Source organism: Pisciglobus halotolerans, from assembly GCF_900113675.1.
In the GTDB taxonomy this organism is placed as follows: Bacteria; Bacillota; Bacilli; order Lactobacillales; family Carnobacteriaceae; genus Pisciglobus; species Pisciglobus halotolerans.
The window spans coordinates 1-48,132 of record NZ_FOQE01000015.1 but is presented as its reverse complement, the minus strand read 5'-3'; the positions used below and the strand labels follow the sequence as shown (position 1 = coordinate 48,132).

Below are 48,132 nucleotides of genomic sequence, written 5' to 3'. Positions count from 1 at the left end.
GTACAAATAAATTATATCTCAAATGAGAGACATAATGATTTAAAAAGTTAACAAATACGTATATTTATTAACTAACTATATTATACGAGGATGCGCTTTCGTCTATTAAGGAAGGAGCCGTTTTTATCTGAAGTGTTGAGGATGAAAAAAAGCCTTATCTCATTAAAGATAAGGCCTTTTAAAGGATTGGATGATCAAATTTTGAGCAAGAAAAAAGCTTAAGCATCAGAGCTGACAGCTTGATTCAAGTCATTGATGTCCGTTGTTAATTTTTCTGTTTGTTCTTGAATGCGACGTAATCTTGGTTCAGCTTCATAAGTAAACGCCTGTGCTGTTTCGTTCATCTCTTTTGTAAAAGTAGTAGCAAAAGATTGGCTTTCATTTGATAGTTGCGTTATAGCACCTTTTAGATCATTGACTTTATTCGACACATCTTCTACGAGTATAGTCGTTTCATCAATATAGTCTTTAAAAGCTTCTCTATTCTGCTTTCCTGAGCGAGGCGTCTTCAGCAAGCCAATCGTTCCGCCAACAAGGCTGCCTACGAAAAGGCCTTTTAGAAATGTTAATTTCATTTTGATTCCTCCAGTTCATTTTTTATAGATAATGCAATTTGATCTAACTCTTCTGGTGAATGCTTCTCAGAATTATCACCAAACTGAATTGAAAAAGTATCTTCTTCACTATAACGCGGCAAAAGATGGATGTGGCTATGAAAAACGGATTGATAAGCTAATGGTCCGTTATTCATCATGACATTCATTCCTTTGATATCAGGATTTGAATCTTTGATGGCTTTAGCAATTTTAGGGATGCGAGAGAACACAGCTTGCGCTAAAGCTTCATCGTATTCAAAAATATCTTGGATATGTTTTTTAGGAACAACCAAGGTATGCCCTGGTGTTACTTGGGTGAGATCTAAAAAGGCGACAACAACATCATCTTCGTACACCTTTCGACTAGGAATCTCATGGTTAACAATTTTGCAAAAAATACAATCAGACATAGTTTTTCCTTCCTTCATGAAACGTATTGGATATAACCCAAAAAAAAGGTTCCTTTTGTTATGTTTAATGTATCATAAAAGGGTTTTAATGTGAAATAAGAAAGACGACAGCAAGCTATCCCATTATGATGAAAGGTGTTATAGGGCTGCGTGTCTATTTTTCTTTACATCTTTCTTAAGAGCAAAATTAATATTTGCACGTTGGTACTGTTTTGTTTTTTATCTATTGTGTTTTTCCTCCTCTATTTTTTCTCTAATAAACGATAGAAATATGCATAGGGAATAATAACAGGAAGCTTTTGATAAATGTACATTGCTTTTTTATTAGCTGGTAACAATGAAGCGATCTTTTCTCCTTGTCCTCTTTTCTATGTGTTACAATAAGAAAAATAAAGCAAAGTAAAGGGGTAATAGGATGAGTTTACATATTGCGAATGTGACAGGCGGTTACCAGCAGATTCCTGTATTAAAAGACGTCTCATTTAGCATTGAAGATGGAGAAATGGTCGGATTGATCGGTTTGAACGGCGCTGGAAAAAGCACCACTCTCAAGCATATTATTGGCTTGTTGCAACCTTTTAAAGGAAAAATCGATATTGACGGTTTAACGCTATCTAGTGATTTGATCCAATACCGAAAAAAGTTTGCTTTTATTCCTGAAACACCGGTATTGTACGAGGAACTGACGTTAAGAGAGCATATTGAAATCACTGCCATGGCTTATGCGATCCCAAAAGAAAAAGCTTTTGAAAGAGCAGAATCACTATTAAAAACATTTCGTTTAAATCAAAAACTGGATTGGTTTCCTGCAGACTTTTCCAAAGGGATGAAGCAGAAAGTAATGATCGTGTGTGCTTTTTTAGTGGAACCTAGCTTATACATTATTGATGAACCTTTTCTTGGTTTAGATCCGCTTGCGATTCATGCTTTACTGACATTAATGGAAGAAAAGAAAAAAGCAGGTGCCTCGATCATCATGTCAACGCATATTCTAGCAACAGCTGAACAATATTGTGATCGCTTTGTCGTTTTGCATGAAGGGCAAGTAAAGGCTGTAGGGACTCTAGAAGAGCTGAGAAAGGTATTCGAGATGCCGGATGCGTCTTTGGATGAAATTTATCTGCAATTGACAAAAGAGGAAGGTGCAAGATGAATTTGACTGATCTGTGGCATAAGAGAACGAAGCAGCATCAGAAGAAAATGATGAAATACTTAAAGTACGTGCTGAATGATCATTTTGTTATCATCTGCATTTTTCTGATTGGTGCTGTAGGGTATGCTTATGCAGAATATTTAAAAGTGATTCCAGAAGAAAATGTTATTTTTGCAAAGTGGTTGGCGGTCTTTCTTTTAACAGCTAGTGTGTTTGTAGGTAAGTTGGCTACATTGACCGTGCCGGCTGATGCGATTTTTCTTCTTCAAAAAGAAAACGAGTTGGATGATTATCTAGCCAAAGCAAAATCACATAGCTTACTGTTGCCAGGATTTTTCTTAGGTGTTGCTTCAGCGATCGTAATGCCGTTGCTGGTTGCGATTGGGGTCGCGTCTTTTAAAGAATGGTTCTTTTTCTTTGGCTATTTGCTTCTTTTAAAAGTGATGATGTTAGATATTCAACATGTATTACTGAAAACCAAAGATCATCGAAAGAAGAAGGCGTGGCGAGGAGCGCTGATGGCTGCTGTTTTTCTGACAAATCTATTAGGTGTTTTTCTTCATCCTTTAATAGGGATTGCAGCAGCTGTACTGCTTTTACTATTTGAACAAGCGAAAGCTAAAAAGAAAAGACAACAGACCTTTTACCAGTGGAACTACCTTATCACAGAAGAAACAAGTCGGATGAAACATTTGCTGCAGTTCTTTAACTTATTTACAGATATTCCTTCTGTAAAAAGTTCTGTGAAACGCAGAAAATACCTTGATGGCTTTGTTAAATGGATCAAAATAGAAAATAAACAAACCTTTTTGTATTTATATGCGCGTGCTTTTATTAGAGGAACAGAATACAGTGGCTTGTTCATCCGTTTGTCCTTGATCGGTGTGATCATGCTTTTCCTGACTTCAGGTATTCTACAAGTGGTGATAGCCATATTATTTTTATACTTGACTGGTTTTCAATTGATTCCGCTTTATTATCACTATGATCATCAACTGTTAACAGCTTTATATCCAATCACTCATAAAAACAAAGAACAAGCGATTCAACACATCCTTTTTTTGCTATTAATGGTTCAGTTGTTAGTATTTTCAGTTAGTTCATTGATTGTGTCTGGATTAGCAGAAGGAAGCTTGCTCTTTGTGATCAGTCTCCTTTTTGCTGTTTTTTTCTGCTACTTTTATGTACCAAAAAGAGTGAAGGCGAAGTAAAGAAAGTAAATGAAGCAGATCACCTAAAAATAGATGCATCATCCTCCAAAGCATGGTAGGATAGAGAAAAATGAACAGAATAAAGAGAGAAGGAACAAGGATGAAAGTCATTTGGAATGACAAGATCGTTGATCGTAATGAAGTCAAGATAGATATGGAAGATAGAGGGTATCAGTTCGCAGACGGTATTTATGATGTTGTTCGTGCTTATAATGGAAAGTTTTTTACATTAGATGAACATGTCGATCGCTTTTTTAGAGGAGCTTGTCAAACTGACTTAGAACTTCCTTTTTCAAAAGAGGAATTGAAAGAAAGATTAACAACTTTGATCAAAATCAATCAAATCGATACAGGAAATGTTTATTTCCAAATCACGAGAGGAATTGCTTCTCCAAGAAATCATACTTATCCAGATCCTGAGGTGGTTGCTCCAGTGTTTACAGCTTCAGCGACAGTTGTTCCTCGAGACCAGGAAAAAATGAATAGAGGAATAACTGCTAGCATTATTCCAGATACACGGTGGCTTCATTGTGACATCAAGTCGATCAGTTTATTGGGAAACATCATGGCTAAACATGAAGCACACAAAAATGGAGCTGATGAAGCTGTTTTACACCGTGATGGTGCCGTTACAGAATGTTCTTCCTCTAATATGTGGATGGTCAAAGATGGCACGATTTATACCCATCCAGATGGCAATTTGATTTTACCAGGTGTAACGAAAATCGTTTTATTAAGAGCTGCTGAAAAAGCTGGAATCCCAGTAAAAGAAGAAACTTTTACCGTAGAACAGCTAAAGAATGCAGATGAAGCTTTTTCATCTAGTACAACGATCGAAGCGATGCCGATTATTGAAATAGATGGCTGCCCAGTGGGAAGCGGTAAAAAAGGCCCTATCGTTGAAAAACTTCAACAATATTATTTAAATGAAGTAGAAGAACAATGCGGAAGCCTCAGACAGAATGTGTAAGGCATTTGCTTGTGATGTATGAGAAACTAAACCTAAAATATCAAAAGTGAAAGGGAGCAAAGGTCTAAAGGCCGGCTCCTTTTTCGCTGGTAAATGAGAAGGACAAAAAAAGAACACATATGCGCTTGACGAGAAAGAAAATAGAAACTAAAATAGATATCGAGAATAGGAGAGGTGTCAGAATTGATATCTGTCTTTTTTTAGTCTAAAGGTAACAGCTTGATTACTGAATAGGGAATGATAATATATGGATTTGCAAATCGATTCTGGATGGAAGCTGCATCCAATAGGTGGTGACACCGGACAAGCTTATATGGGAACGAAAGAGGAAGAAAAAGTTTTTCTGAAACGAAATTCGTCTCCTTTTTTAGCTGCGCTTTCTGTTGAAGGCATCACGCCAAAATTAGTATGGACAAAACGAATCGGAAATGGCGATGTCTTGACTGCTCAAGAGTGGCTTAATGGACGAACTTTGCATAGCGATGAAATGTCTTCTCAAGAAGTTGCCGGACTGCTGAGTAGAATCCATCATTCGCAAACACTGAAAAGAATGTTGACAAGAGTGGGTGGAAAAACCATCAATCCAGTTGACTTAGTCGATAGCTACTTAGATGGTCTTTCTTTAGATCTGAGAAATCATCCTTTTCTGCAAGAGGTCGTGTATCAATTGGAAAATACTCTTCCTTCACTTGAAACAGAAAAAATGACCGTTTGTCACGGAGATATCGATCGTAAAAATTGGCTTTTGTCAGATGAAGACCGCTTATATCTTGTAGATTGGGAGTCCGCTATGCTGTGTGACCCAGCAATGGATCTCGGGATGTTATTGTGTCAATATGTAAAAAAAGAAAACTGGCAGAATTGGCTTGAAGGCTATGGAGAAGAATTGTCGAAAGATCTGATTCACCGAATGGTTTGGTATGCTGCAATGAACGATTTATTACAAATCAAGAAATATCATAAAGAAACAAAATTTCATAAAATGAATCAAGCCATTATTCGTTTACAACAGTTGATTTTGCAACAAAACTAAACAATAAAGGGTTCTACAATATTTAACGTTGGTCTGCAAAAAAATCAGTTTTTTAATGCTAAACTCGTTAGAATCCTATTTCTAGAAATTTCAGGAGGCGCATAGGGCTACTGATAGTCATGAAAAAAGATGCAATGTGAATCACTTAGTGTTAGGCTTTAGCCGTTACACTAAGTTTGAAGCTTGCAAGCATTGAGACGCGATTTTCGGCTCAATGTGTTCTCATGGCTTTCCATCAGTAGCCCATCGACCGTAGGAAATTTCTTTACCAACGTTAAAAGAGGAAGAACCCAATAAAGACAAAAGAGACCGGAATAAATTTCCAGTCTCTCTTCTTCTGTAAAAAAGAATACGATCTTATAAGAATCTGCTGAACCATGCAGCAACTGATGTGATTCTTTTACAGAGTGGATCGCACAAAAAGTATGTGACATCATCATTAGACTGAGATAGGAGAAACCTTATGCGTTTAAGAAATAAGCCGGAAGCACCACAAAAAATTGCTTCTTATCCTCAATATATCCCCGATCAACCTGAAGAATGGAAAGGCAGATGGAGTGAAAGATTTGAAAATAAACAACCGCTCCATATCGAAATCGGAATGGGAAAAGGACAATTTGTCTACCAAATGGCTAAACAGCATCCTGAAATCAATTACATTGGAATCGAACTTCAAACAAGTGTAATCGTAAGTGCGCTAGATAAACAGGTGGAGGATCCTCAACCTAATCTCCAACTGCTTCATGTAAATGGGGGAGAACTAACGCAATATTTTGCAGAAAATGAAGTAGATCGGGTTTATTTGAACTTTTCAGATCCATGGCCAAAAACACGTCACGAAAAGAGACGTTTGACGTACCAAACATTTCTCGCAGTCTACGAAAATATATTGATACCAAATGGCGAAATTCATTTCAAAACAGATAACCAAGGCCTGTTTGAATATTCGTTGGTTAGTTTTTCAAAATATGGCATGTTGTTGAAACAAGTGTGGTTAGACTTGCACCAGAGTGATTACGAAGGCAATATAATGACAGAATATGAAGAAAAATTTTCTTCGAGAGGGAATCGCATTTATCGTGTTGAAGCACAGTTTAATGCAAAAAAATAAGTATAAGAAAGCGGCTGAGAGAAAATTATTTTCTCTCAGCCGCTTTTTTGTTTTCTATCGATTAGAATCAGCAAAAGTTGAGGATATGACCTTTTAGCTGTTCTTCGTAGTGAAGTGGGAACGTGCTATTTCAAAAGTAATTTCAATTGTTCTGCTAGAGCAATTGAAACCTGAAAGTTAGTGATAAATGCTTAAAACTTGCTTATTAAAAAAGAAAACTGATGAAAAGAAGAAACCTTTTCATCAGAGACGGTAAATGTCTAACACACTCCCAGTATAGGCATCTGCAATAAATTCGTATTGGATCAGCTGATCTTCTTCCATACGCGAAATGCCACCGTAATAGGCTTTCGTTTTTAATGCAAACTTATTTAAAGGAACTTTTGTTAATTCGATCCATGAACCTTCGATTGGACCTTCTTCCAAAAAGGCCTTTTTGACGCGTTCAAGAATTTTGTCTCCGTTCATTGGTTTGTGTTTTTGCATATAACGGCTTAATCCAAAACCAGCTGCAACTCCTGTTCCCACTAATACACCGCCTGCGAATATCAGCCAAGGACATAATTCTTTTTTTCTAATCATTTAAAAAACCTCCTGACTTTAGATTGCATGATACTAATTTCAGTATAGCTTATTTTGATAAAAAAAGAAATTTAGATAGTCTTATTTAAAAACATAGTGAAAATCAGTTATAATGAAAGAGGAGAAGTATTTTTCATAAGGAAGGAGAAACACAAATGCTGAAGATTCAGTAGTTTGTGTATACAAAAAATGGAAAAAGACACTTTTGATTTGATAAAAAAAATGACTGAGCTACAAGGTACAAGCGGGTTTGAACACCGTGTCCGAGAAGAGATGCGCAAGCAAATCACTCCTTACGTCGATGAAGTTCGACAAGATGGGCTCGGAGGAATATTTGGGATTAAAAAAAGCAATATTGAACAGGCGCCAAGAGTGATGGTTGCAGCGCATATGGATGAAGTTGGTTTTATGATTGCGAATATAACGGAACAAGGTTTATTCAGAGTGGTTCCGCTCGGTGGCTGGAATCCTTATGTCGTTTCTGCACAACGCTTTACATTACAAACTGCAAAAGGCGATTATCCGTGTGTGTCTTCTTCTGTTCCGCCTCATTTGCTAAGAGGAAAAGATGGAAATAGCGGCAAGCTTGAAATTGCGGATGTTCTATTTGATGCTGGTTTTGAATCAAAAGAAGAAGCAATGTCTTTTGGTGTGAGACCGGGAGATGCGATCGTGCCAGATGTCGAAACAGTCAAAATGGCGAATGGCAAAAGAATTTTGTCTAAAGCTTGGGACAATCGCTATGGAACAACCGTTGTGATCGAAATGCTGAAAGAATTGGCAAATGAATCTTTACCAAACACGTTGATCGCTGGTGCGAATGTACAAGAAGAAGTTGGCTTAAGAGGAACAAAAGGTGCGGTACATCAATTCAAACCAGATTTGTTTTTTGCAGTTGACTGTTCTGCAGCTGACGACTTGACGGGCGATAAATCATCCTTTGGTCATTTAGGAGAAGGGTTCTTACTAAGAATTCAAGACCCAGGCATGATCACGTTGAAAGGAATGAGAGAATTTCTTTTAGACACAGCAGAGACCAATGATATTCCTTATCAATATTTTGTTTCAAAAGGCGGAACAGATGCAGGAGCGGCTCAAGTGATCAATAATGGAGTACCAAGCGCAGTAATCGGTGTTTGTGCGCGCTATATCCACACTCATCAAACTGTTTTTCATATTGATGATTATGCAGCAGCTAAAGAAATGTTGAAACAGGTAGTACAAACGCTAGACCGCAGTACATTGGAAACTATATTGAAAAATAACTAGTGGAGGAAAAAGAATGGAAAAACTGACTTCAGTTGAAGCATACCAAACACTGATGACCCAAGGAAAAGTGCTTTTCTTTTTCACAGCAGACTGGTGTCCCGACTGTCGATTTATCCAGCCTGTGATGCCAGAAATCACGGCTTCTCATACTGATATCCGTTTCATAGAAGTGGATAGAGATGAGTTTATTGATTTATGCGAAGAGCTTTCTATTTTTGGTATTCCAAGTTTTGTCGCTTATAACGACGGCAAAGAAATAGGACGCTTTGTCAATAAAGATCGAAAAACAAAGGAAGAGATCGAAGCATTTATCGCAACTTTATAAAAAATATTTCTATGGAGGAGATTTAGATGCAAAACGACAAACAGGAATACAAACGCATTCTGTCAGCGGTAGATGGCAGTGAATCAGCCGAATACGCTTTGATGAAAGCGATCGAAATCGCTTTGCGCAATCACAGCGAACTGATCATTACTCATGCCATCGATACACATGTCTATACTATGGGAGAACCTGCTTTGTATTTTGATGACATTGATTTTGATACATCTGAAATAGAAAAAAAGCTTGCAGAATATAAACATAGAGCTGCATCAGCGGGTGTAGAAAAAGTAACGATAGATCTAACAAAAGGCAATCCTAAAACTGTACTTTCAAAAGAACTGCCAAGAAAGTATCATGCAGACTTGATCGTAGTAGGACAAACTGGTCTCAATGCGATCGAACGTTGGATGGTAGGAAGTGTGAGCGAGCAAATTATTCGTGCAGCACCTTGTGACGTGTTGATTGTTAGAAATGAAGAGGAGAATGAAGAATAAATGTTAATCAGTAGTTACAATAGAGAAGGCATCGGTGATACATTGATCGTGATGCTGAATAATAGTGAACAAACGCAATTAAAAACAGAAAGACGACAAAATATTGCGCGTGTCTTTGACGAGACTTCAGGCGAAACAAAGGGATATAATTTCTTTTCTGTTTCAGATTTATTCTCGATCAATGAAAAAGGGCCTGTTACATTAACGGAACAACAAGTAGCCGTCATGAATAAAGCTTTAGAAGAGGCTGGGTTTTCAGACCTTTTAACAGCGGATTTGTCACCCAAATTTGTGGTTGGGCATGTTAAAGAATGTGTCCCTCATCCAGATTCAGATCATTTATCGATCACCCAAACAGAGATTGATGGAGGTAAAGTTCTTCAAATCGTCTGTGGTGCTCCAAATATTGCGCAAGGACAAAAAGTGGTTGTAGCAAAAGTTGGAGCCATCATGCCAAGCGGAATGGTCATTTGGGATGGCGAGCTAAGAGGAGAACCAAGCCATGGAATGATCTGCTCTGCCAGAGAACTGAATCTTGAACAAGAACCTGCAAAAAAAGGGATCTTAGTACTGCCAGAAGCAACACCAACAGGAGAAGCATTTCAAGTTGATTTTTAAAGTAGAGGTTGAAAGTAAACAAACGATAAGCAAAATCATAGGATCTAAAAATGCATCTTAAAAAAGGCAACACTTATGCAGAAGTGAAACCGATGCTTTTTTAAACAGAGCGTTTTTCATAGAACTTGAAGCATGATAGAAAGAGGCTGGTTCGGATAACAGCCTCTTTATTTTGGGTATAAACCCTTATTTTTTTGTGGTAAACTATACACCGTACTTATGGAGAAAGGAGTACCTGAGATGGCTAAATATAATGGGCCTATTTATCAAAAGAGGCGCGAATTGAAGCAGAGCGAACAGCTGTATTCACCTAACCGAAAAAAAAGACATTCTGCAGCAGAGCAGAAACAAACTCAGATTCCTTTTTTTCAGCAGCATGACCAACACCCTTATAAGAAAACAATAGTCCCGCAGCGAACTTCTGAACATAGCAATAGGAAACAAATCAATCTTTTTCATGAAGAGAGAAGTTCTACCCCCTTTAAAGTGCATGAAGTTCCTCCTTCTTACTTTGGAAAACATCATCGCAAAGTTTTAAAGAAAAAAGATGATATTGACTTTTCGAAATTGAAAGAAAGCTTAACGAAACGTGAAGATGACTTTCTTCTACTCGATTGTTATTTGTCTTCGCTTGGTGAGTCGCTTTACATCGTAACGAATGAAGAAATAGATGAAAACATAGTTGAAATAGAGGAAGAGACCGAGGAAGAAGCACAGCAAGAAATCAAAGAAGCCGCACTTGTAGAAGTAGATGAAGAAACACAAGAAGCAATAGATAATGAAACAGATGCAGATCTTCAGCAAGAAGTAACTGAAGGCGCAGAGGCAGAAAAACATCGATTGCTTGTACAAGAAGGGAGTCTGCCTGTCGTGGCAGCTACAGACGAGCAACACAAACAAGAAAATGGTGTTGCGCGATCAGAAGAACATATCTTGCCTGAAGAAGACCTCAAAGAGACAACTTCTTTCAAAACCGTCTTTTCAGGAAAATTAGATCCAGAGCCGTTGGTTAAACCCAAACGAAAAAGTTTGTCGCGTTCATTAGCTGGAATGATTGCGGAAGAATTTAGTTTAAGAGAGAGCAGAGGCGGGAAAATCGGCCGTTATTTTGATGAGTTTCCAGCTGGTTTACCGTCCGTAGCTACACCTACTAGTTCTTCAGAAATCAATGACATCTTGTCTGAAATCCAGTCAACTGAACAAAAAGAGACGCGATCTTTACAGTCAAGATCTTCTATAGAGTGGATAAAAGAACGGCGACAAAAAGCTGTTGGAGAAGCAAGCAAAACAGCAGAAGACGATGAAAATACTAACAATGAGGGATCTGTCCAAGAACAAACTGTTAAAGATGAAACAATTGATGGCATCAAAAAACATCACAAAGTCATGGAAGAACAAGAAAGTATTCAAGAGATTCTCTCTTCATTAGAAGAATCGGATAGAATAGAAGAATTGGATAGAACGAAAGAACAAGCAGACGAAGAGACACTATTAACATCAACAGAAAGCGAGAAAAGGTATACTTTTCCATCTGTTTCGCTGTTAAAAGAGCCTGTAGCGTTTGAGACATCTGCGATCGATGATTGGGTATTGGAACAAGCAGAACGGTTAAATGAAACACTGGATGCTTTTAATGTAGATGCACAAGTCGTCAGTTGGACGATCGGACCAGCAGTTACTCAATTTGAACTACAGTTAGCACGCGGTGTCAAAGTAAATAAAATCACAAATTTGTCTGATGATTTGAAGCTTTCTCTAGCAGCTAAAGATATCAGGATCGAAGCACCGATCCCAGGTAAAAACACTGTTGGAGTAGAGATTCCTAATGAATATTCACGTCCGGTCATGTTGGCAGAGGTCATGAAAAGCGAAGCCTTTGTTCAAAGTCCTTCTCCGCTGACGATTGCGATCGGCATCAATCTTTCAGGTGAATCTATTGTAACGACTTTAAATAAAATGCCGCATGGACTGATCGCCGGAGCTACTGGCTCAGGAAAGAGTGTCTTTATCAACTCCCTTTTGGTCAGTCTATTATACAAAGCAAAACCAAGTGAAGTAAAATTGATTTTGATCGATCCAAAAGCTGTGGAGCTTGCACCTTATAACGGTATTCCGCATTTGTTGTCGCCGGTAATTTCAGAACCAAAGGCTGCCAATGAGGCTTTAAAATGGGCCGTTAATGAAATGGAAGAACGTTATCAAAAATTGGCTGCAGCTGGTGCCCGAAACATAGAACAATTTAACCAAAAAGCCGAAAAAGCTGGGGATTACGGACTTAAAATTCCTTATATCGTTATCGTGATCGATGAATTGGCTGATTTGATGATGGTTGCAAGTAATGAAGTGCAAGATTCAATAGCACGAATCACTCAAAAAGCGCGTGCTGCTGGGATTCATTTGATTGTTGCGACACAAAGACCAAGCGTGGATGTAATCACAGGAACGATCAAAAACAATATCCCATCGCGTATTGCATTTATGGTTTCTAGTCAAGTCGATTCCCGTACGATTCTTGATGCAAGCGGAGCTGAAAAATTGTTAGGAAAAGGAGATATGCTGTTTTTAGGAAACGGTACGAATCGTCCTGTTCGCCTTCAAGGGACATTTGTCGATGAAGAAATCGACAGCGTAGTGGACTTTGTCAAAGAACAACGAAAACCAGTTTATGCCTTTCAACCGGAATCTTTGATGAAGAAAGCTGAAACCATTGAAGAGAGAGATGAATTATTTGAAGAAGTGCTGCCTTATATCGTTGAGGCTGGTCATGTATCTGCTTCTTCTTTACAGCGCAAGTTTAAAATTGGCTTTAACCGTGCTTCCAATTTAATTGAAGCATTAGAACAGGAAAACATCATTTCAGAAAATAAAGGATCAAAACCAAGAGAAGTCTACTTAACCCAACAAGAGTATGAAGATAAGTTTATTTGATCCATGCGACCTGAAAATAATAAAGAGAAAGAAGCAGAGGGAATAGATCTGTTTCTTTTTCTTTTTTCTTTGTAGTTGTATTCGCTGTCAATTTCAAACATTTTACAATCTCATGCAATTTGACTATTTTAAGTACCGTAACTTTGAAAATCATGATATACTGGACTCGTTCTGAGCAAAAACAGCGATCATGCAATTGTAAAATAGTAAATACATTTTTTTCAATGCAAGAATACTTAGATAAAGCAGAACACGTTTTTAATTAAAATGCTGTTTTTTATTCGGTAATGATTCCGCAACAAAATCATGTTAAACCATTTGTATGGAGGAAATAAAAAATGAATAAAGATACAGTATACCACTTTGTAGGGATCAAAGGCTCAGGTATGAGCGCACTTGCATTAGTGTTACATGATAAAGGATTTAAAGTACAAGGCTCTGATGTAGAAAAATATTTCTTTACTCAAAAAAACTTAGAAGAAGCACATGTTCCGATGTTTACTTTTAGTAAAGATAACATCCATGAAGGACTAACGATTATAGCGGGAAATGCTTTCCCAGACACACACGAAGAAATTGTTGAAGCAAAAAAATTAGGCCTTGAAGTGATTCGTTATCACGATTTTCTTGGTGAGTTATTGCATAGCTACACGAGCATAGCGATAACCGGATCACATGGCAAAACGAGTACAACCGGTCTATTGTCACATGTGATGAGCAATATTGAAAGTACCAGTTATCTGATTGGCGATGGAACAGGCCACGGTGATCCAGATGCTGATTTCTTTGTGTTAGAAGCTTGTGAATATCAACGGCACTTTTTAGCTTATCGACCAGATTATGCTATTATGACCAATATCGACTTTGATCACCCAGATTACTTTAGAGACATCAATGATGTTTTCGATGCTTTTCAATCAATGGCTGATCAAGTAAAAGAAGCTGTGATCGCATGTGGCGACGACATTTATTTAAGAAAATTAAAATCAAACGTGCCGATTTTTTATTATGGCTTTAATGAAGACAATGATTATCAAGCAAGGAACCTTACTCGTTCCACAACTGGTTCACAATTTGATGTTTATGTGCAAGACCAATTTTATGGACATTTTGAGATACCGACATTTGGAAAGCATAATGTGCTAAATGCGTTAGCAGTTATTGCGACAGCTCATCTTGAAAAGATCTCCAAAGAAAAGGTACAAGAAAACCTTTTGACTTTCGAAGGCGTAAAAAGAAGATTTACTGAAAAAATCGTTCAAGACATCATCATTATTGATGATTACGCTCATCATCCGTCAGAGATCAGAGCTACGATCGATGCTGCTCGTCAAAAGTATCCAGATAAAGAAATCATTGCTGTTTTCCAACCCCATACTTTTACACGTACGATCGCTTTAATGGAAGAATTTGCAGGAGCTTTAAACTTAGCCGATGTCACTTTCTTATGCGATATTTTTGGTTCTGCTAGAGAAAATGTAGGAGAAGTGAAGATTGAAGATTTGGCTGAAAAAATCGAAGGTAATGCGTCTATTTTAAAAGTCGACAATATGTCTCCTTTGCTGGATTACCATGATGCTGTCGTCATTTTTATGGGAGCAGGCGATGTTCAAAAATTTGAACAAGCTTATGAAACCTTGTTAAGCCATACTGCGTTAACTAAATAAAAAAGTTGAGATAAAAAGTCAAACCGGATTCTTCTGACTTTTTATCTCTTTTTTGTTAAAATGGTAGGGATATAAGAACAAATTGGACTGATATGAAAAAAAGAAATAAGCAGTAGATCAAAGGAGAAAAATGATGGCTAAAAAAAATAAATTGTTACTCATTGATGGAAGCAGTGTAGCGTTCAGAGCTTTTTTTGCACTCCATAATCAACTGGAAAGCTTCAAAAACAGAAACGGTCTGCATACGAACGCTTTGTATGGATTCCATAACATGATCGAAAAGATCTTAAAGGAAGAAAACCCAACGCATGCACTTGTCGCTTTTGATGCAGGAAAAACCACTTTTCGAACTGAATTTTATCCAGAGTATAAAGCAGGCAGAGCGAAGACACCAAGAGAGTTTACTGAGCAAATGCCTTATTTGCGTGAGCTTTTGAAAGGGTTTGGAATCTATTACTATGAACTGGAAAACTACGAAGCAGACGACATTATTGGGACGCTCTCTGCTCAAGCAGATGAAAAAGCATTTGATGTTGTCGTTGTTTCAGGTGATCGCGACTTGACGCAGTTGGCTAAAGATAATGTAAAAGTTGACATCACGGTCAAAGGTGTTAGTGAAACCAAAACGTATACAGTTGAATCGATCAAGGAAGAATATGGCATTGCGCCATTACAGATCATCGACATGAAAGGACTAGCTGGCGATAAATCAGATAACATCCCAGGAGTAACCAAAATCGGTGAAAAAACAGCGCTCACGTTGCTGCAAGAGTATGGCACAGTTGAAGGGCTATACGAGCATATTGACGATATGAAAAAAAGCAAACGCAAAGAAAATTTGATCAATGAAAAAGAAACAGCACTTCTCAGTAAAAAACTAGCGACGATCATAAAAGATGCTCCTTTAGCCATCACACTAAATGACTTAGTTTATAATGGTCCAGACACGAAAAAACTGATAGATTTTTATAAAGAAATGGATTTCAAGTCTCACTTGAATCGATTGGATACAAGCGAGTTAGAAGAAACACTTGAAGCCAATCGTTCGGATATTCAATTCCAAAAGGTAACCATTCTTACAGACGAAATGTTCAAAGACAACCAATCCATTTATGTTGAAATGTTGACCGATAACTATCATACAGCTCAAGTAGTCGGTATCAGTTGGGGAAACGAAGAGAAAATCTATGCTTGCGAACCTGAAGTTGCGTTTCATTCTGACATTTTTAAAAAATGGGCAGAAGATGGTCACTCAAAGAAAAAGACCTTTGATTCCAAACGAACTTATGTAGCACTGAAACATCATGGGATCGAATTGAAAGGGGTAGTAGCAGATCTTTCGTTAGAAGCTTATTTGTTAGACGTGAAGGACAATAGCAGTGACTTAGCAGCGATCGCTGAAGAATATGATTATTTTGATGTGGCAACAGATGAAAGTGTTTATGGAAAAGGTGCCAAACGAAAAGTGCCGGAAGACAAAGAACAATTGTATGCTCATTTGGCGCGAAAAATCAAAGCCATCGCTATTCTTTGTGACCAGCTGATGGAAAAATTAGAGGAAAACCAGCAAACGGAATTGTTTACAGATATAGAGCTGCCGCTAGCTAACGTCTTAGCAGACATGGAAATGGCTGGAATAACAGTCAATAGCAAACGCCTAGAAGAAATGAAAGGCGAGTTTGCAGAAAAGCTGCAAGAATTGGAGCAAAAGATTTATGCAGAAGCAGGTGAAACATTCAACATCAATTCACCTAAACAGCTAGGAGTCATTTTGTTTGAAAAAATGGGTTATCCCGTGATCAAAAAAACGAAAACAGGTTATTCAACAGCAGTCGATGTTTTGGAACAGTTGCAAGACCAGGCACCGATCGTTGCATACATCCTTCAATACCGTCAGATCGCAAAAATCCAGTCCACTTATATCGAGGGTTTATTGAAAGTGATCGATAAAAAGACTGGAAAAGTCCATACACGTTTCAGCCAAACAACGGCACGTACAGGACGCCTCAGCTCAGTCGATCCTAACTTACAAAACATTCCGATCCGATTGGAAGAAGGGCGAAAGATCAGACAGGCCTTTGTACCGCGTGAAGAAAATTGGCGCATTTTTGCTTCAGATTATTCACAAATCGAGTTGCGCGTATTGGCTCATGTTTCAGATGATCAGCATTTGAAAGAAGCGTTTATTGAAGGGCAGGATATTCATGCGAGTACAGCTATGCGTGTCTTTGGCTTAGAAAAAGCAGAAGATGTCACTCCTAATATTAGACGACAAGCTAAAGCTGTTAATTTCGGTATCGTTTATGGTATTAGTGATTACGGTTTATCCCAAAATCTAGGAATTTCGCGTAAAGAAGCGCAACAGTTTATTGATACGTACTTTGAAAAGTATCCAGGCGTTAAACAATATATGGAAGATGTCGTGCGAGAAGCAAAAGATAAAGGGTATGTGGAAACATTATTCCATCGCCGCCGCTATCTCAGTGACATTAATTCTAGAAACTATAATTTGCGTTCATTTGCAGAGCGAACAGCCATCAACACACCTATCCAAGGCAGTGCGGCGGATATTATCAAAGTTGCGATGATTCAAATGGAGAAAGCGCTGAAAGCATCAGATTTACGTGCAACAATGCTGTTGCAAGTGCATGATGAATTGATTTTTGAAGCCCCGGAAGAAGAAATCGAAACATTAGAAAAGTTAGTAACTGACGTGATGGAACACGCCGTTGCGTTAAGCGTACCTTTGCTAGTTGAAAGCGACAACGGGAAAAGTTGGTACGATGCAAAATAAAAAATAATAGGAGGCCAAGTGTTTGCCAGAATTACCAGAAGTAGAAACAACAAGAAAAGGATTAATGCAGCTTGTTCAAGGCGCAAAGATAAAAAGTGTCGATGTTTATTGGCCTAGGATCATTGCAGGCGAAAAAACAGAAGACGATTTTTCGATTGCTTTAGAAAATGAAACCATTCATCAAATCGGTCGAAGAGGAAAATTTCTGCTTTTTTACTTGGATCATTGGACATTGATTTCTCACTTGCGGATGGAAGGGAAATATGAAGTTGTTTCTAGTGAGGAACCTTTAAAAGTACATTCTCATGTTGTTTTTCATTTAGAAGATGGAAGAGATTTGCGATACTTAGATGTTCGCAAATTCGGCAGAATGGCTTTGGTTCCTTTAAACAAAGAGAATGACTATCCAGGGATACAAAAGCTCGGACCTGAACCGACGAAAGAAAAGTTTGATTTAAATCTATTCAAGACAAATTTAAAAAAACACAAAAAAGCGATCAAACCTTTGCTGCTGGATCAAACGCTGGTTACAGGACTAGGAAACATTTATGTTGATGAAGCACTGTTTGAAGCAAAGATCCATCCTTTAAGAGCAGCAAATCAATTAAGTGATGAGGAGATCCGCTCATTGCATCAAGCCATTATTTCTGTTTTAGGGCGGGCAGTAGAAGCTGGCGGGACAACGATTCGTACCTACAAAAATGCTTTGGGAGAAGCAGGGAAATTTCAACTCGCTCTCAAAGTCTATGGTCAGACTGGAGAACCTTGTCCAACTTGTGGAAGACCCATCAAAAAAATGACAGTTGCACAGCGAGGAACTCATTTCTGTGCCTATTGTCAGCCTGAATAAACGACTTTGTTAAGGACAGACGTTTAGAAGAAGCGAGGGGTACTATGAAAAAATGTATATTAGGGTTAACAGGCAGCATAGGAACTGGAAAATCAACCGTCAGTACGATTTTTAAACAACAAAGGATCCCGGTTGTTGATGCGGATGTCGGCGCTAGAGCAGTAGTGGAACCCGGAACCATCGGCTTAAAACGGATTGAAAAGACTTTTGGCAGCAGCGTGATTGCTAAAGATGGTACGCTCGATCGAAAAGCATTGGGCGGCATCGTTTTTAGTGATGCAGACAAACGACAGCATCTTGATCGTTTGTTAGCGGATTTGATCTATCAGTGGATCCAAAAGGAAAAAGATCAGTACATTGCGGCAGGAGCAGATCTCGTGGTCTTGGATATTCCATTGCTATTTGAAGCGGGTTATGATAAAGAAGTGGACAAAGTGATGGTCGTAACGGTTACAGAGGAAACGCAACTGGAGCGGTTGATGAAAAGAGAACAGATCAAAGCAGAGGTTGCACAAGCAAAAATAGTTGCACAATTATCCATTGCTGAAAAAGTTATGCGAGCTGATTACGTGATCGACAACAATGGCACCAAAGAGAATACGGAAAAGCAAGTTTTACATTGGTTAACAAAAGAAGGATTTGCAAAGTGAGCGTTAGTGGAGTGTTAACGAAAATAAAACGAAAAAGAAGCTGTTTCTTCGTTAGTTGCGCATGTGTTATAATAAAATCAGAAACCAATCATGTATAAAAAGGATGATGAGCAGTGCAATGCCCTCGCTGTCAACATAATGGAACGAGAGTTGTGGATAGTCGCCCAGCCGATGATGGTCGTGCTATCCGGAGAAGAAGAGAATGTGAATCCTGCGGTTACCGTTTTACAACGTTTGAACGGTTAGAACAGCTGCCGCTTTTAGTAGTAAAGAAAAACGGCAACCGAGAAGAATTCAATCGCGAGAAGATTTTACGTGGTGTCGTTCGTTCATGCGAAAAAAGACCAGTAGCTATGGAACAAGTTGAAAAAATCGTAGATGAAGTAGAAAATGAGATTCGCAATCTAGGTGAAAGTGAAGTTACTTCAACCGTGATCGGCGAACATGTGATGCAGAAATTAGCAAAAACAGATGAAGTGGCTTATATTCGTTTTGCCAGCGTATATCGTCAATTTAAAGACATTGAAGTATTTATGCAAGAAATGAAGGAGTTAGAAGAAAGAAAGAAGAAACAATATGAGGATTAGTTTAAGCAAAAAGGGGTCAGTAAGATGAGTTACCCATGGAAATCCCTCAGTCCAAAAGATGGCTTCTTGGTTAGACAACAAGCGCTGCTTTCAGATATCGATCATCAAATGCTGACGTTTTTGTATCAACCTTTAATAGGAGTAGCGGCTTACAGTCTATATATGACCTTGTGGACAGAAGTGGAGAAAGAGACCTATTGGAGTGAAGGAAATCTTCATTCCGAATTATTATCTCTTTTGAGTATCGGCATACCGGAGTTTTATCAAGCAAGAGTCAAACTGGAAGCTATTGGTCTTTTAAAGACTTATCTCCAAACCAGTCCTGAAAAAAAGTATATTTACGAATTACAGCGGCCTCAAGAAAGTGAAGCTTTTTTTAAAGATGACTTGTTGAGTTTATTATTATTAGAACAAGTAGGTGAAAGAAAGTTTAAAAAGCTGAGAAAACATTTTTCTGTCCAGCAAATATCGTCTTCTTTTGAAGACATCACGAAATCTTTTCTTGATGTGTATCAATTCGACCCGGCTAAGCTAACATCAGCTCAATCAGTTTTAAAAGAACCGGTACCTTTGATTTCTAAAGAACCGCAAAACAGCCCTAAACTAGATGCAACGACATTTGACTGGGACTTTTTCTATGCTGGGTTGCATAGTCAATATGTGGACCGCTCAGCGATTACAGAAGAAGTAAAAGAAATTGTTATCACACTGCACCATTTATATGGTATGGATGAAATGGCAGCTCAACACTACTTGGCCGATGCCAGCAATCTTGAAACAGGGAAAATCGATACACGCCGACTAAAAAAAGTAGTCTATGACGATTTTCATCGTCAGCATCCAGCTAAGCTAGAAATAACAAAACCAGAAGAAGCGACAGAAGAGCAACATCAACAGCAAACACAGTATATCGAACGGTTAAAACAAGAAGGGTTTTCAGATTCTGATATCAATATGATTCAAATCAGTTCGCAATTCTCACCAATAGAGTTTATCACCAACATCAAAGAACAGATGAAAGGATATGTTTCTAGAGGAGAAGAAAATGTCATTACAGATTTGGTAAAAAGATCGAGTTTACCAACTCCTGTCATTAACATTCTGATTCATTATGTTTTGATCGTCCAACAAAATGTTATGTTTGAACGGAATTTTTCTGAAAAAATTGCTAACGATTGGGCGCAAAGTGGTGTGACAACACCTGAAGAAGCTATGTTGAAAGTGAAAAAATTCCATAAAGAAAAAACTGAAAAATATAAACGAAATATTGGAAGGAAAAATGCCTCTTCTTCAACGGCGAATCGATCAGCTGGTTCTGCTTACCGTAATAAAACGGTCAGAAAAGAACGTTTGCCGGATTGGGCAAAAGATGATTATGTGGCACCAAAAGAAAAAGTCGCAACGGAAGAGGATCAACAAGCTTTTCGTGATCGTTTGAATCGGATTCGGAATAAGAAAAAAGAAGGTGAATAAGCATGGATAACGTAGGAAAAGGATTGAGCCGGATCTTTAAAACAAGGAATTGGGATGAAACCTTTGAACAGTTGATGAAAGAAGTGTTGAAAGATCCGGAAGTTATTCAATTTATTCAGGAGCATTCCGAACAGTTGAATGAAGAGAAAATTGTTAAGTCTTATGCTAAACTGTATGAATTCGTGCAAGAAAAAAATAAATTCAGACAAAACAACAATCCTTTGGCACCAGGCTATCGACCAACACTGATCATGAACCATCATTTTATTGATGTGACATATGTACCGACGGCTGAGTTGATAGACAAACAAAAAAGACAAGAAATCAAAAATCGTATTCACGCCATGGATATGCCTAAAGACGTTCGTGAAGCTTCTTTTGACCGGTATGAAGCATCGGAAGACCGAATGCAAGCTACAAATGAGGCAATGGAATTTATTGACAATTATACTGACCATCCTCAACGATTCCAAAAAGGATTGTATTTACAAGGATCTTTTGGTGTTGGTAAATCCTATTTGCTAGGCGCTATCGCTCATGAATTAGCAGAAGAAGGATTTAATACAACTCTCGTTCATTTTCCTTCTTTTGCAGTTGAGATGAAACAATCAATCGGTAACAATACATCAGGAGAAAAAATTGAATGGGTAAAACAAGCGCCTATTTTAATGTTGGATGATATTGGCGCCGATAGTATGTCAAGTTGGATCAGGGATGATGTATTAGGTGTGATCTTGCAGTATCGTATGCAGGAACAGCTGGCAACTTTTTTCTCTTCTAATTTAGATATGGAACAACTTGAAGAACATCTTACCGTTTCGCAACGAGGAGAAGAAGAACCGCTAAAAGCTAAAAGATTGATGGAACGAATTCGTTATTTGGCAAAAGAAGTCAAAATGGAGGGACACAATCGTCGATTCGCTTAATACAAAAGGGAATCTTTATCTGTGATCGACTGACCTATTCAAGAAAAAAAAGGCTTGCTTCAAAAACATAAACGTGCTTTAATAATAATGAAAAGATAAATCTGTGAGAAAGATATGAAGATAAGACCATTCATTTCAAGAGAAGGAAATAATTGGTGGAAGTTTCCTAAATGAACCTTATGTTTACCACTTTCGAGTGCAAAGATGAATAAAGTAGTCTTTGTCGTTTAGCTAACGTTAATAAGCCAAGAGGACAGATCGTCTAAAGGTCTGTTGAACTTGGGTGGAACCGCGTGTTAAACGTCCCATTTGCAATCCAATATGGATTGTAAATGGGACGTTTTTTTGACGAAAAGTTTAAATTTTTAATGAGGGGCAACTCCCTTCATCAGCCTTATTTTAGAAATCACTTTTCAGCCATGAACGTGTTGTTTTTTAGGGTTTATCTTGAAGTTACCAAATGTTAACAAAATAGGAAATCTATTTTACGTGTTCAAAAAAGGATTGGCAGTCTTTAGAGCTGCAGCATCTTTGCTAACGAACATGTAAAGAGGATTTAAAAAGATATGGAGGAAATAAAATGTCAGAAATCATGATTACTTTTCCTGATGGAGCAGTGAAACCTTTTCCGTTTGGAACAACAACAGAAGAAATCGCACAAAGTATCAGCAAAAGTTTAAGCAAAAAAGCAATTGCCGGAAAATTTAATGGAGAATTAGTGGATTACAAACGTTCTTTAGAAGAAGACGGTACGATCGAAATCGTTACACCCAATCACGAAGATGCATTAGGGATTTTACGGCATTCGGCTGCCCACTTGATGGCGAATGCGTTGGTTCATTTATATCCTGGAATTCACTTTGGTGTTGGTCCAGCGATCGAGAATGGTTTTTACTACGATACAGATTCAGAACAAACCATTACAGAAGAAGACCTTCCAAAAATCGAAGCTGAAATGATGAAAATCGTGAAGGAAAATAAACCGATCATCCGCAAAGAAGTATCGCGTGAAGAAGCATTAGAAATGTTTAAACATGATCCTTACAAAGTTGAATTGATCAATGAACTTCCTGAAGATGAAGTCATTTCAATTTATGACCAAGGCGATTTTGTTGACTTGTGTCGCGGAGTGCATGTTCCAACAACAGGTCGCATCCAGGTCTTCAAGCTTCTTTCGCTTGCAGGCGCTTATTGGCGAGGCAAATCAGACAATAAAATGATGCAACGCATTTACGGAACAGCCTTTTTTGATAAAAAAGAGCTCAAGGAATTTTTGAAAATGCGTGAAGAAGCCAAAGAACGTGATCACCGTAAATTAGGCAAAGAGCTAGACTTATTCATGATTTCTCAAGAAGTGGGTTCTGGTTTGCCGTTCTGGCTTCCAAAAGGGGCTACCATTCGTCGCACAGTTGAACGCTACATTACTGACCGCGAAATCAGTTTGGGATATCAACATGTATACACTCCGATCATGGCAGACGTTGAATTGTATAAAACTTCCGGACATTGGGATCATTACCATGAAGACATGTTCCCACCAATGGATATGGGAGACGGTGAAATGCTTGTTTTACGTCCAATGAACTGTCCGCATCACATGATGGTTTATAAAAATGACATTCACAGCTACAGAGAACTGCCGATTCGTATTGCCGAGCTTGGCATGATGCACCGTTATGAAAAGAGTGGAGCCTTATCTGGATTACAACGCGTACGTGAAATGACATTGAATGATGGGCACACATTTGTACGTCCAGATCAAATCCAAGATGAATTCAAGCGCACGTTAGAATTGATGCTGGCCGTTTATGATGACTTTAATATTACCGATTACCGTTTTCGTTTAAGTTACCGTGATCCGAACAACACGGAAAAGTATTACGATGATGATGAAATGTGGACAAAAGCTCAAACAATGTTGAAAGCAGCAATGGATGAAATGGAATTGGATTATTTTGAAGCAGAAGGAGAAGCAGCCTTTTATGGTCCAAAACTAGATGTGCTAGTGAAAACTGCTATCGGAATTGAAGAAACCTTATCAACTATTCAACTAGACTTTTTACTTCCAGAACGCTTTGATTTGACTTATGTAGGTGAAGATGGAGAAAACACGCATCGTCCGGTTGTTATCCACCGCGGCATTGTTTCAACAATGGAACGTTTCGTTGCCTACTTAATCGAAGAATATAAAGGGGCCTTCCCAACCTGGCTTGCTCCTGTTCAAGCTACGATCATTCCAGTCAACCTTGAACTACACATGGATTATGCAAATGAGATCAAAGAAAAAATGCAACGTTTAGGTATGCGCGTTGAGTTGGATAGCCGCAACGAAAAAATGGGCTATAAGATCCGTGCTTCTCAATTGCAAAAGATTCCATATCAATTAGTTGTTGGTGATAACGAAGTAGCTGAAAATACCGTGACTGTCCGTAAATACAATGAAAAAGCTACCCATACGCAAAGCTTAGCAGCCTTTTTACAAATGATCGATGATGAAATCAAAACATTTGGAAAAGAAACGACGAAAGACTAAAAGAAAATAGTTGACGACATTTTCAAATGATGCTATACTATAAAAGTTGAGAAAACAAAGCAGAAGCACCCGCTTCTCGCCTTAGTTGACGATTGTCTCTGGGCTAGATATAAACGATGAAGTCTTATGCACGGCATAAGTACGGAACTTTTTATAGGCGGGTTCATGTGGATCCGTCTATTTTTCTGCTGTTCTTTCTCTCAAATAATGTGGAGGTGAATGACCATAGCAAAAGATATGATGGTAAATGACGGCATTCGTGCTCGTGAATTACGCGTTATTGGTAGTGATGGGGAACAAATTGGTTTGAAATCAAAGAGTGAAGCCTTAAAACTTGCAGAAGCAGCAAACCTAGACTTAGTATTAGTTGCACCAAATGCAAAACCGCCAGTTGCACGTATAATGGATTACGGTAAATACCGTTACGAGATTCAAAAGAAAGAAAAAGAAGCTCGTAAAAATCAAAAAACCTTCAGTGTTAAAGAAGTTCGTTTGAGTCCTTCAATTGACGTAAACGACTTTAATACCAAACTTCGCAATGCACGGAAGTTCCTTGAAAAAGGAGATAAAGTCAAAGCATCTATCCGCTTTAAAGGACGCGCGATCACGCACAAAGAAATCGGTAGAGAAGTCCTTGAACGTGTAGCTAAAGAAACAGAAGACATTGCTGTTTTAGAAACGAAAGCTAAAATGGATGGACGCAGCATGTTTATTATGTTAGCACCAAAAAGTGAAAAGTAAGAGGATTTTAGGAGGAATATCAAATGCCAAAACAAAAAACACACCGTGGTTCAGCAAAACGGTTCAAAAGAACAGGTAATGGCGGACTAAAACGTCACCATGCTAAAACAAGCCATATGTTTGCTAACAAATCACAAAAACAAAAACGTAAATTACGTAAAGCAGCAATGGTTTCTAAAGATGACTACAAACGTATTCGCCAACAATTATCTCAAATGAAATAAGCTAACACTTAGATAGAAATAGAAAATAAACTAGAATGAAGTTAAACATTTCCGAAAATGGAATGTTTAAAGGAGGAGAACATTATGCCACGTGTAAAAGGTGGATCAGTGACGCGCCAACGTCGTAAAAAAGTTTTGAAATTAGCTAAAGGTTACTACGGTTCAAAAAATACTTTATTTAAAGTTGCAAACCAACAAGTAATGAAATCTTACCAATACGCTTACAGAGATCGTCGTCAAAAGAAACGCGATTTCCGTAAATTATGGATCGCTCGTATCAATGCAGCTGCTCGTATGAACAACATGAGCTACAGCACTTTGATGCATGGATTGAAAGTAGCGGGTATCGATATCAACCGTAAAATGTTAGCTGACGTTGCCATTAGCGACCCAGCAGCATTCACTGCTTTGACTGAACAAGCAAAAACAGCATTAAACAAATAACATAATGATAAAAAGACAAGATGTGAGGCATATGCCTTCGTCTTGTCTTTTTTTATCTTTATGAATTTTTGACCAAGGTTAAATACTATAGACCCGAATTTTTTTTGATATCTTCAATTTTTCAGAAGAATTATGCAATCAAGAAAACAAAAAAGGATAACTCCATATTCAAATCAATGTTTGAGAATGGTTTAGGGGAACTTGTTTAATCGATAAAAAATATTGTTCAGCAACAGATCGACTTATTTTTGTTGAAGAGAAAATGAATAAAGATTGATTAAAAATTTCCTTTGTTTTTTCATATTCTTTTCATAGGTTTCCCGTAAAGATTGCCAGTTCAAGATTTTGATGTTACGATATGGCGGAGTAAAGGTCGTGTTTCAGTAAAGCAGGCTCAGATGGGAGGCAACAGATGAAGAAAAAGAATTTTAAAAAATGGTTTAGCATTTCTCTTTTATTCTTGCCCTTAATGGCTTCGTGTCAATCAGAAAAGGAGAATCCTGCAGTCAGTCAAACATCAGCCTCTCAACAGGAAGAAGAAAAGGTCCTGAACCTGACTGAAACTTCTGAAATCCCAACTATGGATAGCGTACTCCAGAGAGATAGTGTCAGCGGAAATGTAATGAATAATGTTTTTGAAGGGCTCTATCGACAAGGGGAAGAAGGGGAAATTGTTCCAGGAATGGCAGAAGATGAACCTGAAGTAAGCGAGGATGGAATGACCTATGTCTTTACGATACGCGACGATGCTTTCTGGTCGGATGGATCACCCGTAACAGCAGAAGATTTTGTTTTCGCTTGGCGCAGGTTAGCAGATCCTGACACAGAAGCTGCTTATAGCTACTTAATAGAAGACTTGATCAAAAACGCAGATAACATTTTAGCAGGAGAAGAGGATCCGAAAACATTAGGTGTTAAAGCTATAGATGCTAAACACTTGGAAGCTCAATTGACTCATGCCTTGCCTTATTTCAAAAGTTTACTGACGTTGCCGGCATTTTATCCTCAAAATGAAGCATTTTTTGAAGAAAAAGGAGAAACTTATGGCACGTCTAGCGATGACTTGGTCTATAATGGTCCCTTTGTGTTATCAGAATGGGATGGCGTTGGATTAAGTTGGGTATATAAAAAAAATGACACCTATTGGGATGCAAAAAACGTCAACTTAGATGAGATCAATGTTGATGTGGTCAAAGAAAATTATACTGGATTAAACTTGTATTATGATGACATGGTCGATCAAATCACGCTCTCAGGAGAAGCAGTTGCTTCTTTACAAGATAAAAAAGAATTAACCTTTATTCCTACCTCTTCTGTTTATTATTTAAAATTTAACCAAGAACGAGACGGAAAACCGACGCCTCTAGCTAATCAGCATATTCGTAAAGGGATAGCCATGGCATTCGACAAAAAAGGTTTTGTTTCTACTGTTTTACAAAATGGTTCGATTCCTACTGATGCTCTCGTTCCTCAAAAGTTTGCTTATGATCCAGAAACAGGAGAAGACTTTAGAAATCAAAATGGCTCGCTGTTGTCTTATCAAAAACTAAAAGCTCAGCAATATTTTGCTAAAGGATTGAAAGAAATAGGAAAAACGTCTCTTCAACTTGAAATTATCGCGGATGATACCGCAATTGCACGAGAATCTTTAGAATACTTACAAAAACAACTAACAGAAAATCTAAAGGGTTTAGACATTACAATCACAAATGTTCCTTTTTATACACGCTTATCGACTGACGAGAATCAAGACTATGACATTCAATTAGCGGGTTGGTCTGCTGATTACGCTGATCCACTTAACTTTCTAGAGTTGTTTACAACAGACAACGGCAATAACCATACAAGTTTTTCAGACAATGTTTATGATCATTTGATCGCTGAAGCAGAAACGTCTACGCTTGATTTGAATAAACGCTGGCAAACCCTTCTAGAAGCGGAAAAGAGGTTAATGGAAGAGGCAGCTATTGCACCTGTTTATCAACAATATAAAGCAATATTAAAGAAAGATTATGTTCAAGATGTTATTACGTCTACAGTAGGTCCTGAATACACGTATAAATGGACAACAATCAAAAAATAAGAAAGAGGAAGGCGTTTTTGTGCAGTATGAGGTAAACGGCTTCCTCTTTTCTATCCTCGCTATCAGCAAGCAGCTGAAAAAAGTTTCGATAGTCATATAAAGGAAAATCATGATATAATAGCAAGGAAACGAAATGGGAGGCAATCTGATGGATGAAAAAGAATTGAACTTTTTAAAAGAATTGACAGATGCAAAAGGCGTGCCCGGAAACGAAGGGCAAGTGAGAAACGTCTTTGAAAAGTATGCCCGTCAATCAACAGAAAACATTTCATATGATGGACTTGGAAGTGTGATCGCAAAACATGTAGGCGCTCAGGAAGGTCCTAAAGTACTCTTTGCAAGTCACTTAGATGAAGTTGGCTTCATGGTTACGAAAATTTCAGAAGAAGGCTTTCTTAAATTTACACCGCTTGGCGGCTGGTGGGCAAATGTTATGCTGGCACAACAGGTCGAAATCACAACTGCTGACAATACTATCATACACGGTGTGATCGGCTGCAAGCCACCGCATGTATTGACAAAAGAAGTGCGAGAAAAGGCTTATGATATTCAAGAGATGTTCATTGATATCGGAGCATCAAGCAAAGAAGAAGCAAGTTCTTGGGGCGTGAAACCAGGAGATATGGTAACACCTTATACGGAATTCAGACGTCTAAACGGTTCAAAGTTCCTACTGGCTAAAGCATGGGATAACCGTATTGGTACAGCTGTAACATTAAAAGTATTAGAACAGTTGGTCAACGAAGGACATCCAAATAAAATTTTTGCAGTTGGAAATGTTCAGGAAGAAGTTGGACTAAGAGGAGCAAAAACAGCGACTCATCTAGCGGATCCTGATATTGCATTTGCATTAGATACTGGAACGGCTGGTGATACACCAGGAATGACAGAGAAAGAGGCAGATTCAAAACTTGGCAAAGGTCCACAAATCATTATTTATGATGCTTCAATGGTTGCACATAAAGGATTGCGTGATTTTGTCATCCAAGTAGCGGAAGAAATGAATATTCCTTATCAACTGACTGTTATCCCTGGCGGCGGAACTGATGCTGGAAGCCAACATGTAACAAGAAATGGCTTACCTGCTTTAGCTGTTACAGTAGCTACCCGTTATTTACATTCACATACTTCGATCATCCATGAAGATGATTATTTGAATACGGTAAAACTGATGACAGAAGTCGTTAAACGTCTTGACTCCGAGACAGCTAAAAAGATTATCCTTCAGTAAGCAAGAAACAAAATGACTGGCAAATGACTACCTATTTTAAAGTGATTTGTCAGTCATTGCATTTTTAAACTTCTGATGAGCAGGCAGGTGAAGGAATTGAAACGTTCGAAGAAAAGGATTGCTGTCATTGGGGCAGGAATCACGGGGTTAACGACAGCCTATCGCATAAAGAAAAAAATCGAAGCAGAAAATTTACCTTTCGAACTCATGATTTTAGAGGCGGGATTAAGAGCTGGCGGAAAAATTTATACAGCTAACATTGAAGGACAATTTGTTGATCTTGGGGCCGAATCGATCGATACGAGATACCCAGAAGGATTAGCCTTGGTCAAGGAACTAGGATTAGAAAATGACTTGATATACAGTGAAGGAGACAAGCAAGATATCTTCTTTTATAATCAGCTCCATCAACTGCCTTATCCTACATATAAAGGAATTCCAGTTAACAAAAGTGATATTTGGAAAAACAAGTTATTGACTTTCAATGGGAAGTTATCAAGTTTTAAAGACAGTATTTTACCTGCAGAACAAATTGAAGAAGATCTTGAAATGAGTCAGTTTTTAAAAAGAAGACTCGGAGAAGAAATGGTAGAACATATTGTAGAGCCTTTCTTTTCGAAAGTTTATGCTAGTGATTTAGATGATATGGGAATAAAAGCTTCTCGTGAAATCATTTATTTTTTGGAGCAGGAATACGGCAGCATTTCTAAAGGGCTGGCGCATCACCCTGAATTGATGGATCAGTCAGGAAATTATGTGACCTTTAAACAAGGGCTCTCTAAACTAACGGAGACATTGGCTAGTATTTTGGAACCGCATATTCAATACGGGAAAAAAGTAATGGAAATCCGTAAAGGTACTCAAAACACTTATATCCTTAGTATCAATAACAAGGAAGAAGTTCGTGTAGGAGCATTGTGTGTGGCTGTTCCTCCAACTGAGTATCAAAATCTATTGACAGAAGAGGATGAATTGAACCCATTATTCAGTCAGATCCACACTTCTTCGATAGGTTCCGTTTTGTTCAGCTTTTCTAAAGATGATGTGCCAATAGAGCCAAAAGGCTTTGGAGTGGTTACGCCGAGAAGAAATGACTCATTTGTTACTTCCATTGTTTTCTTAAATAAAAAATGGCCGTCTATGCAATCTTCAGATGATCTATTGATCAACGTCAGCTTTGGTCGCAAAGGCGAAGATATGCTGGTGTCTTTAAGCAATCGAGAAATAGAAGAATCGATTCTAAAAGATTTAGAAACGATTCTTGGGATCACTCGTCCGCCAAAATATTGTGTTATCAAGCGTTGGCTAAATGCTATCCCGCAATATACGGTAAAACAGGAAGAAGAAATGAAAAAAATCACTGAGAAACTCCATCAATACTACCAAGGTGTTTATATCGCTGGAACGGGCTTAGAAGGTTTTGGTATCAGTCAATGCATCCGACAAGGAAATCGAGTTGGAGAAGAAATGGTATCGTACATTAAAAAACAAAATTGTATCAATAATGAAAGAAAGACGGATTGAATTAAAAAAAGCTTGTTCTTCTGATAGAAGAATGGCTTTTTTTATTTTCATTTGGGGTTTTGTGCTGTAAAGTAGTAAAAGAGACCAATGAGAGAGGAGAAGAGAGATGCGCTTAACAGTTTTAGGTTTTTGGGGAGGTTATCCGACCCGAAATGGTGGCACAAGTTCCTATTTGTTAGAATCAGAAGATGATCACCTTTTGATCGATGCCGGCAGTGCTTCTTTGATTTCGTTAGAAGAAGTATTAGATCCTTTAGATTTAGATGCTGTCTTAATTTCTCACTATCACTATGATCATATTGCTGATTTAGGTGTACTGCAATTTACCCATCAGTTAAAGAAAAGCGAAAAACAACGCTCTTCACTGCTGTCCATTTATGGACATCAAGAAGACCAGGAAAATTTTGCGCGTTTAACAATGGAAAATGTTTCTTTAGGCAAGGCTTACCACGAAGAAGACCATTTGGAAATTGGTCCATTTGAAGTAACCTTCATGAGAACGCTGCACCCTGTTCCTTGTTTCGCTTTTCGTATAAAAGAAAAGAAAACGGGAAAAATACTGGTGTTCACTGCGGACTCAGGTTACCTGGAAGGTTTTATTCCATTTGCTGAAGATGCAGATGTACTTTTAGCGGATACGAATTTCTATGAAGGAACAGGTAATCGTCAAGTGCATATGTCTGCAGACGAAGTAGGAAAAATTGCTGCAGAAGCAAAAGTGAAAAAGCTCATTTTGACTCACTTGCCGCAAGAAGGAAACGTGGAAGAATTAAAACACCAAGCAGCAGCGCTTTATAAAGACGGCGAAATTCTTATTGCTAAAAAACATCTGATCGTTGATATTTAAAAAGGACAAAAAATATTATAGGATCTATTTAACGATGTAGACGGATAAAGGAGAAAATAGTATGTATTATGTAAAAAATGAACGCAATGGAAAAGAAATTTTTGATCCACGAGTAAACTTAGCGATCGAATATTATTTATTAAATGAAGTTCAACTAGATGAATCGATTCTTTTATTTTATATCAATCAACCTTCAATCATTATTGGTCGAAACCAAAATGCTTATGAAGAAATCAATCGTGATTATGTAGAAGAAAATGGTATCTATGTTGTACGTCGTTTTTCAGGTGGAGGAGCTGTTTATCATGATTATGGCAACCTATCCTTTTGTTTTATTACAAAAGACGATGGCAACTCTTTCCGAAATTTCAGTAAATTTACAGAACCGGTTATCCAAGCACTGCATAAAATCGGTGTTGAAGGGGCAGAATTGAAAGGCAGAAATGACTTATTGATCAACGGCCAAAAGTTTTCCGGTAATGCGATGTATGCTAAAAATGGACGTATGACTGCTCATGGAACCATTATGTTCGATAGTGAAATCAATGAAGTTGTAAAGGCACTGAAACCTAAAAAAGAGAAATTAGAATCAAAAGGCATCAAGTCGATCAGAAGTCGTGTAACCAATATTAAACCGTATATGTCAGATGAATATCAAAATATGAACACAAAACAATTCCGTGAGCGTCTACTGCTCAGTATTTTTGATGTTGATATAGCGGAAGAAGCTAAGCAATATGTATTGACAGATGAAGACTGGAAAAAAATCGATGAATACACGCAGAATTATTTCGGAAATTGGGAATGGAACTATGGAAAATCACCGAAATTTGATGTTGAACGTGGACAACGTTTTCCAATTGGTACGATCGATGTAAAAATGGATGTCAATAATGGTGTGATACAAGACATCCGTATTTATGGAGATTTCTTTGGTATGGGAGAAATCGCTGATGTTGAAGCACGATTAAAAGGAACTAAATATGAAGCTGCAGCGATTAAAGACGTGATGAGCCAAATCGATATAAAGAAATACTTTGGTGACATTTCTGTTGATGATCTAGTCAAATTGATTTATTAATGAACGGTATGTGCTTCTATTTCTTGTGAGATAGGCACAAAAGGAGACCGGGGTTGCAGAAACTGAAAGAAGAGCTGAAAATGGATTCAGCTCTTCTTTTTAAAAAATACATTTATGGTAAGACAGAATCATAGAATATGAAAACCCTGCAGACAAACTGAAAGCTTGAAGAAGAGGAGTAGATGCTTTAGCTTTTCCATTATAAAATAACGACTATAAAAAAAGGTGGTCTAGGAAAGAAATCCTTGTGAATTGGAAGGAAGATTAAATTTTAACAGCATTCGTACGTTTAAAATTATTGTTTATTTGTAATAATTATAATTATACAAAAAGCGTTAAAAAAGCCTGTATAAATGCAATGTTTAGCAATATTACACATTTTTTTGTATTACCTCTACGAAAAATAAACAAAAAAATGACGAAATTTGTACAAAAAATGTCAAAAAGGGGTAGACTTAAAATATTGTATACGCTATAATAATGAACATGAGCTAGTAAGTTAACTGACTGGTCTAATGAAATAGACACGTTCCAAACACAAAAGGAGAGATACATATGGTAACTTTATTTACATCACCTAGCTGCACTTCATGTCGGAAAGCAAGAGCATGGCTCGAAGAAAATCACATTCCTTACCAAGAAAGAAATGTTTTTTCAGAACCTTTATCGATCACTGAAATCAAATCGATTTTAAGAATGACAGAAGACGGCACGGAAGAAGTGATCTCTACGCGTTCAAAAGCTTTTCAGGAACTGAATGTTGATTTAGACGATTTAGGATTAAATGAATTATTTGATCTCATTCAAGAAAATCCTGGATTGCTACGCAGACCAATCATGTTAGATGAAAAAAGATTGCAAGTTGGCTACAACGAAGATGAAATACGTCGTTTCCTTCCAAGAGAAGTCAGAGCCATCGAGCTACAAAGAGCACAATTGATTGCAGGTATTTAAAATCAAAGAAAAAATGAGAGCTGGGACAACAATTGTTCCAGCTCTTTGCTTCTCATTTGAAACTCTTATCCAATTCAATCATGCTTATTTTTTGAGAAGCAGGACGTCTATAGGATAGCTGAGTTCGATTTGTGAGTCATAAAAGAGAATAGAGGCAAAAAAGATCTTTGACTTTACTTTTTCTTAAGGGTCTTTTCCTAGTGATTTCAAGGTTTCCGGGTATTTTTAGCTTTACATTTGATAGATTTCCTTTACAATGGATTTAGATAGAGAAATATAATAACGCCTATTCTCCAGCGTGCTAATTAGATGATGAAAAGAGGTGTTGGACTATGGAGATGGAACGTATCAATGAAGATACTATTCGTGTAGTGATCGATAATGAAGATTTAGAAGAAAGAGGAATCACTTTTCTAGACCTTTTAGGGAACCGTAACCAAATTGAAAATTTTTTCTATAGTATCTTAGAAGAAGTAGACGTTGATGATAACTTCCATGAATCTGATGCAATTACTTTCCAAGTATTACCTAAAGGAAATGGTCTGGAATTGTTTATCAGCAAGGATGGTCCACTCAACGAACAGTTAGACTTTTCTTCTACGTCTGAGGACTTTGACTCAGAACATCTTTCGCAATACATCCGCAAACAACTCACTGAAAATCAGGATGATGAAATTGACTCTTATTTAAATGATCCACAAAAAGAAGTGAAAGAAAAAGTATATGAACTAGCACAATTTGAAGACATGATCGGTCTCTCTAAGAGATTACATTTAGAAAATGCGATCTCTAATTTATACTATTACCGAGACCATTATTATATTCAACTGGTTTTCTTTATGGACGAAATGATTGAAGGAAACACAGAAAAAGAAGAAGCTATTGCACTGGAATTTGCCCACCATACGACTGTAACAGGTTCTGTTTTAGAAGAACATGGGAAACAATTAATGGAAAAGAGTGCATTGGAGTTGACAAGATACTATTTCAAATCATAAGTGGCGCATTTTCAGCAGAAGTGTTGACATGAGAAAAAGAAGTCATCAGTGTTAGCTCATGAGTTTGATGATTTGTTCAAAAAAGTTTGAGTATAGAAGAGAAAAGGATTGAAGTAGACAGGAAACTGTTCTGCTTCAATCTTTTTTTGTCGGTCCTACATATTTAACGTTGATCAATAAAAAAACATTTTTTAATTCATGTTAAACCGGTTAGTATCCCACTTTTTTAGCAATGTTAGAAGATGAAGAAACTTTTTGTCCAAAAAAATGGAACAAAGCATATTCTTCGTACATTATTAGAAAAGAGGAGGAATGCACATGTTAAAAGCTTTAGATACTCAACATAGATTGATCAACGCAGAAATTGCTAAAGAAAAAGAACATTTTTATTGTCCAAGTTGTCATGAAACAGTGTTTTTAAAAAAAGGTACATTTAAACAACCTCATTTTGCTCATTATCAACATAGTGAATGCCAAGCTTTTTCAGAAGGTGAATCAGAAGAACACTTATTAGGAAAAAAATGTTTATATGAATGGTTTGAGAAACAACACATTCCTTGCCAGATGGAGGCGTATTTGCCAGAGTTGAGTCAGCGTCCTGATTTATTGATTTGGCCTCCTGGAGGGAAACCTACAGCAATTGAATTCCAATGCAGTTCTTTGTCAACCAAGCGAATGATCGAAAGAACAAAAGGATATCAAATGAATGGCTATGAGGTTTTCTGGATCATGGGAAAGAAGTTTCATTTACACCATAAAATTTCTTCGTTTCAACGGCTGTTTTTAAAGAATGGAGAAGTTGCTCGTAATGTCTATCTGCAATTTAACAGCGAGACGACTGAATTGAAAATACTGACTAACTTAGGAGTCTATCCATCTTCAACGTCTATTTTCTATGATACCTTTACATTTTGTCTCCATGATAAACCGATTACACTCGATGAATTAAAGTGGATCGTACAACATGGAAAGGCAAAAAATAAAGAACATTTTTCATTGCTGAAAAGTCATGACTATTTAAACAAAGGCCGGTTATTTCAAGATGCTAAAATGGTTCAATTCCAAAAATATATCTATTGCAAAGGCTATTCACTCATTTCTTTGCCGTTAGAAGTTTATATACCGATAAAAAATGATATCTATATTCAATCTATTTCGCATTATTGGAAATTTATTTTGTTGGACTGGGTCATTAGTCAAGGCATCGGTCAAGTGATCGATCGTTTTCAATTCGAACAAAAAATCAAACAAATGATCATAGAAAAGAAAATAGCTTTTTATACATTGCCGTGTTTATCAAAAGACATTACACACCAAACGTGGAAGCAGTTTGTTTCAGTTTTGATTGCGCAACAAATCTTGTTGCCAGTTTCTTCTGATGCTTGGTTGATTAGGAAGAAACCATATCTTTTTCAATCAGAGTCAGAGAAATTAGCTATTTTTAAGAAACAAGATGAACGGACTATGACGAAACAGCATTCATTGAATTTGAAATAAAAAATAAGCTAAAAAAGGTATTTTAGACCCCTCATGATGCTGAGTTATGTTAAGATTAAAAAGTGATGATGAAAAGAGGAGGCTAAAAGATGAACGAATCTAAAGGTTTACCAAATAGAAAAGAAGTTCCAGAAAAACTGACATGGGATTTAAGTGTCATTTTTAAAACGGATCAAGATTTTGAAGCAGCTTACCAAGCAGTGGATAATCAATTGAGTGACATGACAAGCTTTAAAGGAAGACTAAATGAAGGAGCAGAGGTGTTTCAACAAGCGATTGAAAAGTTGTTGACCGTATCGAACCAATTGGAAACAGTGTATGTATACGCCCATATGAAAAATGATCAAGATACTGCGAATGCAACTTATCAAGGAATGTACGAACGTGTTTCAGCTTTGGCGGCTAAAACAGGTGAAGCGATGTCTTGGTTTGAACCAGAAGTTTTAAAAATCCCAGAAGCACAACTTAATAGCTACTTTGAAGAAAATAGCAATTTGACTATTTATCGACACTTTATCGAACAAATGACAGAAAACCGAGCACATACTTTGTCAGCAAATGAAGAAGCCTTGTTGGCAGGAGCCAGCGAGTTATTCTCTGCTTCTAGTAAAACGTTCAATGTACTGAACAATGCAGATTTGCAATTTCCAGTTATCAAAGACGAGGATGGGAATGATATTCAATTGTCTCATGGTGTATACGGTCAATTGATGGAAAGCACAGATCGTTCTGTAAGAGAAGCAGCTTTTAAAAACTTATATAAAGTTTACGAAGGATTGATCAACACTTTCGCAAGCACGCTTTCATCTAATGTGAAGTACCATAACTATGATGCAAAAGTACATCACTATCATTCTGCTCGAGAAAAAGCGTTATCTGCAAATCATATCCCTGAATCCGTTCATGAAAACTTGTTGGAAGTCGTCAGTGACCATTTGCCTTTGCTGCATCGTTATGTAGCCTTAAGAAAAGAGTTATTAAATGTAGAAGAATTGCACATGTATGATATGTATACACCTTTAACAGGCGAAGCAGGAATCAAGTATGCTTACGAAGAAGCAAAAGAAGCAACATTAAAAGCTTTGCAGCCTCTTGGGGAAGAGTATCGAAAAGTACTCGAAACAGCTTTCCATGATCGCTGGATCGATGTTGTTGAAAATAAAGGTAAGAGAAGCGGTGCTTATTCTTCAGGTGCTTATGAAACCAATCCTTACATCTTATTGAATTGGCATGATTCTTTGAATCATCTATATACGCTCGTACATGAATTGGGGCATAGTGTTCACAGTTACTTTACTAGAAGTAACCAGCCATATGTGTATGGAGATTATTCTATTTTCCTTGCAGAGATCGCTTCGACTACGAACGAAAACATCTTAACAGATTATTTACTGCATACACAAAAAGATCCGCATATACGGGCTTATGTTTTAAACCACTATTTAGATGGATTTAAAGGAACGATTTTCCGTCAAACTCAATTTGCTGAGTTTGAACATACGATCCATGAAGAGGCGGCAAAAGGGACGCCGTTAACGAGCGATTACCTTACAACATACTACGGTGAATTGAATGCTCGTTATTATGGACCTTCTGTAGAAAAGGACCCAGAGATTGCTTTAGAATGGTCACGAATACCTCATTTTTACTATAACTATTATGTTTATCAATATGCTACTGGTTTTTCAGCAGCTACTGCTTTAGCAGATAAGATTACTAAAGGAGAAGAAGGAGCTTTAGATCATTACTTAGCGTATTTGAAAGCTGGAAGCAGCGATTATCCAATCGAAGTGATGAAAAAAGCAGGCGTGGATATGACGCAGAAAGGTTATATTGAACAAGCGATGCGTGTCTTTGAAATGCGCTTGAATGAACTGGAAAAACTTGTACAAGAACTAAAGAAATAAAAGAGAGCAAAAACAAGAGAAGTTGAGGTCTTTTATCCTCAGCTCCTCTTGTTTTTTGGATTTAGAGGCGTACAAAATAAAAAGACCTTGAACAGGCCTTTTTTTGTTTCAAATAAAACATGTTTTATTTGAAGAATAAGAGCAAAACCGAATGAAACAAATCATTAATTCAAAACTCTTAAAGCTGGTTTTTCTTTTGAAGCAAGATGTTCTGTAATCATGGCTTTATCAGCACATAAACGAGTCAACAATTCAGCAGTTACGCTTTCTTCAATCAGGACACCAAAATCAAACAGTGCCTCATTATAAATCACACATGACGTTGTAGAAGAGATGTGCATTTCAGTTGCTACTTTTTGATCAGCTAGAAAAACAGTTCTAGCATAATCAGATGCTTTGTCTTCTAAAAACATCGGAACGTCTAATTTTGCTTCACGTGCTTTCTCAACGACTAAGTCTTGTGAATAGATTTTTTGTTCTTCAAATAATCCTTTTTGCAAGGCTAAAAGAAAATTCCGTGCTTTCTTTTTACCTTGCATTGTTGCAGCTGCATAGGCTAAACAAGCGTCATACATTTGTGAATAAAGTGCGTTTCTTTTGTCTAAGTCTTTTTCAGGAATGTGATGAGCTGACATATATTGAGACAAGGTATTAAAGTTAAGGAAAGGCATAAAATGGATTTTATTTTTTTTTGTTTGATTTTCAGCAAAAGCTAATACGTTTTTTTCGTCTTGATAAGATGCTTGTTCAAAAGGGTTAATAAACAAATAAACCTCAAGCACTTGGTTTTTAGATTGCATTTTTATCTTCACCTTATTATCGTATATTTACTGTCTACAGGAGTTTGTCCCTTGCAGTAAATATACTTTATCAAAAATAAATTATTTTTTGTAACTTGAATACCTGATTTTTAAAAAAAGTTTGTCCTGTTGTAACAATGTTGCCACAATTATGAACAACTCTGCAAAAAGGCTATTCATTTAGGTGAGCTTCTTTCATGCGAAGGATCTTATTTTTGGTTTCACGTCTCGGAATATGATGCTGATTCAAAAAGTGAGCAAAGAAATGACTACCTGCTAATTCTTCTTGAGCTTCATATTCTAATTCGTAATCAACTGTTCCAAAATACTCGCTTTTATCTAATACGAGCAATCCATGGGATAGTTCTTTTTCAAACCGTGTTGTTTTTAACGAACCGATTATTCTTAGATCAGAAAGGGAAATGGCCATCTTTGATAAAGTTTCATTAACAGCGCCTTCTTTTTTGATCTGTTCTTTTTTTATCAGTTGCCGGGCTTCTTCTAACTGCAGCGCATCCGTTGTTTCCATCAAATAGGTTTTAAAAGGTGTCTTTAATGTTTGTTCAGCTTTATCAGCAAATAAGCGAATACGAAGAGCGGCATGGCTGTTCTCTAATGTTTTATCAACAGTATCAAAGTAAATATTTTCTTGTACAAAAAAATCACTTTCTTTTACTTGGTACAGGTTTAATAGGGTTTGATATTCCTTTTCAGTTAATAGGTTTTTAAATTCGATCTCTGGCGTTTTGCTCATTTTCTTCTCTCCTTATCACATTTAATGATACACTTCTTTTTAGATAAATGTTTAAAAGTTGCTGAGTTTATTTTCATCCTACCATATTTTGAGACCAGTGTAATTCTTCTTTAATGCAAACTATGTTAAAATAAAAGTATTGAATACATTTAACAGAAAAGAAGGTTAGAAACGATGGAAATAAATTGGGATGCATTTCTAGCCCCTTATGCGCAAGCCGTTGAGGAATTAAAAGTCAAGCTGAGAGGGATCAGAAAACAATACCGGCAAGGCAATACTCACGTTCCCATTGAATTTGTGACAGGACGTGTTAAACCAGCCGACAGTATTTTAGCAAAGGCTGATTTGCGACATATCGCATTGGAAAACTTAGAATCAGAAATGCAAGATATCGCCGGTTTGCGAATTATGTGTCAATTTGTAGAAGATATCCAAGATGTTGTAAAAATGCTGAAAAAAAGAAAAGATTTTACAATTATTGATGAAAAAGATTATGTGATGCACAAAAAAGAAAGTGGTTATCGTTCTTACCATGTGGTGATCGAATATCCTGTGCAATTGATCAATGGAGAAAAAAAGATTTTAGCAGAAATTCAAATCCGCACACTGGCGATGAATTTTTGGGCCACGATAGAACATTCTTTAAATTACAAATACCAAGATGAACTGCCGCAAGAAATCAGTGAACGGTTAGAAAGAGCTGCAGAAGCTGCTTTCCAATTGGATGAAGAGATGTCTCAAATCAGAGAAGAAATTCAAGAGGCACAGCACTTGTTTTCTTATAGTAAGGGCAGGAAAAAGAAAGAAAGCGGCCAAGATCGACTTTCATAGGAATAAAAAAACAGAAGGAGGCAAACCGTGAAAATTGGGATCGTACACAATAATAGTGAAAAAACATTGCCTGTAGTAAAAAAGCTGCAAGCCCTATTGTCACATCACCAACTGACCATTGATACAAAAAATCCAGAGATCGTGGTGACGATTGGCGGAGATGGGACGCTCTTATCTGCATTCCATCGTTACGCTCATATGTTGGACAAAGTACGTTTTGTTGGGGTGCATACAGGACATTTAGGTTTTTATACTGACTGGCGTGATTACGAAATCGAAGCACTTGTAGAAAGTTTAGTCAAAGATGAAGGAGAAAGTGTGAGTTATCCTTTGCTTGATGTCATTGCTCGTTATCAAGGAAAGAAAGAGGCAGCTCATTTTTTGGCCTTGAATGAGTCTACTATCAAGCGCGTGAACGGCACAATGGTCTGTGACGTTTATGTTAAAGAAGAATTGTTTGAGCGGTTTCGAGGAGATGGAATGTGTGTTTCTACACCTACTGGATCGACCGGTTATAATAAGTCTGTTGGAGGAGCTGTTATTCATCCTCGTTTAGATGCCATACAGTTGGCGGAGATCGCTTCCATCAATAATCGTGTTTTTCGAACATTGAGTTCTCCTATGATCATCCCCACAGATGAATGGATCGTTTTAAAACCACTAACAACAGAAGGATTTATTTTAACGATCGATCATCTCACCTCATCGGAAAAGAATGTTACAGAATTAAAGTACCGCGTAGCAAATGAAAGAATACACTTTGCTAAATACCGACATACCCATTTTTGGAACCGTGTCGAAGCAGGATTTATAGGAGCACAACAGAAGTATGAGGTTTAATTGGATATACGAAAAAAATGAATCACTTCAAATCAAAACATTTTTAAAACAGCAAGGCGTGTCGAAAGGTCTTCTTGCTAGGGTTAAGTTTCATGGAGGCAAAATTGAAGTCAATCAGGAAGAAAAGAATGTCTTGTACTATCTACACAAAGGGGAGACGTTAGCTTTAACGATCCCTGATGAACAAGGAACAGAGGCCATTTCGGTTTCGCATGAGCCTATTTCGATCGTATTTGAAGACGAACATATTCTGATTATTGACAAACCTGCCGGCGTAGCTTCTCTGCCTTCTAATATTTATGTGAAGGATACGATGGCTAATCGAGTAAAAGGTTACTTTATCAGACAAAAGTATGCGAGTACTGTGATTCATATCGTCACACGTTTAGATAAAGATACATCAGGGTTGATGATCTTTGCTAAACATCGGTATGCGCATGCTTTAATGGATCAACAACTGCGTTTAAAACAGATCCAAAAGAAGTATGTAGCAGCCATTAATGGACATTTACAGCAAAATCACGGTATGATCAACGCACCTATTGCAAGAACGGATCATTCCATTGTAACGCGAAGAGTTCATGACAGCGGGAAACCAGCATTGACAGAGTACTGGGTACGAGAAACGTTTGAAAAAGGAACCTTAGCGGAAATTCAGTTGCATACAGGAAGAACGCATCAAATTCGGGTTCACTTTAGCTATATTGGCCATCCATTGATTAGTGATACGCTGTATGGAGCACCTGAAGATCAGTGGATCTCCAGGCAGGCGCTGCATTGTCGTGAATTGACTTTTACTCATCCTTTAACCAAACAGCCGGTGAACTTTAAAACAGATGTTCCAAGCGATTTAAGAGAATGGCTGCGCCATCAGAAAATAGTTTCATATACGCAGAAAGGAAGGTTAATGTGAGAAACGTATCTTCATATCCAGAAGCAAAAGCGGATTATTTACAATATTTTTTAAATAAAGGGAAAATTAAACCTTTTCGAAAAGAATTTCTTTCTCTTCACAATTATGATCAAGCGCAATTTTACTTGTCTTTATCAGAAGAAGAAAGGAAAAAACTATATCATTTTCTCTCTCCTGCAGAGATGGCGGATTTATTCGAAGAAATCGAAGAAGAAAATGAGGAAACTGAACAATATCTAAAAGAAATGAACAAACAATATGCTGCGGATATGTTGAGCAAAATGTATACAGATAATGCAGTCGATATTTTGAAACAATTAGAAGTCGCTGATCAGCAAAAATATTTAGCTTTGATGCCTAAAGAAGAGGCGGGCGAATTGATCGACTTGCTGGATTACAAGCAAAGTACAGCTGGTTCGATCATGACAACAGAATTTGCTTTTATATTTGCTGGTCAGACGATCAAAGAAGCCATGGCGGATATCAAGAGACAAGCACAAGAAGCTGAAACGATCTATTACATTTATGTAGTGGATGCGGAAAGGAAATTAGTGGGCGTTCTTTCATTAAGAGACTTGATTTTGCGCAGCGATGATGAATTGATTCGGGATATCATGGGGGAACGCGTGATTTCTGTCCATATCAACGAAGATCAGGAAGATGTCGCTCATACCATTCGAGACTATGATTTACTAGCCGTTCCAGTCATCGATGAGGAAAACAGGCTTGTCGGGATTATCACGGTTGATGATATTATTGATGTTATTGATGAAGAAGCAGCAAGCGACTATTCTGGATTGGCTGCCGTTGACGTAGAAGAAAGAACGGAAAATCCTTTTGTTGCCGCATCAAAGCGTCTTCCTTGGTTGATTACTCTACTCTTTTTAGGGATGGGTACTTCAACGCTGATCAGCCGCTATGAAAGCATGGTCAGCACGGCAAGCATCTTAGCTGTTTTTATTTCTTTGATCACTGGTACGGCCGGAAATGCGGGAACTCAATCATTAGCCGTAGCCGTCCGAAAATTAGCAGATAAAGATAATGAAAAGAAGAATAACCTGAAACTGATCTTTAAAGAGTTAGCAACTGGTTTGGTCAGTGGACTGGTTACAGGGTTAGTGATTTTTCTCGTAGTCGGAATTTGGCAGCACAATTTTATCTTAGGATTTGTGATTGGAATGGCTATGCTTTGTGCCATAACAGTAGCCAGTCTTGCTGGAAGTTTTATACCATTGCTAATGGATAGACTAGGCTTTGATCCTGCAGTCGCAAGTGGACCTTTTATTACAACGCTCAGTGATTTGACCAGCGTCTTTATCTATTTTACGATTGCTTCATACTTTTTGTCGTTCTTTTGAGCAATTGAAGAATGAGCAAAAAATAGACAGAACTTGTCAAAAAAGCATCCCTTTAAAGCGTTTCAGCTTAAAGAGAAGCTTTTTTTTAGAGTTCAAGTGTCATTGTGTGATGAGGAATGCCTGCATCCATAAAGCCTTCGCTTGTGATAGTATAGCCTAATTTTTCATAGAAATGAAGTGCATGATCTTGTGCATCTAAAACTAAAGATTTTCCATGTCGCTCTAGAACAAACCGTTTGATCTCTTTCATTAAGTCGGCTCCATATTGTTTACCGCGCTGTTCTTTTAGCACAGCAACGCGCTGTACTTTGTAAATGTCAGAAGAGGTTTCATAAATGCGGGCAGTTGTTACGGGTTCGTCTTTCAAGTAACCGACCACATGGATCGTTTGATCTTCTAATTCATCTATCTCTAGCTCAAGTGGCACATGTTGTTCTTCCATGAAAACTATTTTTCTGATTTTTAAGGAATCCTGATATGTTTTTGATTGCAAGTCTTCTGTCCAATGATAGTTCATCTTTTATTCCTCACTTCGTTAAGAGATAAGGTAAGGTTAGCACAAGAAAAGTGAAAAGCCTACTAAAATAAATTGCTGTTTTTGATCAAAAAAAGTTCTATGAATCAAGTCAGTTCTGTTGGAAGGGTTTCTTTGTCGAAATGTTTCGATTATACTGAAGGTATCAATAAAGAAAGAATGGTGGAAGTATTGAAAGAAAAAACAATTGAAAAAGTTGGGGAGTTAACCATGATCCCATCTCCAACAGGAAATACTTTTATGATCATCAAGAAGATCAAAGAACAGTTAGAAAGCTATGGCTACCAACCTGTTTTGAATCGTAAAGGCAGCTTGATGCTGACAGTAAAAGGCAAAGACGAGGAAAGACAGCGATTTATCACTGCTCATGTTGATACATTGGGGGCAATGGTACGCGCAATTAAACCAGATGGACGACTGAAAATCGATTTGATTGGCGGTTTTCGTTTCAATGCAGTGGAAGGAGAATATTGCACTATTCATACAGCAGGAGGCAAAACGTTTAGCGGAACGATCCTCATGCATCAAACCAGTGTTCATGTCTATAAAGACGCTGGAACGGCTGAAAGAAACCAAGAAAATATGGAAGTCAAAATTGATGAAAAAGTTTCTTCTGCAGATGAAACAAGTTCACTGGGTATCGCAGTAGGAGACTTTATCAGTTTCGATCCAAGAACGGAGATTATGGATAATGGCTTTATTAAGAGCCGTCATTTGGATGATAAAGTCAGCGTAGCTATTTTATTATCTTTTCTAGAAAAGTATTCAGAGGAAGGTTGGGAATTGCCTTATACGACTCATTTCTTTATTTCCAACAATGAAGAAATCGGCTATGGTGGAAATTCCAATATATCTGAAAAAGTGGAGGAATATCTAGCCGTAGATATGGGCGCAATGGGAGACGACCAACAAACAGATGAATACTCTGTGTCTATATGTGTGAAAGATGCTAGTGGTCCGTATCATTACTTATTCCGTCAACGACTGACTGAATTATGCCAGAAAAATCATATCCCCTATCAGCTTGACATCTATCCTTATTATGGCAGTGATGCTTCGGCAGCAATGAAGGCCGGTGCCGATGTTAGACACGCCTTAGTTGGAGCTGGTATTGATGCAAGCCATGCTTATGAGCGAACACATGAGGAATCAATCAAAGCAACTGAAGAACTTGTACAAGCTTACTTGATGTCAGCAATGCATTAAAAAGACGGAAATCATGCTTAAAAAATCTTATCATGAAGGAGAAATGATGAGTGAAACAGTTGAATGAATCAAAACTGATGTATTGGTCAGTGTGGTTACTAGTGATGGCTTGTTTGATCTTCGTTTTAACGAAGATTAATTTTGTTTTTTATCCAGTGACCACTTTTATAGCGACCTTGTTCACACCAATATTAACAGCAGGTTTTTTGTACTACCTGTTGAATCCTTTAGTCAATGTATTGGGAAAAGTGAAAGTAAAACGTACTTATGGTATTGCTTTAGTCATGATATTATTTATTAGTTTAGTGATCGTTACCCTCATCAGCTTTTTACCCAAAATTGTTGACCAGATTGCTCAGTTGATCCGTAATGTTCCAGTGTTCGCTTCAGAGCTAGAAACATTTTTTACTAGTTTAAATGATCAGTCCTGGATGCAAGGGTTAAAGGTAGAAAGCATTTTAGATAATGTTGGTTTGACTTTTGAAAGAATGTCAAATATCGTGTTGACTTCTGTTTCTTCTAGTTTATCTTCCTTGATAGGGATTATAACGAATACAGCTATTTTTGTCGTGACTGTACCGATCATGCTTTTTTACATGCTGCTTGATGGAGAAAAATTGCCACGTGCGATTGCACGTTTTATTCCAAAGGATTACCGCACAGAGATGATTGGCTTATTAGGGGAGATGAATAAAACTATTTCATCCTATATTAGTGGACAAGGTTTAGTTTGCTTGTTTGTCGGTACATTCACTTATTTGGGCTATCTTCTCGTAGGGCAAGATTATGCGATGTTATTTGGCCTGATCGCGGGTGTAACGAATATCATTCCTTATATCGGCCCGTTTATTGGTGCAGCGCCTGCTGTCATCGTGGCTTTGACGGTTTCACCGGGGCAGGCTATTCTGACAACGCTTGTCGTGCTTACTGTTCAGCAGATAGATGGTAATTTTCTTTCGCCAAATATCATTGGGAAAACATTATCGATTCATCCATTGACCATCATTGTTATATTGCTTGTAGCAGGCAACATAGCCGGGATGCTAGGGCTGATTTTAGGTGTACCTTCTTATGCTGTTGTCAAGACAATCGTGATCTATCTTCATGATATGTGGACGCTAAGAAACAAATATCGCATGTATAAAATGAGTTGAATGGGTGATCATCTGATGGTGTCTATTCAGAATAAGAATGCCATTTTAGCCTGAATACAATATAAAATAAGAACAAGAGGATCCTGTAAAGACATCTCATGAAAAGTGAGTTTCTTTATAGGATTTTATGCGTTTAAACAATTTTTTTATGTTTTTTGTAAAAAAATGCACATTTTAATAAAAAAGTTGATTAAATTGTTTTAAAAAGTTTGTGAAGTATGTTATATTGTTAAATGTAGCAGAAAGGAATAGTTAAATGTTCCATATGCCTTAATTTTTAGATCAATATCGTTGATCTTTAGGAGGAATTATTTTGAAAGTAGTAGTAATCGGCTGTACACATGCAGGTACTTCAGCAGTAAAAACAATCTTAAATGATAATCCAGAAGTTGAAGTTTCTGTTTACGAGCGAAATGACAATATTTCATTTCTGTCTTGCGGTATTGCGCTTTATGTAGGCGGCGTTGTGAAAGATCCAGCAGGTCTATTTTATTCAAATCCTGACGAGTTAGCTCAAATGGGAGCAAGCGTTCATATGGAACACAATGTAACAGAGATTGATACAGAAGCTAAAAAAGTAACAGTAGAAAACTTGAAAACAGGCGAAACTTTTGAAGAAAGTTACGACAAATTAGTGAACACTACAGGTTCTTGGCCAATTGTTCCACCTATCAAAGGGATCGACTATAAAAACATTTTGTTGTGTAAAAATTACAACCAAGCAAATGAAATCATTGCACAAGCAAAAGACAAACAAAACATCACGATCGTTGGTGGAGGCTATATTGGAATCGAATTAGTAGAAGCCTTTGCTGAATCTGGTAAGAATGTGACGTTGATTGACGGTTTAGACCGCATTTTAAATAAATATTTAGACAAAGAATTCACAGACGTTTTAGAAAGCGACTTGCAAAAACGCGGCATCACACTTGCATTAAATCAAACAGTTAATGGCTTTGAAGCAAATGAAGCTGGCGAAGTTGTAAAAGTAACCACTTCTGAAAATTCTTTTGATGTTGATATGGTCATCATGTGTGTGGGCTTCCGTCCAAACAATGAACTGCTGAAAGACAAAGTAGACATGATGCCAAATGGTGCGATTCTTGTAGATGAATATATGAGAACCAGCAATCCTGACATTTATGCAGCTGGAGATAGCTGTGCAGTTCACTACAATCCAAATGGTGGTTCAGCTTACATTCCATTGGCTACAAACGCTGTTCGTATGGGAACATTAGTAGGTAAAAACATTATGGAACCTGCAGTTAGATACAGAGGAACTCAATCTACTTCAGGATTACATCTATTTGGTTTTAACATTGGTTCGACTGGTGTGACAGACAATAGTTCATCTGTTTTTGGTCTTGAAACACGTTCTGTGATGGTAGAAGACAACTACCGCCCAGAATTTATGCCAACCAATGAAAAAGTAATGATGAAACTCGTTTATGAAGTTGGGACAAAACGTATTGTCGGCGGACAATTGATGTCTAAATACGATGTCACTCAATCAGCAAACACTTTATCATTAGCGATCCAAAACAAAATGACGATTGAAGATTTGGCTTATGTTGATTTCTTCTTCCAACCACATTTTGACCGTCCATGGAACTACTTGAATATTCTAGCACAAGCAGCTGTGGAACAAGAAAGAAAGTTGGCTGCAGGAGAAAAAGCAACAGTATAAACAGTTTATCTGATCAAAGAGGTCTGCCGTTAAAGAATGGCAGACCTCTTTGATTTGTGGGCTCTATAATATATAGTGTTGGTGGACCAATCGGTTCACTGGCACTATTTTTTGTTTTTAAATGAAAAAAGACCAGTGAACTCCTATAATTAAGTTACCACACAAAAGAATAGGAGAATTCACATGGCCTACACTCATTCTATAAAAAAATTGCTCAATATTAAAGACCCAAATGTTCAATTAGCTGAAGTTCCCGTTACAAAGGAAAAGAAAAAGGATCAAGAATATCTGGTAGTACACGGAAAATTGACCTATCGACCTTCCTGCTGTAAACTTTGCGGCG

43 protein-coding genes and 1 other annotated feature are annotated in these 48,132 nt (G+C 37.5%); of the genes, 37 read left to right on the top strand and 6 right to left on the bottom strand.

The features are described from left to right. Positions 1–218: 218 nt before the first annotated feature. A complete protein-coding gene (locus BM057_RS06560) occupies positions 219–575 on the bottom strand; it encodes a YtxH domain-containing protein (RefSeq protein ID WP_047392640.1) in 357 nt (118 codons plus the stop codon). Further along, positions 572–1,006: an HIT family protein gene (locus BM057_RS06555; protein ID WP_047392639.1), complete on the bottom strand. Its 435-nt coding sequence runs from the start codon at positions 1,004–1,006 to the stop codon at positions 572–574. Before BM057_RS06555 ends, BM057_RS06560 begins: the two co-directional genes overlap by 4 nt. 415 nt (positions 1,007–1,421) lie before the next feature. On the opposite strand from BM057_RS06555, the gene BM057_RS06550 reads away from it, so the two are divergent. From BM057_RS06550 to trmB, 5 genes are all read left to right on the top strand, one after another. After that, the gene (locus BM057_RS06550; protein ID WP_047392638.1) at positions 1,422–2,159 is read left to right on the top strand and encodes an ABC transporter ATP-binding protein; all 738 of its coding nucleotides are present in this window, start codon (positions 1,422–1,424) and stop codon (positions 2,157–2,159) included. Further along, positions 2,156–3,370 (top strand): ABC transporter permease, encoded by a 1,215-nt coding sequence (locus tag BM057_RS06545; protein WP_092092332.1) that lies wholly within the window; start codon positions 2,156–2,158, stop codon positions 3,368–3,370. Before BM057_RS06550 ends, BM057_RS06545 begins: the two co-directional genes overlap by 4 nt. A 100-nt stretch (positions 3,371–3,470) precedes the next feature. Further along, positions 3,471–4,340, top strand: coding sequence for a D-amino-acid transaminase (gene dat / locus BM057_RS06540; protein WP_047392636.1), 870 nt, complete (start codon positions 3,471–3,473; stop codon positions 4,338–4,340). Between the two features lie 247 nt (positions 4,341–4,587). After that, a complete protein-coding gene (locus BM057_RS06535) occupies positions 4,588–5,373 on the top strand; it encodes a phosphotransferase family protein (protein ID WP_047392634.1) in 786 nt (261 codons plus the stop codon). Positions 5,374–5,836: 463 nt separating this feature from the next. After that, positions 5,837–6,484 carry a tRNA (guanosine(46)-N7)-methyltransferase TrmB gene (trmB, locus tag BM057_RS06530; RefSeq protein ID WP_092092330.1) on the top strand — a complete coding sequence of 216 codons (648 nt, stop codon included), beginning with the start codon at positions 5,837–5,839 and terminating at the stop codon, positions 6,482–6,484. Positions 6,485–6,727: 243 nt separating this feature from the next. Here trmB and BM057_RS06525 read toward each other — a convergent pair whose 3' ends face one another. Further along, entirely contained in the window at positions 6,728–7,066 is a 339-nt protein-coding gene (locus tag BM057_RS06525; protein WP_092092328.1) for a PepSY domain-containing protein, read from the bottom strand. A gap of 189 nt (positions 7,067–7,255) precedes the next feature. Here BM057_RS06525 and pepA point away from each other — a divergent pair, with 189 nt between their 5' ends. The 25 genes from pepA to pepF all read left to right on the top strand — a co-directional run bounded on the left by pepA (position 7,256) and on the right by pepF (position 37,711). Further along, the gene (gene pepA / locus BM057_RS06520) at positions 7,256–8,335 is read left to right on the top strand and encodes a glutamyl aminopeptidase (protein WP_092092338.1); all 1,080 of its coding nucleotides are present in this window, start codon (positions 7,256–7,258) and stop codon (positions 8,333–8,335) included. 13 nt (positions 8,336–8,348) lie between these two features. Further along, a complete protein-coding gene (locus tag BM057_RS06515) occupies positions 8,349–8,660 on the top strand; it encodes a thioredoxin family protein (protein ID WP_092092326.1) in 312 nt (103 codons plus the stop codon). 26 nt (positions 8,661–8,686) lie between these two features. Then, a complete protein-coding gene (locus tag BM057_RS06510; RefSeq protein ID WP_092092323.1) occupies positions 8,687–9,154 on the top strand; it encodes a universal stress protein in 468 nt (155 codons plus the stop codon). Beyond that, a complete protein-coding gene (gene ytpR, locus BM057_RS06505; RefSeq protein ID WP_047392621.1) occupies positions 9,155–9,772 on the top strand; it encodes a YtpR family tRNA-binding protein in 618 nt (205 codons plus the stop codon). Positions 9,773–10,012: 240 nt separating this feature from the next. After that, positions 10,013–12,700: a DNA translocase FtsK gene (locus tag BM057_RS06500; protein WP_092092321.1), complete on the top strand. Its 2,688-nt coding sequence runs from the start codon at positions 10,013–10,015 to the stop codon at positions 12,698–12,700. 338 nt (positions 12,701–13,038) lie between these two features. Further along, positions 13,039–14,367: a UDP-N-acetylmuramate--L-alanine ligase gene (gene murC, locus BM057_RS06495; protein ID WP_047392618.1), complete on the top strand. Its 1,329-nt coding sequence runs from the start codon at positions 13,039–13,041 to the stop codon at positions 14,365–14,367. Positions 14,368–14,500: 133 nt separating this feature from the next. Next, complete coding sequence (gene polA, locus BM057_RS06490; RefSeq protein WP_092092319.1) at positions 14,501–17,161, top strand: DNA polymerase I; 2,661 nt, start codon at positions 14,501–14,503, stop codon at positions 17,159–17,161. 22 nt (positions 17,162–17,183) lie between these two features. Continuing rightward, a complete protein-coding gene (gene mutM / locus BM057_RS06485; protein WP_092092317.1) occupies positions 17,184–18,011 on the top strand; it encodes a DNA-formamidopyrimidine glycosylase in 828 nt (275 codons plus the stop codon). Between the two features lie 44 nt (positions 18,012–18,055). After that, on the top strand, positions 18,056–18,661 hold the full coding sequence (gene coaE, locus BM057_RS06480; RefSeq protein ID WP_092092315.1) for a dephospho-CoA kinase: 606 nt from the start codon (positions 18,056–18,058) through the stop codon (positions 18,659–18,661). A gap of 113 nt (positions 18,662–18,774) precedes the next feature. Continuing rightward, positions 18,775–19,248: a transcriptional regulator NrdR gene (nrdR, locus tag BM057_RS06475; RefSeq protein ID WP_047392609.1), complete on the top strand. Its 474-nt coding sequence runs from the start codon at positions 18,775–18,777 to the stop codon at positions 19,246–19,248. Positions 19,249–19,272: 24 nt separating this feature from the next. Beyond that, a complete protein-coding gene (locus BM057_RS06470; protein WP_047392607.1) occupies positions 19,273–20,721 on the top strand; it encodes a replication initiation and membrane attachment family protein in 1,449 nt (482 codons plus the stop codon). 2 nt (positions 20,722–20,723) lie between these two features. Next, positions 20,724–21,647: a primosomal protein DnaI gene (gene dnaI / locus BM057_RS06465; protein ID WP_047392605.1), complete on the top strand. Its 924-nt coding sequence runs from the start codon at positions 20,724–20,726 to the stop codon at positions 21,645–21,647. A 94-nt stretch (positions 21,648–21,741) separates the two neighbouring features. Further along, positions 21,742–21,958 (top strand) — a binding site (T-box leader). Between the two features lie 269 nt (positions 21,959–22,227). Continuing rightward, positions 22,228–24,180, top strand: coding sequence for a threonine--tRNA ligase (gene thrS / locus BM057_RS06460; RefSeq protein ID WP_092092313.1), 1,953 nt, complete (start codon positions 22,228–22,230; stop codon positions 24,178–24,180). Between the two features lie 219 nt (positions 24,181–24,399). Beyond that, complete coding sequence (infC, locus tag BM057_RS06455; RefSeq protein ID WP_092092311.1) at positions 24,400–24,921, top strand: translation initiation factor IF-3; 522 nt, start codon at positions 24,400–24,402, stop codon at positions 24,919–24,921. A gap of 23 nt (positions 24,922–24,944) precedes the next feature. After that, entirely contained in the window at positions 24,945–25,145 is a 201-nt protein-coding gene (rpmI, locus tag BM057_RS06450) for a 50S ribosomal protein L35 (RefSeq protein WP_047392595.1), read from the top strand. An 84-nt stretch (positions 25,146–25,229) separates the two neighbouring features. Then, the gene (gene rplT, locus BM057_RS06445) at positions 25,230–25,589 is read left to right on the top strand and encodes a 50S ribosomal protein L20 (protein ID WP_047392592.1); all 360 of its coding nucleotides are present in this window, start codon (positions 25,230–25,232) and stop codon (positions 25,587–25,589) included. Positions 25,590–26,001: 412 nt separating this feature from the next. Then, positions 26,002–27,672: a peptide ABC transporter substrate-binding protein gene (locus tag BM057_RS06440; protein WP_092092309.1), complete on the top strand. Its 1,671-nt coding sequence runs from the start codon at positions 26,002–26,004 to the stop codon at positions 27,670–27,672. Between the two features lie 148 nt (positions 27,673–27,820). Next, the gene (locus BM057_RS06435) at positions 27,821–28,903 is read left to right on the top strand and encodes a M42 family metallopeptidase (RefSeq protein WP_092092307.1); all 1,083 of its coding nucleotides are present in this window, start codon (positions 27,821–27,823) and stop codon (positions 28,901–28,903) included. Between the two features lie 87 nt (positions 28,904–28,990). Continuing rightward, positions 28,991–30,427: a protoporphyrinogen oxidase gene (gene hemG, locus BM057_RS06430; protein WP_245741856.1), complete on the top strand. Its 1,437-nt coding sequence runs from the start codon at positions 28,991–28,993 to the stop codon at positions 30,425–30,427. Positions 30,428–30,533: 106 nt separating this feature from the next. Continuing rightward, a complete protein-coding gene (locus BM057_RS06425; RefSeq protein WP_092092303.1) occupies positions 30,534–31,274 on the top strand; it encodes an MBL fold metallo-hydrolase in 741 nt (246 codons plus the stop codon). A gap of 61 nt (positions 31,275–31,335) precedes the next feature. Then, positions 31,336–32,355, top strand: coding sequence for a lipoate--protein ligase (gene lplA, locus BM057_RS06420; protein WP_092092301.1), 1,020 nt, complete (start codon positions 31,336–31,338; stop codon positions 32,353–32,355). Positions 32,356–32,910: 555 nt separating this feature from the next. After that, complete coding sequence (gene spxA, locus BM057_RS06415; protein ID WP_047392579.1) at positions 32,911–33,309, top strand: transcriptional regulator SpxA; 399 nt, start codon at positions 32,911–32,913, stop codon at positions 33,307–33,309. A 332-nt stretch (positions 33,310–33,641) separates the two neighbouring features. Next, positions 33,642–34,307, top strand: coding sequence for an adaptor protein MecA (locus BM057_RS06410; RefSeq protein WP_047392576.1), 666 nt, complete (start codon positions 33,642–33,644; stop codon positions 34,305–34,307). A 318-nt stretch (positions 34,308–34,625) separates the two neighbouring features. Then, on the top strand, positions 34,626–35,804 hold the full coding sequence (locus tag BM057_RS06405) for a competence protein CoiA (protein ID WP_177186185.1): 1,179 nt from the start codon (positions 34,626–34,628) through the stop codon (positions 35,802–35,804). Positions 35,805–35,893: 89 nt separating this feature from the next. Further along, the gene (gene pepF / locus BM057_RS06400) at positions 35,894–37,711 is read left to right on the top strand and encodes an oligoendopeptidase F (protein ID WP_092092297.1); all 1,818 of its coding nucleotides are present in this window, start codon (positions 35,894–35,896) and stop codon (positions 37,709–37,711) included. 164 nt (positions 37,712–37,875) lie between these two features. Here the strand turns inward: pepF and BM057_RS06395 are convergent, their stop codons facing one another. Continuing rightward, positions 37,876–38,511: a DsbA family protein gene (locus BM057_RS06395; RefSeq protein ID WP_092092295.1), complete on the bottom strand. Its 636-nt coding sequence runs from the start codon at positions 38,509–38,511 to the stop codon at positions 37,876–37,878. Between the two features lie 172 nt (positions 38,512–38,683). Next, a complete protein-coding gene (locus BM057_RS06390; RefSeq protein WP_092092293.1) occupies positions 38,684–39,265 on the bottom strand; it encodes a CYTH domain-containing protein in 582 nt (193 codons plus the stop codon). Between the two features lie 174 nt (positions 39,266–39,439). Here BM057_RS06390 and yjbM point away from each other — a divergent pair, with 174 nt between their 5' ends. The 4 genes from yjbM to mgtE are packed head-to-tail and all read left to right on the top strand — an operon-like array spanning position 39,440 to position 43,207. Continuing rightward, complete coding sequence (gene yjbM / locus BM057_RS06385; protein ID WP_092092291.1) at positions 39,440–40,096, top strand: GTP diphosphokinase; 657 nt, start codon at positions 39,440–39,442, stop codon at positions 40,094–40,096. A 27-nt stretch (positions 40,097–40,123) separates the two neighbouring features. Beyond that, complete coding sequence (locus tag BM057_RS06380; RefSeq protein ID WP_092092289.1) at positions 40,124–40,936, top strand: NAD kinase; 813 nt, start codon at positions 40,124–40,126, stop codon at positions 40,934–40,936. Beyond that, positions 40,926–41,849 carry an RluA family pseudouridine synthase gene (locus BM057_RS06375; RefSeq protein WP_092092287.1) on the top strand — a complete coding sequence of 308 codons (924 nt, stop codon included), beginning with the start codon at positions 40,926–40,928 and terminating at the stop codon, positions 41,847–41,849. Before BM057_RS06380 ends, BM057_RS06375 begins: the two co-directional genes overlap by 11 nt. Further along, positions 41,846–43,207 (top strand): magnesium transporter, encoded by a 1,362-nt coding sequence (mgtE, locus tag BM057_RS06370; protein WP_281246064.1) that lies wholly within the window; start codon positions 41,846–41,848, stop codon positions 43,205–43,207. The genes BM057_RS06375 and mgtE overlap by 4 nt, the downstream gene beginning before the upstream one ends. Positions 43,208–43,292: 85 nt before the next feature. On the opposite strand, the gene BM057_RS06365 is transcribed toward mgtE, so the two are convergent. Beyond that, positions 43,293–43,724, bottom strand: coding sequence for a GNAT family N-acetyltransferase (locus BM057_RS06365; RefSeq protein ID WP_092092283.1), 432 nt, complete (start codon positions 43,722–43,724; stop codon positions 43,293–43,295). Between the two features lie 177 nt (positions 43,725–43,901). On the opposite strand from BM057_RS06365, the gene BM057_RS06360 reads away from it, so the two are divergent. The 3 genes from BM057_RS06360 to BM057_RS06350 all read left to right on the top strand — a co-directional run bounded on the left by BM057_RS06360 (position 43,902) and on the right by BM057_RS06350 (position 47,789). Continuing rightward, entirely contained in the window at positions 43,902–44,948 is a 1,047-nt protein-coding gene (locus tag BM057_RS06360; protein ID WP_092092336.1) for a M42 family metallopeptidase, read from the top strand. 50 nt (positions 44,949–44,998) lie between these two features. Continuing rightward, positions 44,999–46,102, top strand: coding sequence for an AI-2E family transporter (locus BM057_RS06355; RefSeq protein WP_245741854.1), 1,104 nt, complete (start codon positions 44,999–45,001; stop codon positions 46,100–46,102). Between the two features lie 313 nt (positions 46,103–46,415). After that, entirely contained in the window at positions 46,416–47,789 is a 1,374-nt protein-coding gene (locus BM057_RS06350) for an FAD-dependent oxidoreductase (protein ID WP_047390044.1), read from the top strand. Positions 47,790–48,132: the final 343 nt, after the last annotated feature.

Excerpts from the sequence above, each read along its gene's own strand:
- BM057_RS06470 (WP_047392607.1), top strand. The coding sequence starts at position 19,273 with ATGAGTTACCCATGGAAATCCCTCAGTCCAAAAGATGGCTTCTTGGTT.
- BM057_RS06555 (WP_047392639.1), bottom strand. The coding sequence starts at position 1,006 with ATGTCTGATTGTATTTTTTGCAAAATTGTTAACCATGAGATTCCTAGT.
- BM057_RS06405 (WP_177186185.1), top strand. The coding sequence starts at position 34,626 with ATGTTAAAAGCTTTAGATACTCAACATAGATTGATCAACGCAGAAATT.
- coaE (WP_092092315.1), top strand. The coding sequence starts at position 18,056 with ATGAAAAAATGTATATTAGGGTTAACAGGCAGCATAGGAACTGGAAAA.
- pepF (WP_092092297.1), top strand. The coding sequence starts at position 35,894 with ATGAACGAATCTAAAGGTTTACCAAATAGAAAAGAAGTTCCAGAAAAA.
- polA (WP_092092319.1), top strand. The coding sequence starts at position 14,501 with ATGGCTAAAAAAAATAAATTGTTACTCATTGATGGAAGCAGTGTAGCG.
- BM057_RS06410 (WP_047392576.1), top strand. The coding sequence starts at position 33,642 with ATGGAGATGGAACGTATCAATGAAGATACTATTCGTGTAGTGATCGAT.
- BM057_RS06435 (WP_092092307.1), top strand. The coding sequence starts at position 27,821 with ATGGATGAAAAAGAATTGAACTTTTTAAAAGAATTGACAGATGCAAAA.
- yjbM (WP_092092291.1), top strand. The coding sequence starts at position 39,440 with ATGGAAATAAATTGGGATGCATTTCTAGCCCCTTATGCGCAAGCCGTT.
- BM057_RS06515 (WP_092092326.1), top strand. The coding sequence starts at position 8,349 with ATGGAAAAACTGACTTCAGTTGAAGCATACCAAACACTGATGACCCAA.
- murC (WP_047392618.1), top strand. The coding sequence starts at position 13,039 with ATGAATAAAGATACAGTATACCACTTTGTAGGGATCAAAGGCTCAGGT.
- thrS (WP_092092313.1), top strand. The coding sequence starts at position 22,228 with ATGTCAGAAATCATGATTACTTTTCCTGATGGAGCAGTGAAACCTTTT.
- BM057_RS06440 (WP_092092309.1), top strand. The coding sequence starts at position 26,002 with ATGAAGAAAAAGAATTTTAAAAAATGGTTTAGCATTTCTCTTTTATTC.
- pepA (WP_092092338.1), top strand. The coding sequence starts at position 7,256 with ATGGAAAAAGACACTTTTGATTTGATAAAAAAAATGACTGAGCTACAA.
- rpmI (WP_047392595.1), top strand. The coding sequence starts at position 24,945 with ATGCCAAAACAAAAAACACACCGTGGTTCAGCAAAACGGTTCAAAAGA.
- BM057_RS06535 (WP_047392634.1), top strand. The coding sequence starts at position 4,588 with ATGGATTTGCAAATCGATTCTGGATGGAAGCTGCATCCAATAGGTGGT.
- BM057_RS06545 (WP_092092332.1), top strand. The coding sequence starts at position 2,156 with ATGAATTTGACTGATCTGTGGCATAAGAGAACGAAGCAGCATCAGAAG.
- dnaI (WP_047392605.1), top strand. The coding sequence starts at position 20,724 with ATGGATAACGTAGGAAAAGGATTGAGCCGGATCTTTAAAACAAGGAAT.
- dat (WP_047392636.1), top strand. The coding sequence starts at position 3,471 with ATGAAAGTCATTTGGAATGACAAGATCGTTGATCGTAATGAAGTCAAG.
- lplA (WP_092092301.1), top strand. The coding sequence starts at position 31,336 with ATGTATTATGTAAAAAATGAACGCAATGGAAAAGAAATTTTTGATCCA.
- BM057_RS06510 (WP_092092323.1), top strand. The coding sequence starts at position 8,687 with ATGCAAAACGACAAACAGGAATACAAACGCATTCTGTCAGCGGTAGAT.
- rplT (WP_047392592.1), top strand. The coding sequence starts at position 25,230 with ATGCCACGTGTAAAAGGTGGATCAGTGACGCGCCAACGTCGTAAAAAA.
- BM057_RS06395 (WP_092092295.1), bottom strand. The coding sequence starts at position 38,511 with ATGCAATCTAAAAACCAAGTGCTTGAGGTTTATTTGTTTATTAACCCT.
- BM057_RS06560 (WP_047392640.1), bottom strand. The coding sequence starts at position 575 with ATGAAATTAACATTTCTAAAAGGCCTTTTCGTAGGCAGCCTTGTTGGC.
- ytpR (WP_047392621.1), top strand. The coding sequence starts at position 9,155 with ATGTTAATCAGTAGTTACAATAGAGAAGGCATCGGTGATACATTGATC.
- trmB (WP_092092330.1), top strand. The coding sequence starts at position 5,837 with ATGCGTTTAAGAAATAAGCCGGAAGCACCACAAAAAATTGCTTCTTAT.
- BM057_RS06360 (WP_092092336.1), top strand. The coding sequence starts at position 43,902 with ATGGTGGAAGTATTGAAAGAAAAAACAATTGAAAAAGTTGGGGAGTTA.
- BM057_RS06550 (WP_047392638.1), top strand. The coding sequence starts at position 1,422 with ATGAGTTTACATATTGCGAATGTGACAGGCGGTTACCAGCAGATTCCT.
- BM057_RS06375 (WP_092092287.1), top strand. The coding sequence starts at position 40,926 with ATGAGGTTTAATTGGATATACGAAAAAAATGAATCACTTCAAATCAAA.
- BM057_RS06425 (WP_092092303.1), top strand. The coding sequence starts at position 30,534 with ATGCGCTTAACAGTTTTAGGTTTTTGGGGAGGTTATCCGACCCGAAAT.
- BM057_RS06525 (WP_092092328.1), bottom strand. The coding sequence starts at position 7,066 with ATGATTAGAAAAAAAGAATTATGTCCTTGGCTGATATTCGCAGGCGGT.
- spxA (WP_047392579.1), top strand. The coding sequence starts at position 32,911 with ATGGTAACTTTATTTACATCACCTAGCTGCACTTCATGTCGGAAAGCA.
- BM057_RS06390 (WP_092092293.1), bottom strand. The coding sequence starts at position 39,265 with ATGAGCAAAACGCCAGAGATCGAATTTAAAAACCTATTAACTGAAAAG.
- BM057_RS06500 (WP_092092321.1), top strand. The coding sequence starts at position 10,013 with ATGGCTAAATATAATGGGCCTATTTATCAAAAGAGGCGCGAATTGAAG.
- infC (WP_092092311.1), top strand. The coding sequence starts at position 24,400 with ATGACCATAGCAAAAGATATGATGGTAAATGACGGCATTCGTGCTCGT.
- BM057_RS06365 (WP_092092283.1), bottom strand. The coding sequence starts at position 43,724 with ATGAACTATCATTGGACAGAAGACTTGCAATCAAAAACATATCAGGAT.